Source organism: Flavobacterium cheniae, assembly GCF_004363695.1.
Taxonomy (GTDB): Bacteria; Bacteroidota; Bacteroidia; order Flavobacteriales; family Flavobacteriaceae; genus Flavobacterium; species Flavobacterium cheniae.
In genome coordinates this window covers 57,672-115,342 of the sequence record NZ_SNZC01000005.1, presented here as the reverse complement: position 1 = coordinate 115,342, position 57,671 = coordinate 57,672, and the positions used below count along the sequence as shown (strand labels likewise).

The window sequence follows — 57,671 nt, the reverse complement described above, 5'->3', positions numbered from 1 at the left end:
AAATAACATGCGAGCTCACGGAATTCCTGCAAGTATTACATTGGCGCAAGGTATTTTAGAATCGGGAGCAGGTAAAGGGAAATTAGCATTAAGTGCCAATAATCATTTCGGAATTAAATGTCATAAAGAATGGAACGGTGAAAGTGTAAAACACGATGACGATGCCGCGCAAGAATGTTTTAGAAAGTATGAACATCCATCTGAATCGTATCGCGATCATTCATTATTCTTAACCTCTAGACCGCGTTATTCTAATTTATTTAAGTTAGATAAAGGTGATTATGAATCTTGGGCAAAAGGATTAAAATCAGCAGGATATGCAACGGATGTAAAATATCCAGATAAATTAATTGGATTAATCGAACGTTTCGAATTATACAAATACGATAACGAAGTCCTAAGTCGCGATTTCAAACCTTCAAAAAAAGAAGTGATTCTAGCGCAAGGCGGCGATTATTATACCATTCAACAAGGTGATACTTTGTACTCTCTGTCAAAAAAATTCAATCTTAAGGTGGATGATTTAAAGAAATTAAACAATATGTCTGACAATGCCATTTCTATTGGGCAACAAATCAAAATAAAATAATGTTATATAAAAGAAGTAGCGAACTATTTGTAGAAGCTAACAAAGTAATTCCTGGTGGCGTAAATTCTCCAGTACGCGCATTTAAAGGAGTAGGAGGTACGCCTATTTTTGCGAAAGAAGCAAAAGGAGCTTATTTGTATGATGAAGATGGTAACCGATTAATTGATTATATCAATTCATGGGGACCGATGATATTAGGGCACGCTTATGAGCCGGTTGTTAATGCAGTTATAGAAAAAGCTAAAAAAGGAACTTCTTTTGGAATGCCAACAGAATTAGAAACTCAGATTGCTCAATTGGCAGTTTCTATGGTTCCAAATATCGATAAAATCCGTTTTGTAAATTCAGGTACAGAAGCTTGTATGAGTGCTATTCGATTAGCACGAGGATTTACAAAAAGAGATAAAATAATCAAGTTTTCGGGTTGCTATCACGGACATTCAGATTCGTTTTTAATTGCAGCAGGAAGTGGTTTGAGTACGTTTGGTGTGCCAAATTCTCCAGGTGTAACAGAAGGAACAGCAAAAGATACGTTGTTGGCAGCTTATAATGATATTGACAACGTAAAAGCATTATTTGAAGCTAATAAAAATGAGATAGCGGCTATTATTATAGAACCTGTTGCTGGTAACATGGGATGCATTCCGCCAGCACAAGGGTTTTTAGAAGCTTTGCGATTCGTTTGTTCTGAAAACGGAGCTTTGCTTATTTTTGATGAAGTAATGACTGGATTTCGCTTGGCAAAAGGTGGTGCGCAAGAATTATACGGAGTTCAAGCGGATATTGTTTGTTTTGGTAAAGTAATTGGTGGTGGATTACCTGTTGGTGCATTTGCAGCAAGAGAAGAAATTATGAATTACTTAGCGCCATTAGGACCAGTTTATCAAGCGGGAACATTATCTGGAAATCCGTTAGCTATGGCTGCTGGATTAGAAATGTTGAAAGCTTTGAATACTGATGCGGATATTTTTAAACGTTTAGATGAAAAAACAGCGTATTTAGAAAACGGAATCCGACAAGTATTAACAGAAGAAAATGTTATTTTCACTATTAACAGAGTAGGTTCGATGATTTCAGTTCATTTTGATGCTAATCCTGTTTATGATTTTGCAACGGCTAAAAACGGAGATAACGATACGTTTAAGAAGTTCTTCCACGGATTGTTAAACAGAGGAATTTATATTGCGCCTTCAGCTTATGAAACGTGGTTTATTACTGATGCGTTAACGTATGAAGATTTAGATTTTACTATTGCTAAAATTAAAGAAGTAGCAAAAGAGTTATAAACAAAAAGTCCCGATAAAATCGGGACTTTTTTTATTTGATTAAATTTTCGTAAAGTTTTTTATTACTCTTTAGCTTTTTTAACTGCTCTGGAGTAAGCGATCCATCTAATTTACTTTTCATAGTTTCATATACTGCATTTCGCTCATTGTCAGAAGTAGCTTTTGCTAACGCATCATGTTTGTAAACTAATAACATGTATAATCCGTTTTCTAATGAATTATCTAATGTAATTTCTGCTACAAGTTCATTTAATTCAGCTTTAGCTAAAGTTTTAGCGTCAGCTTCTTTTTTTTCTTGTGCAAATGTTACATTGCTAATAGCAAATAAGAATAGAGTTGAAAAGAATATCTTTTTCATAATTAATTTTAATGTTGTTTCGTCAAAACTATATTAAATTCAATAAAAATCAAAATTTTTCAATAAAATAATTATTTGGCACTACGTTTTTCAACTTTTTTTTCAATTCTCTCTTTTCTGTTTTCTTTTTTGTCTGCTTGCTTATCTTCCCATTTTGTGTATTGTTCTGGTTTCAGAATTTTTTTCATTTTGGCTTTCATTTCAATTTGATTGTCAAGCATCTCATTTTTCATCGCAAATTTTTCATCTGCTGTTGGTTTTTCACCTTTTTCTTTTTTGGCTTTCATTGCAGCAACTTTAGCCTCTCTTTTTTTGCTTTGTTCTGCTAAAATAGTTTTGATTTCTTTTTGCTGTTTTTCATCTAAATCTAATTCAAGAGTCATTCTTTTAACTTGAAGTTCAGTTTGTTGCTCTGGAGTTAGTTTTTCTCCTCTTGCTTTTCTGTCTTGTGCAAAGGTTAGTGTAGTAGCTACTAATGCAATTGCTAAAATTAATTTTTTCATCTTTCTATATTTTTTAATTGTTTGATGATAAGACAGAATCAATTTGAAAAGGTTTAATCATTGACAAAAAATTAGTAAAAACTGATTTTTATCAATTTCAATAGTAAAATCGTTTGTATATTTGTAAAGTGAAAAATTTAGTCATTTTAATCGCTTTTTTTATGCTGGCAAAGCCAGTTATTCCATTTTTGGAATACGTTATTAACTATGACTATATTGTAAAAGAGCTTTGTGAAAATAAGGATAAACCAGTACTTAAATGTAATGGAAAATGTCACTTAGCGAAACAATTAGCAAAATCTGCAGAGGAAGATAAACCCATTTCTTCCGACAAAAAGCAAAACGTAAAACAAGAAATTGAAACCATGTTTTGTCAAGAATTTAAAGCAGTTTCTTTTGCTGAAAATTTCGTTTTCACAAACAAAAAAATCAATTCTGATTATCAGAATTTGTATGCTTTGACTGCAATACAGTCCACTTTTCATCCACCCACCTTTTTAGTTTAATTTTTTATTGCAATCGTTTCTAATGCTAAGATTCGATTAGGATATCTATGTCCAAAATTATTTAAAGAAATCAATCTTTAAACACAAATAATATTAAATTTTAAACTAAAATAATTTTCAAAATGAAATTTCAATTAAAAAATATAGTAGCCATATTATTTATGGCTTTAACACTTATTTCATGTTCTGATAACGATGATTCTACTACTATTAATGAGTTAGATGGACTTACAAAATTTCAAGAAATGACAAATACTACACACACAATTGAGTTGTATTCTCACATCGGAGCTTTAGTTCAAGGTTATAACGAAGTTAAATTAAGAATTAAGGATAATGTAACAAATCAATACATTAAAAATGCAACAGTATCTTGGATGCCTGTTATGCACATGGCAATGATGAACCATTCGTGTCCAAATTCTGAGGTAGAAAAAATTACATCAGAAGGAACATTATATGAAGGTTATATTATGTTTCAAATGGCTCAAAATGATACAGAATATTGGGATTTAAAAATAGATTATTCTATTGATGGAATAGATTACACAACAACTTCTGTTATTGATGTGCCAGCTTCAGCAAAAAGAACTGTTAATACTTTTATGGGAACAGATGGCGTAAAATATTTAGTTGCTTATGCTGAGCCTCATCACCCTTCTGTTGCGTTAAATGATATGGTTGTAGGAGTATGGAAAATGCAAGATATGATGACATTTCCAGTTGTAGATGGTTATACTTTAAAAATTGATCCAAGAATGCCAAGTATGGGTAATCATAGTTCGCCAAACAATGTTCATGCAACACAAACTACTGCAGGTGAATTGTATAATGGTAAATTGTCTTTAACCATGACAGGATATTGGAAAATTAATCTGCAATTAGCAAAACCTGATGGAACAATTGTAAAAGGTGAAGAAATTACCGACACCGTTACTTCAAGTAGTATCTTTTTTGAAATAGAGTTTTAGTAAAAAAATAAAAAGGTCAAATTCTGTTGTTTTTGACCTTTTTTAGATAAGATATGAAAAAAACAGTCTCAATTTTAGTGCTGTTATTTTCTGTATTTGTGTTGGCACAAAATCAAGAAAATGACTCGCTAAAAATCAAAGAACTTAAAGAAGTTATTTTGATAGGAAAAAAGGCCAATTTGTATGAAAAACAATCAAAATCTTTGGGTTCTATTGATGAATTTTTACAGCAATCTCTAAAAGTTGATATGATTAAACGCGGTGCCTACGCTTGGGAACCAATTATTAATAATATGCCATCAGAACGAACACTTGTAACCATTGATGGAATGCGAATTTTTGGTGCTTGTACCGATAAGATGGATCCAATAACTTCTTATGTTGAAGTTTCGAATTTAGAAGAAGCTACAATAGTATCTGGACAAGAAGGCGGATGTTTTGGTAACACTATTGGCGGTTCAATTGATTTAAAAAGAAATAAAAACACGTTTGGAGAAAAAAAGTGGGAATTTCATTTAAATTCAGGTTTTGAAACTAATAATAAACAAAAAATACTCGGCGCTTCGGTTAATTATCGTGATAGTTTGTTTTATGTAGATTCAGATGTTATGCTTCGTAATGCAGAAAACTATAAAGCAGGAAATGGCAATGAAGTATTGTTTTCTCAATTTAGTAAGGCAAACTTTTCAAGCACATTTGGATTTAGATTTAGCAATAATAAAAGCATAGAAACAGCTATAATTTATGATAAAGCTACTAATGTTGGTTATCCAGCTTTACCCATGGATGTTTCATTGGCAGAGGCTGCTATTGCTTCAATTAAATATGAGTATGTTCCATTAAATTCAAAAGTAAAAAATTGGGAAACCAAACTTTATTTCAACACCATTAAGCACAAAATGGATGATACAACTCGTCCAAATGTTCCCATTCATATGGATATGCCAGGCTGGAGCGAAACTTTTGGTTATTATTCAAAAGTAAATTTTTCAAAAGCAAAACATCATTTTTTGATTAATTTAAATTCATTTTATAACAAGTCGATAGCAGAAATGACAATGTATCCATCAGATCCAAATGAAAATTTGATGTTTATGTATACTTGGCCCGATGTTAGAACACTTTATAATGGTGTTTTTTTAGAAGATGAATTTGTTTTTAATTGTCATTCTAGTTTAAAAATTTTAACTTCTTTTGGAAGTCATATCAATCATGTGGCAAGTCAATTTGGGTTAGAAAGTATTCAAATTTTTTATCCTGAATTAAAAGCTGAAAAAAGTAGAATTTTAAAAAGCGTTGCTTCCAGATATAATCATGTGAAATTAGGTTTTGAGTATGGCTTTGGATTAGCTTATGGCGAAAGAGCGCCTTCGGTTTCAGAAGGCTATGGTTTTTATCTTTTTAATAGTTTTGATGGATATGATAATATTGGAAATCCAAATTTAAAAAATGAAAAAGCATTAGAAGGAAGTTTATCTATTGGGTTTAAAAATGATAAATTTAAGATAAACGCTTCGGCTTCATATTTTAAAATTTATGATTATATTATTGCTAAAACAGATGTTAGTTTAGTTCCAATGACGATAGGAGCAAATGGGGTAAGGATTTATACCGCATTAGATTATGCTACGCTTTTTAATACGGATATTTCTGCTGAAATATATTTGTCAAATTCTTTTAAATGGTTTTCTCAAGCCACTTTTGCAAAAGGAAAAGATAGTGAAAACAAAAACTTGCCGTTTATTAGTCCGCTAAGTTATATGTCTTCATTGCGATTTATTAAAAATCAATTTAATGCTGAAATTTCAGTATCTGGAAATGCTTCACAAATAAATTATAATAGTGAATTTGGTGAAGATAAAACTCCAAGTTATGCCATATTGAATGTTAGTAGTGGATACAAATTCAAATTAGGGACAAATAATTTTACAACTAGAATAGGTGGGGAAAATCTATTAGATACATATTATTCTACTTATGCTGATTGGAATAATATTCCAAGAGTGGGTAGAAATATCTTTATAAATTTGAATTATAGTTTATAATAAAAAAGGAACTCATTTGAGTTCCTTTTTTATTTATTTCCCTAAATATTCAGCAATTTTATTATCACCGTCAACTGTAATCTTCATTAAGCCATGTTTGCTAATACCTTTGCTGGCAGCGTCCCATTTTTTACCGCTTAACTCTGATTTTATTTTTAAATCACCAATCGAAATTCCTTCGTTAGCTTTTAAAATTTCAATAATGTGTTTTTCGTCTTCTGTTAATTCTGGTCCTTTTTTCTCAGGACGCATTTGTGGGAAGAACAATACTTCTTGAATCGATTGATTGTTCGTTAAGAACATAATCAGTCTGTCCATTCCAATTCCTAAACCAGAAGTTGGTGGCATTCCATATTCTAAAGCTCTTAAAAAGTCTTCATCAATGATTCCGTTAGCTTCGTCATCACCTTTTTCGGCTAAAGCCATTTGTGCTTCAAAACGCTCTCTTTGGTCAATTGGGTCGTTTAATTCTGAATAGGCGTTTGCAATTTCTTTTCCACAAACCATCAACTCGAAACGCTCTGTTAATTCAGGATTATCACGGTGAGATTTACACAATGGCGACATTTCTTTTGGATAATCGGTGATGAAAGTTGGTTGAATGAAGTTACCTTCGCATTTCTCACCAAAAATTTCATCAATTAATTTTCCTTTCCCCATGGTGTCATTCACTTCGATTCCCATAGATTTTGCAGCTTCGCGCAATTCATCTTCCGATTTTCCAGTAATGTCAAAATCTGTGAATTGTTTGATGGCATCGGTCATCGTTACTCTAGCGTAAGGAGCTTTGAAGTTTACTTTATGTTCGCCAAAAGTAGCTTCTGTTGTTCCGTTAACTTGAGTAGCACAATATTCTAAAAGATTTTCAGTCATTTCCATCATCCAGTTGTAGTCTTTGTAAGCTACATAAATTTCCATTGCAGTAAATTCTGGATTATGCGTTCTGTCCATTCCTTCGTTACGGAAGTTTTTTGAAAATTCGTAAACACCGTCAAATCCACCAACGATTAATCTTTTTAGATATAATTCGTTAGCAATTCGCATATATAATGGAATATCTAAACTATTATGATGTGTAATAAAAGGACGTGCTGCCGCTCCACCTGGAATCGATTGTAAAACTGGAGTTTCCACTTCCATATAACCTGCTTCGTTGAAAAACGTTCGCATAGCCGTGAACAATTTTGTTCTCTTCATGAAAACTTCTTTCACTTGTGGATTTACCACTAAATCTACGTAACGCATACGGTAACGTAATTCTGGGTCAGTAAACGCATCAAAAACGTGACCTTCTTCGTCAGTTTTTGGTAACGGAAGCGGTTTTAAAGTTTTGCTCAACATTTTAAAATCATCCACACGAACGCACATAGCGCCAACTTTCGTCATGAATAATTCTCCTTCAATTCCAACAAAATCACCTAAATCGGTTAATTTTTTGAAAACTTGATTGTAAAGCGTTTTGTCTTCACCTTCGCAAAGCACATCGCGATTAAAATACAACTGAATTCTTCCTTCGCTATCTTGTAATTCAGCAAACGAAGCTTTTCCTTGATCACGAACACTCATCAAACGTCCAGCCAAAATAACCTTCTTACCTTCTTCAAAATTTTCCTTCACCTGCTTTGAAGTGTGATTCACCGGAAATAAATCCGCTGGATAAGGGTTAATTCCAAGTTCGCGTAAAGCGTTTAGTTTGTCTCTTCTAATGATTTCTTGTTCCGAAAGTTGCATAGTATTGTATTTAAGCGTGCAAAGATAGGTATAATTTAAAAATGTACCAATTTGAAAATTTGAAAATTCTACAGAGGTTTTGGAGCGAATGGCTTGGTTTTTTTTGGTTATCATTTTCCTGCCATCCGTTTTATCTTTTTTTATATGTTGCCTGAGGTTCTCGATGGCAACATATAAAAAAAGGATGTCACTCCTGTCAGGGCTAATTAGCAAACTATTTGTATCTTTGCATCACTTTTCAAAACACAATTTCGTTTACCATGAATAAAAAAGTCCAACTTCAAGATTTAGGAAATAAAGATTATAAAGACACTTGGGATTATCAAGAAGAATTATTCAAAGAAATTGTGGACATCAAAGTTCAAAATAGGAGAGAGGAAACTTCAATTGCTACACCAAATTATTTTTTATATGTAGAACATCCACATGTTTATACTTTAGGAAAAAGCGGCGATGTTTCAAATTTATTACTTTCTGAAAAACAGTTGGAAGCAAAAGGAGCCACTTTTTACAAAATAAATAGAGGAGGTGATATCACCTACCACGGACCTGGACAAATTGTAGGTTATCCTATTTTAGATTTAGAAAATTTTTTTACTGATATTCATAAATACTTACGCTTTTTAGAAGAGGCTATCATTCTAACTCTAGCAGAATATGGTTTACATGGAACTCGTAGCGAAGGCGAAACCGGAGTTTGGTTTGATGTAGGAACACCATTTGCTAGAAAAATTTGCGCTATGGGCGTTAGAGCTTCACGTTGGGTAACCATGCACGGTTTTGCATTAAATGTAAATGCCGATTTAGGATATTTCGATAATATCATTCCGTGTGGCATAAAAGGAAAAGCCGTTACATCAATGCATGCCGAATTAGGAAAAGAAATAAACGAACAAGAAGTAAAAGAAAAAATTTTAAAACATTTTCAAAATTTGTTTGAAGCAGAGATTGTTTAAAATTCCAAAGTCAATTGTTCAGGCAATAATTTAAAACTCATTCGGTGATATTTGCAAGGGCCGTATTTTTTAATGGCTTCTCTGTGGTCTTTTGTTGGGTAGCCTTTATTTTTATTCCAATTGTACATTGGAAATTCTTCATGGATTTTATCCATGTATTCGTCTCGGTAAGTTTTTGCTAAAACGGATGCTGCTGCAATACTTAAATATTTACTATCACCTTTAATAATACTTGTAGAAGGAATTAATTTTAAAATTTCAATTTCCTCTGTAGTAAAAATCTTTCCTTTTTTTTGTTTCATACCTAATTTTCCATTTAAAGGACGATTTCCATCTACAATTATATACTCAGGAGTTGGATTTAGCTGCAAAATACACTCTTGCATAGCTTTCATTGAAGCATTTAAGATGTTTATTTCGTCAATTTCATTTGGAAAAATATGGGTAACTGCAAAACTAATTGCTGTTTCTTCAATGACTGGCTTTAATTTTTCTCTGTTTTTTTCGGAAAGTTGTTTAGAGTCATTTAATAGATTGTTTTCAAATGCTGTAGGTAATAATACAGCTGCTGCGGTTACTGGGCCAGCCAAGCATCCTCTTCCAGCTTCGTCAGTTCCGCATTCTAATATTAAATTACTGTAACTTTTACTTAACATGCTTTTTTTTGACAAAAATATAATTTTATAAGCAACCTTTTTGCGATATTTTCATCTTTAGTATGAGAAATCTCCGTAAAATGTTTTTTTAAATTTAAAACTTTAACAAAAATAAATTAGTAATATTCCGAAGTATTATTTGTTTATTTAAGAAATAATTAAGAAGTTTGCGGAATAACTAACTCAAATAAATTTAATATGAGATCGAAGTTCAAATGGATTTTTACGCTTTTAGTAGCGTTTACAATGCAGTTTTCGTTCGCGCAAGAGAAAACTGTTACGGGTGTGGTTTCTGATGAACTAGGCCCAATTGCAGGTGCTAACGTGGTTGTTGAAGGAACAACTCGTGGTACTACTACTGACTTTGATGGTAACTATACTATCAAGGCTAAACAAGGTGAAGTTTTAGTAATTACTTACACAGGTAAGAAAGCTGCTAAAATTTCTGTAACTGCTGCAAGTACTTACAATGTGTCATTAAAAGATGATGTTGTTGAAGGTAAAGATGTAGTTATTCAAGGTTATAGAACAGTAACTAAGCAATCTGCTGTTACTTCTGTAGCTAAAGTTGATAGTAAAACTATTGAAAACAGACCAAATGCCAATGTTATGAATACATTACAAGGTCAGTTAGCAGGGGTTAATATTACAGCTTCAACTGGTCAGCCAGGTGCTAAATCTAGTGTTATTATTAGAGGTATTGGGTCTTTCTCTGCAAATGGGGATCCTTTATATGTTATTGATGGTTTTCCATCTAACAGTGATAACTTTAGATCTATTAACCCTAATGACATTGAATCAGTACAGGTGTTAAAAGATGCTGCTGCAGTTTCTGAGTATGGTTCAAGAGGTACGAATGGTGTTATTGTAATTAAAACTAAAACAGGAACTTTTGGAGAGTCTAAGACTACTTTTAGATATTCTTCTCAGTATGGTTTAACTGAATTACAAACTCCAAAATATAATTTCATAAGTGCTAGAGGTTTATTGGCACTTGAGAAAGAATATGGAACAGGTTTAGGTGTGTCTTTGTCTGATGCTGATATTGCAGCTTATGATGTTGATACAGACTGGGTTGATTATTTCTTCAGAACTGGTCAGTCTTCAAGTCATAACTTAAGTGTAGAGAATAATGGAAAAAACATTAACTCATTTACATCTGTTAGTTATTTTGATCAAGAAGGTACTTTAAAAACTACAGGTTTAAAAAGATTTACAGTACGTAATAACTTAAACGGTAAATCAAACAATGGTAAGTTTACTTACTATATGAATATTGGTGTAGGTTTTTCTAAAAACAATGAAGATCCAAGTATTGGTACAACTGGTGTAAACCGTAACTATATCTTGGGTGCTTATTTAGGAGCTCCTTACTTAGATCCAAATCGTTACCAAGGTTCAACTTGGACTTTCGATGAGTATAACAATACTCCAGGATTATTAGCTACTCCATATATGTTGATGGATAAGTTGTTTCAATATAGAAATTTAGTTGAAGAAACTAGATTAAATGTTGCTACTCAGGCTGCTTATAAAATTACGAATGATTTAACTGCAAGAATTAGAACTTCAGCTGAAAATTTAACAACTTTTAGAAATCAAGTTGAATATCCTAACTCATTTAATGCTCTTTTATTCTCTAACACTCCTGGTGTAGCGAGTTTTGATGGTGGTGCTTTTAATGGTTTTGAAGATATCAACAATAGAAGAGAGTTTATTTTTAATAATTTATATCAATTAGATTATACAAAACAATTTGGTAATCATAAAATTGGTTTAAACGGAAGTGCTGAATATAACTTTCAAACTTTTCAAGCTGATAACCAAAGACAAAGAGGTTTAAATCCTCAAACGTTTGTTCCTAATACTGGAGCTGGATATATTGCTGATTTAGGTACTAATGACTGGTATGTTGCTCAGGCTTCTGCAGGAAGATCAAGAGTTGATTATATTTCTTATTTTGGATCATTTGATTACGATTATAAAGAAAAATATGGTTTAGTTGCTTCTGTTAGATCTGATAGAACTAGTTATTTCGCTGCTGATAATCAATCTGAAAGATTTTGGTCTTTAGGTGGTAGATGGAATATCGACAAAGAGTCTTTCATGGATGGTGCATCTTTCGTAGATGTGTTGAAATTAAGAGGGTCAATTGGTACTGTAGGTAATGCTCGTATCGTTGATGGTACTGTGTATGCTCCAATTGTTCCTGTAAGATATTTAGATATTTATCAACCAACTAACAACACTTACAATGGTGGTTTAGGATACGGTATTAACTTTGGTTTCCCTTCATTAAAATGGGAGTATACTAAACAGTGGAATGCTGGTATCGATTTTGAATTATTCAAAGGTCGTTTAAGAGGTACTTACGATTACTACAACAGAGAAACATTAGATATGTATTTAGGTCAACCAGTAACAAATACTTCTGGTACAGGATCTTTAAATGTTAACTCTGATGCAAGTTTAAGAAACTTTGGTCATGAAATTCAATTAGCTTATGATTTAATTAAAAATGATGCTAATGAAATGAAGTTGACTATTAGAGCTAATGCTGCTCACAATACTAACGAAGTTAGTGGTATTGTAACAAATAATGGTAGAATCCAACATGGTACAGTTAACGTTTCTGACAATGGTGGTATGTACTATGAGTACTACACAATTCCTTATGTAGGTGTTAACGAGGCAAATGGTGAATTATTGTTCTTAGATATCAACGGTAACGTAACTGAAACTGTAACTGCTGCAGATCAAAGAAAAACAGGTAAAAGTTTCCAGCCTAAATGGCAAGGTGGTTTTGGACTTGATTTTGACTACAAAGGTTTCTTCGCTGCAACAACTTTCACTTTTGTGACTGATGTGTGGAGATTTGACACTGATTACGAGTCTTTAATGGATCCAACAAACTTAGGACAGTTTACTGTTGCTTCTGAGTTGGCTACTGCTTGGACACCAACAAATACTACTACTGACGTACCTTCGTTATCAGCAGCTAATTTAGGTTCAGATGATTTATCTGATAGATTCTTAAGAGATGCTTCTTACGTTCGTTTAAGAAACTTACAAATTGGTTACAAAGTACCTAAGAGATTCTTAGAGAAAACTTTTATTACTGATTTATCGTTTAACTTACAAGGTGAAAATTTAGTTAATTTTACTAAATGGAAAGGGTATGATCCAGAAAGTCCAAGACTTGAAGATTTATATCAATATCCAACACCAAGAATCTATACTTTTGGTTTAGATATTAAATTTTAAAAAATTTTTACTATGAAAAAATATTTAAGTTATTTATTAGTTGCAAGTACTATTTTTATAGTATCTTGTGATGAGGATTTGACCGAGACTTTTGCTCCTGGGCAATTAACTGAAGAGGTTGCTATTGTAACATCTACAGATATGCAAAGGTTGTTGAACTCGGGTTACAACTTGTTAACAGATAGAACAGCTCCAGTATTTACATCTGTATTTACTGATGAGGCAACTAAAGGTTTTAACAACGGTGGTCAAGGGGTTTCAGCTGAAATTGTTTTCAATATTTTCCCTTCTTCTGCTGCTCCTACAGCTATTTGGCAATCAAATTATTTTGCTTTAGCTAGAATCAACCGTGTAATTGATCGTTCTAATTCTATTGTAGCTGCAAGTCCAGCTGATCAAGAATTTATCAATCGTTTAAGAGCTGAGGCTTTAATTTTAAGAGCTTATGCTCATTTAAACATTCTTGCTTACTTCTCTCCAGACACGAAAGATAATGCTGCTTTGGCAGGTATTTTAGCTGATAGAGTTATTGGAGCTGATGAAGCGCCTTTAAGAACTACAAATCAAGCTTTTTATACTTTAATTCATTCTGACTTAGATACAGCGTTATCTATTTTAGCTACGAATACTGCTCCAGCTCCAGCTGTTTTCCAAGCAAACAGAAATTTTGCTAAAGGATTAAAAGCTCGTGCTTATGCTTATAAAGGAGATTATCCTAATGCAGAAATTTGGGCTGATGATGTAATTGCTACTTCAGGTGTTAGTTTAGCTACTCCAGCTCAGTACAGACAAGTTTTCTGGACTGATAATGAGCCAGCTAATGTTGAAGTTATTTTTGATTTAAAACGTACAGCTCAACAAAATGCGCAAGGTACTAACTTACACAATGGATGGTGTTCAATTCGTCCTTCAGTAGGTGGTTCACCATTCTATGAAGTTGGTAGATCATTATTCAATATCTTAGATGCTACTCCTTCAGACGTAAGAAGAGGTGTAATTGTTGCTCCGTCTTCAATTATTTCTGCTGATTACCAAAATGAAGCTGATTATTTAGGATCTGATCGTTTAGTTTTACACAAACATGGTGGTGTTGCTACAGGTAGTGCAACTGCTGCTACTTCTGCTACAAATGCTTTCAATAATGATCATAAAATTATGAGAATTTCTGAAATGTATTTAATCAAAGCTGAGTGTAGAGCTGCTGCAAATGATTTTGCTGGTGCTGCAACTGCTATTGATGCTATTAGAGATGCTCGTTTTGGTTCAGACCAAGCAGCTCCTGTTTATGGTAATGTTACTGCGGCATGGAAAGGTGTTTTAGACGAAAGACGTTTAGAGCTTGCTTTTGAAGGTCACAGATTTATTGACATCAAACGTTTAGGAGTTTTAGCTGGAATTACTGGTTTAGATAGAGATCCTATGGACTATAATGGTTTAAATATTCCTGGTGGAGATCCAGTTAATTTACCATTGAATAGTTACAAATGGGCTTTACCTATACCACAATCAGAAATCAATGCTAATGGTGCTATCCAACAAAATGCTGGTTACTAATATTTAGTATATCAAATATTTAAAAGGGCTACTTTTGTAGCCCTTTTTTTATTCCCTATTTTCTCATTACATTTGTCATTATTTTATGCAAATGAAAAATTTATTTCTTCTATTTCTATTCGTTACTTTTTCTGTTGTTGCTCAAAAAAACACAAAAAATGTTATTGATCAAGACACTTCAAAAGTTGTCAAAGCCCCTATAGATCTATATAAAATCTACACCCTACATAAAGACACCACTTATGTAGATACTTCGCTTACCATTCAAAGTGAATACAAATACAATTTATTACGTAAAGATATTTTCGGATTGATGCCTTTTGCAAATGAAGGACATACTTATAATTCCTTAGATTTTGGGTTGTACACCAAAAGTGCTGCTCCAAATTTTGGCTTCAAAGCCAAACATTTTAATTATTTAGAGGTCGATGATATAAATTATTATTCGGTGCCAACTCCTTTGACCGATTTGTATTTTAAGACGGTTATGGAACAAGGGCAAGCTTTAGATGCTTTTTTAACCGTTAATACGAAGCCAAATCTGAATTTTTCTATCGCTTATCGCGGACTTCGTTCTTTAGGAAAATATGTGAATAATTTAACAAGTTCAGGTAATTTTAGATTTACTACTAGTTATTTTACTAATGATAAACGTTATATTCTAAATGCTCACTTTACGGGTCAAGATATATCCAATCAGGAAAATGGTGGAATTGTAAATGCTGAAGAATTCGAAACTAGTGAAGATCCATTTAATGAAAGAGAAAGAATAGAAGTTTATTTTACCAATGCTACATCACTTTTAAAGGGAAATCGTTTTTTTATTGATCAATCTTTTAAGTTGAATAAAACAAATCCCAATAGTTTAGTTTTTACACATCAATTCAATCAAGAATATAAGTTTTTCCAATTCACACAGCCTACTATTAGCGAAAGATTTGGTGATACTTATACAAATAACATTAGTACTAAAACTCGATACAATCATTTATACAATAAATTTGGAGTAGCCTATAAAACTAAATCTTATGGTGATTTGGAATTTTTTATAGACGATAACAATTACAACTATTACTATAATAGTGTTGTTTATGACGCTCTTGGAAATATAACGGTTCCAAATGCTGTTTCAGATAGAATTAACATGGTGGGTGGTAACTATTCCTATCTAATTAATAATGTTAATGTAAGATTACATGCTTCACAATCAATTTCAGATCAATCAATTTCAAATATTGAAGCTACTGCAAACTATAAAGTGAATGAGGATTATAATTTTCAATTCAAATATCAAAAATTAAATAGTTTACCTAATTTGAATTTCACATTGTACCAAAGCGGTTATGTGGATTACAATTGGTTTAATAATTTTAAAAACGAAAAGCTGAACCAATTTGAATTTTCAGCTCAAACTAAATGGTTAAACGTTTCTGCAACATACAAAGTTATTAATGATCACTTGTTTTTTGATAATCAAACAAATGATATAACAGAGTTAATGGTAAAGCCAGTACAATACGATAAAACCATTAATTATCTTTCTGTAAAAGCAAACAAAGAAATCAAGTTTTGGAAATTAGCTTTAGATAACACCATTTTGTATCAATCCGTTGATCAATCAGATAATGTTGTTAACGTACCTCAAATTGTAACCCGAAATACTTTATATTTTACGGATTTTGTGTTCAAAAAAGCAATGCTTTTACAAACAGGAGTAACTTTTCAATACTTTTCTAAGTACTACGCCAACGATTATAATCCTCTACTTGGAGAGTTTTACGTCCAAAATGAAACTAAAATTGGGGGCTTTCCTATGTTTGATTTCTTCGTAAATGCAAGAGTAAAACAAACCCGAATCTTCTTAAAAGCGGAACATTTCAACTCTGCTTGGACGGGTTATGATTTTTATTCAGCGCCAAATTATCCGTATCGTGATTTTATGGTTCGTTTTGGTTTAGTTTGGAATTTCTTTAAATAGAAACGATTGGCTTGGGCATTTTTGCAAACCGTGTTCCTGCTGTTCGCTACAATCTGTCATTGCGAGCTTGCGAAGCAATCTCACAATAACAGGATTTTCACTTTCATCAGGGTTAGATAGCCAATCATTTTCATTTTTGTATTCGTAATATTCACACTATCTTTGCAAAAATTAATATCAGACATTCATAAGTAATGAAATACGCAAAAAATATATTAGAAACTATTGGTAATACACCTTTAGTACAATTAAACAAAGTAACTGCTGAAGTTGATGCATTAGTGTTAGCTAAAGTAGAAACGTTTAATCCAGGTAATTCTGTAAAAGACAGAATGGCTGTAAAAATGATTGAAGATGCAGAAGCAGACGGTCGTTTAAAACCAGGAGGAACTATCATTGAAGGTACTTCAGGAAACACAGGTATGGGTTTAGCATTAGCCGCAATCGTAAAAGGTTACAAATGTATTTTTGTAATTTCTGATAAGCAATCTAAAGAAAAATCAGATATTCTTCGTGCAGTTGGAGCAAAAGTTATCGTTTGTCCAACAGATGTTGAACCAACAGATCCACGTTCTTATTATTCCGTATCTAAAAAATTAGGAGATGAAATTCCAAATTCTTGGTACGTAAATCAATACGATAATCCAAGTAACGCTATTGCGCATTACGAACAAACTGGTCCAGAAATTTGGGAACAAACCGAAGGGAAAATTACGCATTTTGTAGTTGGAGTTGGAACAGGAGGAACGATTTCTGGAGTTGCTAAATATTTAAAAGAAAAAAATCCAAACATTAAAATTTGGGGAATTGATACCTATGGTTCGGTTTTCAAAAAATACCACGAAACTGGAATTTTCGATGAGAACGAAATCTATTCGTATATCACTGAAGGAATTGGTGAAGATATTTTACCTAAAAACGTTGATTTTTCATTAATCGATGGTTTTACAAAAGTTACGGATAAAGATGCAGCTGTTTATACAAGAAAAATTGCTTTAGAAGAAGGAATTTTTGTTGGAAACTCTGCTGGAGCCGCTGTAAAGGGTTTATTGCAGTTAAAAGAACACTTTAGCCCAGAAGATGTAGTTGTGGTCTTATTTCACGATTCTGGAAGCCGTTATGTTGGAAAAATGTTTAACGATGATTGGATGCGCGAAAGAGGTTTCTTAGAAGAAGAAATTACAAAAGCAGAAGATTTAATCAAAGAACATATCGACAAACCATTAGTAATTGTTCGTACAGAAGAATTAGTTTCACATGCTATCGAAAGAATGAGAAAATATAAAATCTCACAAATTCCAGTAGTTGATGTAAATGGATTTGTAGGTTCGGTTGATGAATCGGATTTATTCCAAAGTTTCATTTCAGATAAAAACACAGCAGAAAGACCAATTCGTGAAGTTATGGGAAAACCATTTCCAATCGTAAAAATTGGAACTCCAGTAGAAGATGTTTCTAAACTAATCACTAAAGATAACCAAGCGGTTTTAGTCGATTTAGGAAATGGAAAACATCACATTATTACTAAATATGATATTATTGGTTCAATAAAATAATTTTAAAAAGGACGTTCAATTTGAACGTCCTTTTTTTATTCTCCTTGTAAAACGCCTGATACATTCCAAGAGCTAAAACTTCCACCTTCATTTGGTCCTTGTGGGATTTTTACTTGTATTGTATGTGTTCCTGCTTTTAAATTTCCTAATTCAATATAAATCGGATTCGTTGCTGTTCCTGGGCACCAATTTGAACGACTCAAATCGGATGAAGATAATCCATCATTAAAATTTCCTGATGCTGGGTTAAACAATCGGTAACCACCACAATCTTGTCGCCATGGAATAAACGAAAATACTTCTTTTCCGTTTAAAACTATAGTGTTTCTTTTTGGTACAAATTCGTCTCCATTTTCCCAACCACCATGCCCAGTTGTAATATATCGCAATTGAGCATTTTTGATTTCTTTGTCTAAAGTAAAAGTAATTTCCAATCCTTTTTCATGATTGAACATCGTAGCATATTCTTGTCCCGCCATTTCCATTACGTTTGTCGTATTAAATAACGGAATAGAAACATTAGTTTTGTCTAAAGAACTTTCGCTTGGATTAATGGTGATATTCATCGAAATTTTGTGTCCGCCTTTGTCATAATTACCAATAAAAGTTCCTACATAAACGGTTTTTCCTGATAAATTATGTTTTAAATCGGTAATGTCCATTCTGTACGGAACAATTTCGTGCCAAGTTTTGCCTTTCAATTGAATGTAGTTGTATTGCTTAATTCCAAAAGGCGTAAAAAATCGCATCAATTCAATTATTGGAGAAAATTCTGGAGTTGCCACAACACCCTGATATTGCTTTCCATTTCCGTTTTCATAAATAGGTAGTGTTTTAGCGCCATTTTGCAAACCATCTAAAAACGATTGCTTTTTATCTTGCGGAATCATAAAAACCGAACCCGTTCTGTCATATGCATCACCATTGGATTGTTCGGCTAAATCTAAAAAGACTAAATCCCCTTTTTTAATTTCCGGAAAAGTAATTTTCTTTAAAATAATAGTTCCATTGGCAAATCGTAAAATACTATCGTTTGATTTTGAAGCGTCTGAAAAATTAATGATTTCATTTTCAAAAACTTTAATCGTAGTAAAACGACTTTTCCAAACCAAATCTTTATAAGTCAATCCATCTAAAATAGGGCTTTTTGTGGTGCTCTTTTGTAATTCTAAACTTGGACTAACCGATTTCATTTTCTCAATTTTAGTAGCCGAAATCACAAAATTACCATTGCGAACCATTTCCAAAACCAAGCCAATGTTTTGACCTAAAGTTGTTGGTGCTCCTTTAACTTGTAATTCATTCGTGTACCAAAGTTCAATAGTGTTCGAATTGATAATCGTTTTTGCTTTTTGACATTTATAACCTAAAATAGTTTTGGTTTCTACTAGAAATTCGAAGTTTTGTTTCGCTAAAGAAAGACTATCCACAGTTGTGACCGATTTCTCTTTTTTAAGTTGGGTAACTTGAACAATTTTATTGTCAGAACGATTGATTAACGTTTGTTCGAAAGGAAATTCCGCTTTTCCAGAATTCATTTTTTCAGTAGTTACTAAAGTTTCTGTTGGATTCGTGAAAACAAATATTGCATCTTGATTTTCGATTAGCTTCCCATTTGAACTTCTGCTGTAAGTAATTTTGAATCCTTTTGGTGGTTTTACGCCAGTTTGAGATTGCGCAAACGTAAAAAGGCTTAGTAATGTGATGGTTATAAATTTTTTCATAAAAATGGAGTTGTTCAGCAAATATAATTTTTTATCTTTGTTTTTCAATTATATACGCCATACAGAATGAAAGAAGATTTTTTGCACCACGTGTGGCAATTCAAGAAATTTGATATTGCCAATTTAAAAACTACAAAAGGTGAATCGATTCAGATTCTCAATTCAGGTCAATATTTACAACTTGCTGGACCTGATTTTTTCAATGCGCAAATTATTATCGAAAATCAAAAATGGGCTGGAAATGTAGAAATACATCTCAAGTCATCAGATTGGTATGTGCATAATCACGAAAAAGATTCGAATTATGATTCGGTGATTTTACATGTTGTTTGGGAACATGATGTGCCGATTTTCAGAAAAGATAATTCAGAAATTCCAACATTAGAGCTTAAGGAATATGTTGCTTTATCTGATTTACATAAATATCAATCGTTAGTCAGTCAAAAATCTTGGATTTATTGCGAAAATGAACTGCAGAATGTAGATCAATTTGTTTTCAAGAATTGGCAAGAACGTTTGTTTTTTGAACGTTTGGAAAGAAAAGCTAATTTGATTTTTGGATTACTAGAAACATCCAATCACGATTGGGAAGCGGTTTTATTTTGTCTTTTGGTTAAGAATTTTGGATTGAATACGAATGGCGAAATGTTTTATAAAATCGCTAAATCTATTCCTTTTTCGGTTGTTCGAAAAGAATCTTTTTCTCTAGAATCATTAGAATCCTTGTTGCTAGGTCAAGCGAATTTACTTTCTCATGATTTTCAAGATAGTTATGCTAGAGAATTACAAAAATCTTATCATTACTTAGTTCAGAAACATCAACTGCGTGAAAAAGTTGTTGGCTCTTTAGAATTTTTCAAACATCGTCCCGATAATTTTCCTACTGTTCGATTGGTGCAATTGGCTAGTTTGTATTTTCATCAAAAGAATCTATTTTCTTTGGTGATGAATTGTAGTTCTATAAATGAATTGTATCAAGTTTTTAATGTTGGTGTTAGCCAATATTGGGAAACTCATTACAATTTTGATAGAGAAAGTTCGAAAAAGATGAAAAAACTTTCAAAATCTTTTGTTGATTTATTGGTAGTAAATACAATTATTCCATTACAATTTGCTTATGCGAGAAGTCGACAAAAAGAAATTACCCAAGATTTGATTGATTTAGCCAATTCAATTCCATCAGAGAAAAATGTTATTATTGATAAATTTAAGACTTTTGGTATTGCATCTGAAAATGTATATGAATCACAAGCTTTATTGCAATTAAAAAAGGAGTATTGCGATTTAAAAAAATGTTTAGATTGTGCTGTAGGGCATTTCATACTTAAAAAATAATCGTATTTTTGAAAAAATAAATAAAAAATGGTTCAGAACTTGTTACATTTTTTTGAAAAGCACGGATTTTTCGTAGCAACTCGTTTAGCCGACCGATTGGGGATGCGAGCAACTAATGTGCGTTTGTTTTTTATTTACATATCTTTCATAACTGTAGGCTTAGGGTTTGGGTTGTATCTCACTTTAGCATTCCTTTTAAAGCTAAAAGATATGATAAAAACAAAAAGAAGTTCAGTTTTTGACTTATAAAATTTCATTAAGTGTAAGTTTTATTTGAATTTTAGATAGTTTTCTTATCTTTGAAAAATTAACAACCAATAAAATTATATGACTGCAAAAGTAGAATCGTGGGGATCACGAGTTGGACTTATTTTAGCCATGGCAGGAAACGCCGTAGGACTAGGTAACTTTTTAAGGTTTCCTGTTCAGGCAGTTCAAAATGGTGGTGGAGCTTTTATTGTTCCTTATTTAGTGTGTTTTTTATTAATGGGAATTCCGTTGCTATTCGTAGAATGGAGTATGGGAAGATTCGGTGGAAAATACGGTCATCACAGTACACCATTTATTTTAGATAGTATGGATAAAAGAAAATTTTGGAAATACATTGGTGTTTTCGGAATTTTTACAAACTTAGCCGTTGCTGCTTACTATTGTTATTTAGAATCATGGACTTTAAGCTGGGTTTGGCATAGTATTTCAAGAACTTTTGCTGGACAATCTCAGGATGAAGTAGCTGGATTTTTCAATAGCTATGTAGGTTTAGAAATGCCATTTGAAACAATTTTCTTTTGGTTAGTGTGTTTGCTTTTAAATACTTGGATTTTATCTAAAGGGTTAAGTGGTGGTGTTGAGAAAGTCGCTAAAATAGGAATGCCATTATTAATTGTTTTTGGTGTTTTCTTAGCAATTATGGCTTTTAATGTTGAGGCTGGAGTTGCTGGGGCAATCAATGATGCTTCTGTTGGACTGAATTTCTTGTGGACACCTGATTTTTCTACGATATGGTCTCCAAAAGTATGGTTAGCTGCAGCAGGACAAATTTTCTTTACGCTTTCGGTAGGTATGGGTTCAATTCAGTGTTATGCTTCTTATGTTAAAAAGAATGACGATATTGCCTTGAATGCTATGAGTGCTGGATGGATGAATGAGTTTGTTGAAGTTGTTTTAGGAGCTGCAATTATTATCCCAATTTCTGTTGGATATTTAGGAGTAGATAAAGTTTTAGAAATGACCCAAACAGGAGGTTTAGGGTTAGGATTTAAAACATTACCATTCTTATTTGAACAATGGGGAACAGTTTTAGCAATATTATGTGGTGTTTGTTGGTTTGGTTTGTTGTTTTTCGCTGGAGTTACTTCTTCTTTAGCAATGGGAACTCCAGTTATGGGATTCCTAAAAGATGAATTTGGTTGGAAACATAAAAATGCAGCTTGGGCATTTGGAGGATTAGTATTTATTCTAGGACTTCCAACAGTATTATTTTTCAATTACGGAGTTTTTGACGAATACGATTACTGGGCAGGAACTTTCTCGTTAGTAGTTTTTGCTTTCTTTGAAATTATACTTTTCGCATGGATTTTTGGTATGGATAAAGGTTGGAAAGAAATTACAACAGGTGCAGATATTAAAGTTCCTAGTGTATATAAATTTATTATTAAATATGTTACACCATTATTTTTAGGTGTTGTCTTTTTCTCAAGCTTACCTGGAGTATGGGATAAAATAACGAATAAAGATATTTATCAAAAAATTGCAATTACAACAGATCCTAAAGAATTAGAATTATTAAATGAAACAATTTTATTTGTAAACGCTTCAAGATTGCTATTACTTTTAGTATTCTTAGGAATTTCATACTTAGTATTTGTGGCTTATAAAAAACGTAAAAAAGAAGGGAGAATATAATCATGAAAACAGAAGCTTTAATTACAATGCTTACAGCAGTTGGAACAGTAACGGCTGTTACGGGATATTTTTTCTACTTGGTTTTAAGTACACCTCCAAAACAAGAACCAGATTCTTATGAGGAAAACGATGAAGAATTAGTTAGAAAAAACGATTAATATTTACATAAATGAATAAGATTAAATCCTACTTCCTGTTTTCTAGAGAACACAGAAGTGGGATTTTTTTGTTGTTTGCAATTATTATTTTAGTTCAATTATCTTATATCTTTTTTGGCGATTACTTTATAACAAAGAATAATACTACTGAGGATAAAGCTTGGTTGTTGGTTCAAAATGAAATTGATAGTTTAAAAAGTATTCAATCAACAAAAAAAGATACGATTTATCCATTTAATCCAAATTATATAACCGATTTCAAAGGCTATAAGCTAGGAATGACAATTCAAGAAATTGATCGTTTACATGCGTTTCGAAAACAAGGGAAGTTTGTAAATTCTGTAGAAGAGTTTCAACAAGTTACTAAAGTTTCAAATGCTTTTCTATCGAAGATTAGTCCATACTTCAAATTTCCAGATTGGGTCAAAAATAAGGGAACTGCTACTTCGGAAAAATTCCATAAGTTTTTACCAAAGGAAAAGGAAAAAATTATTCAAAAAGACATAAACGTTGCAACGAGAGAAGATTTAATTGCAGTATACGGAATTGGCGAAAAGTTGGCGGACAAAATTTTGCAAGAAAAAGAAAAGCTAGGCGGTTTTGTTAGCATGGAACAATTTCAGTTTATGTGGGGAATTAGCCCAGAAGCAATTTCAGATTTAGAAAAAAGATTTACCATAAAAAGTCAAATCGGAATCAAGAAAATTGCAATAAATGATTTGTCTCAAAAAGAATTAGCAAAATTTCCTTATTTCAATTATGCTTTGGCAAAGGAAATTGTGATTTACAGAACGATGAATAGTGGAATTAAAAATATTGACGATTTAACAAAAATTAAGGGAATGCCTAACGAAAAAATAAAAATAATCGCCTTATATTTGGAATTCTAAAAAAATACCCTAAAAAACACACCAAAAAACAATAATACCTTAATATGAATTCATTATATTTTACAGAAGAACACGAATTATTCAGACAAAGTTTTAGAGATTTTTTACATAAAGAAGTGGTTCCCCACATTGAAAAATGGGAAAAAACAGGAACAATTGAACGCTTCATTTGGAAAAAGTTTGGAGATATGGGCTTTTTCGGATTAAACTACCCGGAAGCGTATGGTGGAATGAATTTAGATTTGTTTTATACAGTTGTGTTTCTAGAAGAGCTTCAAAAAGTTAAATCTTCTGGTTTTGCTGCAGCTATGTGGGCACATGCTTATTTAGCAATGACGCACTTAAATGCAGAAGGTGATGAAAGAATCAAACAAGAGTATTTAGCACCAAGTATTGCTGGAGAAAAAATAGGCGCTTTGTGTGTTACGGAACCTTTTGGAGGAAGTGATGTTGCAGGAATGAGAACAACTGCTGTAAGAAAAGGAGATAAATTTGTTATCAATGGTTCTAAAACTTTTATTACGAACGGTGTATATGCAGATTACTATGTGGTGGCTGCAAAAACAAATCCAGAACTTGGAAATAAAGGAATTAGTATATTTTTAGTTGATACGGCTACAAAAGGTATATCGGCTACAAAATTAGATAAATTAGGTTGGAGAGCTTCAGATACTGCTGAAATTGCATTTGATAATGTTGAAATTCCATTAGAAAATTTAATGGGTGAAGAAGGCAAAGGTTTTCCATACATCATGCAACATTTTGCTTTTGAACGTTTAATTATGGCAATAAATGCACATGCTAGAGCGGAATATGCACTTGAGTATACTATAGAATATATGTCGCAAAGAGAAGCTTTTGGAAGTACAATCAACAAGTTTCAAGCCTTGAGACATACCATGGTAGAACATGCAACAGAAGTAGAACATTGTAAATTGTTTAATTATGCTGCTGTAGCTCGTTTAGATAAAGGAGAATATGTAGTTAAAGAAGCTACCATGGCAAAATTAAAATCAACTAAAGTAGCAGATTTAGCAATCTATGATTGTTTGCAAATGTTGGGTGGTTATGGTTATATGGAAGAATATCCTTTGGCGCGTTTATTAAGAGATAGTCGTTTAGGGCCAATTGGTGGAGGAACTTCTGAAATTTTAAAGGAGATTTTATCAAAAATGATAATTGATAATCAGAATTATAAACCTGCAGTTAAATAATTTTAATTTATAATTTTTAATTCGGAATTATTTTCTACATTTGCACCCTTAACGAGAGGAGGTGTCTATATTATGTTAATTATACCAATTAAAGACGGAGAAAATATCGATAGAGCATTAAAGCGCTATAAAAGAAAATTTGATAAAACAGGAACTGTTCGTCAGTTACGCGCACGTCAAGCTTTCATTAAACCATCTGTTGTAAACAGAGCTAAGATCCAAAAAGCATCTTACATTCAAGGATTAAGAGACTCATTAGAGAGTTAATTTTTTTGAATAAACTATACTAACCGCTAACTAATAAAGTGTAACTTTGTTGTTAGCGGTTTTTTTATGTCTACAAATCTACAAGCATATCAGGATTATTTGGTTAAAGAGAAAAACTATTCTCCTTTAACGGTTCGTGCTTATTTAGATGATATCAAATCTTTTCAAGAATATCTTCTAGGTCAATCTGTAAATCTTGAGGAAGTTATTTACCCACATGTTAGAAATTGGATTGTAACTTTGGTAGAACAGAACATTTCAACTACTTCGGTCAATCGTAAAATATCAGCTTTAAAATCGTATTACAAATTTTTGTTGAAGGTGAAGCAAATTTCGATTAATCCATTATTGAAACATAAATCCCTAAAAACAGCGAAGAAAGTTCAAATTCCTTTTTCCGAAAAAGAGTTACAAGATGTTTTTTCTGAAAATGAATATGCAAATGACTTTGAAGGTATCCGAAATCAATTTGTAATAGAGCTTTTTTATACAACTGGGATTCGTAGAGCAGAGTTGATTAACTTAAAAATGAATAGTGTAAACGAAATTCAAAAAACAATAAAAGTTATAGGTAAACGAAATAAAGAGCGAATTATTCCAATGTTAGATTGTACAGTAAATTTGTATAAAATATACAAGGAGCAACGAAATCATTTAGAGGTAATTAAAGAGAAAGAGATGTTAATTTTATCTAAAACCGGAAATAAAGTAAGTGAATCGTTTGTTTATCGTTTAATAAATGATTACTTTAGTACAGTCTCGAAAAAAGAAAAGAAGAGTCCCCACGTTCTTAGGCATTCCTTTGCAACACATTTGTTGAATAATGGAGCCGATTTAAATTCCGTAAAAGAGTTATTAGGTCATGCTAGTTTGTCATCTACTCAGATATATACGCACAGCAGTTTGGCTGAATTAAAAAAAGTGTATCAAGAAGCGCATCCTAGAAATAAGAAATAACTCGATTGTATAACCATTTTAATTAACAGAATTATGAAAGTTAATGTGCAAGCAGTAAATTTTAATGTAGACAGAAAATTGGTAGATTTCATTCAAGAGCGAATGGATAAATTGGAAAAATATTATGATAAAATAGTTTCGGCTGAAGTTTTTTTGAGACTTGAAAACACGAGTGATAAAGAAAATAAAACAGTAGAGATAAAAATTAACGTTCCTGGAGACGATTTTGTAGTTAAAAAAACGGCAAAAAGTTTTGAAGAGGGAGTAGATTTGTCGGTTGATTCTTTAGAGCGAGTGATCTTAAAAAGAAAAGAAAAATTAAGAGCCCATTCATAAAAAGAAAAAAAACATAAAAAATGTTTTGATTCAAAAATAAATTATATACATTTGCAGTCCGTTAGAAATAGCGGACTTTTTATATTCAATACGCCGATGTAGCTCAGCTGGCTAGAGCAGCTGATTTGTAATCAGCAGGTCGTGGGTTCGAGTCCCTCTATCGGCTCAAAGTTTTAAGTAACTGAATGTAAAAGGTTTGGGGAGATACTCAAGCGGCCAACGAGGGCGGACTGTAAATCCGCTGACTACGTCTTCGCAGGTTCGAATCCTGCTCTCCCCACGAGATTTTGAATTTAGAGAGAAGGATTTGGTTTTCTGAATTCTGATGGCTAACTTCTGAATACACAAAAGCCGGTGTAGCTCAGGGGTAGAGTGCTTCCTTGGTAAGGAAGAGGTCACGGGTTCAATTCCCGTCATTGGCTCTTAAAAAAGTTTATTTTTTGAACACTAATATATAACTAAGATTAAATTATTAAATCATGGCAAAAGAAACCTTTGATCGTTCGAAGCCCCATTTAAATATTGGAACTATCGGACACGTTGACCACGGTAAAACTACGTTAACAGCTGCAATTACTAAAGTATTAGCTGATGCTGGTTTATCAGAAGCAAAATCATTTGATCAAATTGATAATGCTCCAGAAGAAAAAGAAAGAGGTATTACAATTAATACATCTCACGTAGAATATTCTACAGCTAACCGTCACTACGCTCACGTTGACTGTCCAGGTCACGCGGATTACGTAAAGAACATGGTTACAGGTGCTGCTCAAATGGACGGTGCTATCTTAGTAGTTGCTGCTACAGATGGTCCTATGCCACAAACAAGAGAGCACATCCTTTTAGGTCGTCAAGTAGGTGTGCCTAGAATGGTTGTATTCATGAACAAAGTGGATATGGTTGATGATGCTGAATTATTAGAATTAGTAGAAATGGAAATTAGAGATTTATTATCTTTCTATCAATATGATGGTGATAATGGTCCAGTTATCCAAGGTTCTGCTTTAGGTGGATTGAATGGTGATCCAAAATGGGTTGCTACTATCATGGAATTAATGGAAGCTGTTGACAACTGGATTGAATTACCAGTTCGTGACGTTGAAAAACCTTTCTTAATGCCAGTTGAAGACGTATTTACAATTACTGGTCGTGGAACTGTAGCTACAGGTCGTATCGAAACAGGAGTTGCTAATACAGGTGATGCTGTTGAAATCATTGGTATGGGAGCTGATAAATTAACTTCTACTATTACAGGAGTTGAGATGTTCCGTAAAATCCTTGATAGAGGTGAAGCTGGAGATAACGTAGGTTTATTATTAAGAGGTATCGCTAAAGAAGATATCAAAAGAGGAATGGTAATTGTTAAGCCAGGATCTGTTAAACCACACGCTCACTTCAAAGCTGAGGTGTATATTTTGAAAAAAGAAGAAGGTGGACGTCACACTCCATTCCACAATAACTACCGTCCACAGTTCTACGTACGTACAACTGACGTAACGGGTACTATTTCTTTACCAGCTGGTGTAGAGATGGTTATGCCTGGTGATAACTTAACAATTGATGTTACTTTGTTAAGCCCTATCGCTTTATCAGTAGGTTTACGTTTTGCTATCCGTGAGGGTGGTAGAACAGTAGGTGCTGGTCAGGTTACTGAAATTTTAGACTAATTATAAGTCGATAATAATTAAAACCAGCAGTTCGCTGCTGGTTTTTTTAACAAACGGGCGTAGTACAAGGGCTAGTATAGTGGTCTCCAAAACCATTGATGGGGGTTCGAATCCCTCCGCCCGTGCAAATAAAGATTAAAATGACAAAAGTAGTTAATTACATATCTGAAGCATTTCATGAATTGAAAACGAATGTTACTTGGCCAGTTTGGGCAGATGTACAACGTTTAACAATTATTGTAGCTGTATTTTCAATTGTTTTCGCTCTATTAACTTGGGGTGTTGATGAATTATTTGTAAAAGCACTTGAAGGTTTTTTTAACATTTTAAAATAGTACTTACAGTATGGCTGATAATAATGTTAATAAGTGGTATGTAGTAAGAGCTGTAAGTGGTCAGGAAAACAAAGTTAAAGCTTACATTGAAACAGAAACAGCTAGATTAGGTATGGCTGATTATATTTCTCAGGTTCTTGTTCCTACTGAAAAAGTAGTTCAAGTTAAAGATGGGAAAAAAATAGCTAAGGATAAAGTATACTTTCCTGGTTATATTATGATCGAAGCTAACTTAACTGGTGAAATTCCTCATATCATCAAATCGATTCCAGGAGTTATCGGTTTTTTAGGTGAAACTAAAGGTGGTGATGCTGTGCCATTAAGACAATCTGAAGTAAACAGAATGTTAGGTAAAGTAGATGAATTATCTGTCACAGTGGATAATGTCTCAATACCTTATACTATTGGAGAAACGGTTAAGGTGGTAGATGGTCCTTTCAATGGTTTCAATGGAACAATTGAAAAAGTGAATGAAGAAAAGCGTAAACTTGAAGTTATGGTTAAGATTTTCGGAAGAAAAACACCATTAGAATTGAGTTTTATGCAAGTTGAAAAAGTATAATTTTCGTTACATATATAAATCACATCAATCGCTTCCAATTGATAGATGTGCTAAATTTTTTTAAAAATGGCAAAAGAAGTTAGTAAAGTAGTTAAACTACAAGTTAAGGGAGGTGCAGCGAATCCATCGCCACCGGTTGGACCTGCTTTGGGGGCTGCTGGGGTTAACATCATGGAGTTCTGTAAGCAGTTCAATGCTAGAACACAAGATAAACCTGGCAAAGTTTTACCAGTACAAATTACTGTGTATAAAGACAAGTCTTTTGACTTTGTTGTTAAAACGCCACCTGCTGCAATTCAGTTATTAGAAGCAGCAAAATTAAAGTCTGGTTCAGGGCAACCTAACCGTAAAAAAGTAGCTAACGTTACTTGGGATCAAATTAGAACTATTGCTGAAGACAAAATGGCAGACTTAAACGCTTTCGAAATCGAAAAAGCGATGAGTATGATTGCTGGAACAGCTAGATCTATGGGTATAACAGTAACAGGGAATGCTCCTTTTTAATCTCTAAAAAGAATTAGACAATGGCAAAATTGACAAAAAAGCAAAAAGAGGCTGCAGCAAAAATTGAAAAGAACAAACTTTATAGTTTAAAAGATGCTTCTGCATTAATTAAACAAGTTGCTTCTGCAAAATTTGATGAGTCTGTTGATATCGCAGTGAAATTAGGGGTAGATCCTAGAAAAGCGAATCAAATGGTAAGAGGGGTTGTAACATTACCTCACGGAACTGGTAAAGATGTAAGAGTTTTAGCTCTTGTTACTCCAGATAAAGAAGCGGAAGCTAAAGCTGCTGGTGCAGACCACGTAGGTTTAGATGACTACCTTCAAAAAATCAAAGATGGTTGGACTGATATTGATGTAATCATCACTATGCCAGCTGTTATGGGTAAATTAGGTCCATTAGGACGTGTTTTAGGACCAAGAGGTTTAATGCCTAACCCTAAAACAGGAACTGTAACTATGGATGTTGCTAAAGCTGTTGCAGAAGTAAAAGCTGGTAAAATCGATTTCAAAGTTGATAAAACTGGTATCGTTCATGCAGGAATAGGTAGAGTATCTTTTGATGCTGATAAAATCTATGACAACGCACACGAAATCGTTCAAACATTAATCAAATTAAAACCAACTGCAGCTAAAGGTACATATATTAAGTCTATTCACTTATCTTGTACAATGAGTCCTGCTATTGCTTTAGATCCTAAAGCAGTATAATTGGTAGTTAAAAATTTTTAGTATGACTAGAGAAGAAAAATCAATCGCGATTAAAGATTTAACTGCACAGTTAGCGGATGTTAATGTTATCTATTTAGCAGACATTTCAGGACTTGATGCAGATACTACTTCAAATTTAAGAAGAGCTTGTTTCAAAGCAGGTATTAAATTAGAAGTTGTGAAGAATACATTACTTGAAAAAGCAATGGAAGCTTCTGATAGTGACTTTGGTGATTTATCTACAGTTCTTAAAGGAAATACTTCTATGTTTATTGCTGATACAGCTAATGGTCCAGCAAAAATCATTAAAGAATTCCGTAAGAAAGGTGAAAAACCACTTTTTAAAGGAGCTTACATTAACCAAGAAATTTACATCGGTGACAACTTGTTAGACAGCTTAGTAGCTATTAAATCTAAAGAAGAAGTTATTGGAGAAATCATTGGATTATTACAATCTCCTGCTCAAAGAGTTATTGCAGCTCTTAAAAATCAACCTAACAAGGAAGAAGGAGCAGAATAATAAGTACGCACAAATAAATTATATTTTTTACAAAACATTTTAAACGATAGAAAAAATGGCAGATTTGAAACAATTCGCAGAACAATTAGTTAACTTAACAGTTAAAGAAGTTAACGAATTAGCAACAATATTAAAAGATGAGTATGGTATCGAGCCTGCTGCTGCAGCTGTTGTAGTTGCTGCTGGTGGTGGAGATGCTGGAGCTGCTGCTGAGCAAACAGAATTTACAGTAGTATTAAAAGAGGCTGGAGCTTCTAAATTAGGAGTTGTTAAAGCGGTTAAAGAATTAACTGGTTTAGGTCTTAAAGAAGCAAAAGATTTAGTTGATGCTGCACCAACAAATGTAAAAGAAGGTGTTTCTAAAGATGAGGCTGAAGGTCTTAAGAAAGCTTTAGAAGAAGCAGGAGCTGTAGTTGAGTTAAAATAATTTTTACTCATAATAAAGCTAGGTTTAGGTCTTGAGAGTGTTCTCAAAGACCTAAACCATTTTGCGTATATTAAATTATTGTATTTTTTATGCGTTAAAAAGTAGACAATAACGAAGAAAAAAATTAAACTATCTTTCCTGGTTTATTTTAAAGATGTATTGTTTATTAAAAAGGAAGTATTATTAAAACAGTGTATTTACACAAAAATTACTTTTTTTAAATCAAAATTTTATCCATTGATGATTGCTAATCAGACTGAAAGATTAAATTTTGCTTCAACAAAAAACATTCCACAATATCCGGATTTTCTAGATATTCAAGTGAAATCGTTTAAAGATTTTTTTCAATTAGAAACTAAATCTGACGAAAGAGGCAACGAAGGGCTGTATAATACCTTCATGGAAAATTTCCCAATTACGGACACGAGAAATCAGTTCGTATTAGAATTCCTAGATTATTTTATTGATCCACCTAGATATACCATCGAAGAGTGTATTGATAGAGGCTTAACTTATAGTGTGCCTCTTAAAGCTAGATTAAAATTATATTGTACTGACCCTGAACACGAAGATTTTGAAACAATCGTTCAAGATGTGTATTTAGGAACAATACCATATATGACTCCTAGTGGTACATTCGTAATTAATGGTGCTGAGCGTGTAGTTGTATCGCAATTACATAGATCTCCAGGTGTATTCTTTGGACAGTCTTTCCATGCAAATGGAACTAAATTATATTCTGCCAGAATCATTCCTTTTAAAGGTTCTTGGATTGAATTCGCTACCGATATCAATAACGTAATGTATGCGTATATCGATAGAAAGAAAAAATTACCTGTAACTACTTTATTTAGAGCTATCGGATTTGAAAGAGATAAAGATATCTTGGAGATTTTCGACTTAGCAGAAGAAATTAAAGTTTCTAAAACCGGTATCAAGAAATATGCGGGAAGAAGACTTGCTGCACGTGTATTAAATACATGGCATGAAGACTTCGTTGATGAGGATACTGGTGAAGTAGTTTCTATTGAGCGTAACGAAATTATCTTAGATCGTGATACAATTCTTGATAAAGATAATATCGAAGAAATAATTGAAGCAGACGTAAAAACTATTCTTTTACATAAAGAGGATAACAACGCGGCTGATTACACAATTATTCACAATACGTTACAAAAAGACCCAACAAACTCTGAAAAAGAGGCTGTTGAACATATTTACAGACAATTACGTAACGCGGAACCGCCTGATGAGGAAACGGCTCGTGGTATTATAGATAAATTATTCTTCTCTGACCAACGTTATAACTTAGGTGAAGTAGGTCGTTACAGAATGAACAAAAAGTTAAACCTTGATATTCCTATGGAAAAACAAGTTTTAACGAAAGAAGATATTATTACAATCGTTAAATACTTGATTGAACTTATCAACTCTAAAGCAGAGATTGATGATATTGATCACTTATCAAACCGTCGTGTAAGAACAGTTGGTGAGCAATTATCTGCTCAATTCGGTGTAGGTTTAGCTCGTATGGCTAGAACTATCCGTGAGAGAATGAACGTTCGTGATAACGAGGTGTTTACACCTATCGATTTGATTAATGCTAAAACATTATCATCGGTAATTAACTCATTCTTTGGAACTAACCAGTTATCTCAGTTCATGGACCAAACGAATCCATTAGCAGAGATTACACACAAACGTCGTTTATCTGCCCTTGGACCTGGAGGTTTATCTAGAGAAAGAGCTGGTTTCGAGGTTCGTGACGTTCACTATACGCACTACGGAAGACTTTGTCCAATTGAAACACCAGAGGGACCAAACATTGGACTTATTTCATCTTTAGGAGTATATGCTAAAGTTAACGGAATGGGATTCATCGAAACACCTTACCGTAAAGTAACAAATGGTGTTGTAGATTTAGAGTCTACTCCAGTGTACCTAAGTGCAGAGGAAGAAGAAGGTAAAATGATTGCTCAAGCAAACATTGAAATGGATGCAAATGGTAAAATTACCGCTACGAATGTTATTGCGCGTGAAGAAGGAGATTTCCCAGTGGTTGCTCCAACTGCCGTTCATTATACAGACGTTGCTCCAAATCAAATTGCTTCGATTTCAGCTTCATTGATTCCTTTCTTAGAGCATGATGATGCGAACCGTGCGTTGATGGGATCTAACATGATGCGTCAGGCCGTTCCATTATTACGTCCTGAAGCTCCAATCGTAGGTACTGGTTTAGAAAGACAAGTTGCTTCTGATTCAAGAGTATTAATCAATGCGGAAGGAAACGGAACTGTTGAGTATGTAGATGCTGATATGATCACAATCAAATACGACAGAACTGAAGAAGAACGTATGGTTAGCTTTGATACAGATGAGAAGACATATCAATTAATCAAATATAGAAAAACCAACCAAAGTACTTGTATTAACCTTAAACCTATCGTGAGAAAAGGTGACAGAGTTTCTAAAGGACAAGTATTATGTGAAGGTTATGCTACTCAAAACGGAGAATTAGCAATCGGTAGAAACTTAAAAGTGGCGTTCATGCCATGGAAAGGTTACAACTTCGAGGATGCAATCGTAATTTCTGAAAAAGTAGTACGTGATGATATTTTTACATCATTACATATTGATGATTATACATTAGAAGTTCGTGATACTAAATTAGGTAACGAAGAATTAACTAATGATATTCCAAACGTTTCTGAAGAAGCTACTAAAGATTTAGATGAAAACGGTATGATTAGAATTGGTGCAGAGGTTAAACCTGGCGACATTCTAATCGGAAAAATTACACCAAAAGGAGAATCAGATCCTACTCCAGAAGAAAAACTTTTAAGAGCTATCTTCGGAGATAAAGCAGGTGATGTAAAAGATGCTTCATTAAAAGCGTCTCCATCTTTACATGGTGTGGTTTTAGATAAAAAATTATTTGCGAAAGCAGTAAAAGATAAGAGAAAACGTTCTAAAGATAAAGAAGACGTTGATAAATTAGAAGTTGAATTTGAAGTTAAGTATACTGACTTGAAAGACAAATTAATTGAAAAATTATTTGTTATTATCGATGGTAAAACTTCTCAAGGTGTAATGAACGATTTAGGTGAAGAAGTATTACCAAAAGGTAAAAAATTCACTAAAAAGATGTTACAAGGAGTAGAAGATTTTGCTCACTTAACTAAAGGTCAATGGACAACAGATGAGCATACCAATGCAATGGTGAACGACTTAATTCACAACTACAAAATCAAATTAAATGATTTACAAGGTTGGTTAAGAAGAGAGAAATTTACAATTACTGTTGGAGATGAATTACCTTCTGGAATTTTAAAACTTGCTAAAGTTTACATCGCTAAGAAACGTAAATTAAAAGTAGGAGATAAAATGGCAGGACGTCACGGTAACAAAGGTATTGTTGCTAAAATCGTTCGTCATGAAGATATGCCATTCTTAGAAGACGGAACACCAGTTGATATCGTATTGAATCCACTTGGGGTACCATCTCGTATGAACATCGGTCAGATTTATGAAACTGTTCTTGGTTGGGCTGGACAAAAATTGAACAAGAAATTTGCTACTCCAATTTTTGACGGTGCTACTTTAGATCAAATTAATGAATTTACAGACGAAGCTGGAATTCCAAGATTCGGTCATACGTATTTGTATGATGGAGGAACTGGAGAGCGTTTCCACCAACGTGCAACTGTGGGTGTAATTTACATGTTGAAATTAGGACACATGGTAGATGATAAAATGCACGCACGTTCTATTGGTCCATACTCGTTAATTACGCAACAACCATTAGGAGGTAAGGCTCAATTTGGAGGTCAGCGTTTTGGAGAGATGGAGGTTTGGGCACTTGAAGCATATGGTGCATCAAGTACTTTAAGAGAAATCTTGACTGTTAAATCGGATGACGTAATTGGTAGAGCTAAAACTTACGAAGCTATCGTAAAAGGTGAAACTATGCCAGAACCAGGATTACCAGAATCATTCAATGTATTAATGCATGAATTGAAAGGTCTTGGATTAGACATCAGATTAGAAGAATAAAAAAGAATGCAGTATTCAGTTTCGATTTTTTCGGAGCTGAATACTTTTTATAATTAAGTTTTTAAGGATTTATAACCGTAAACCGTTCCGATTTTTTATTTAAGCCTTTTGGTTTTTATAATTAGCACTTCAAAATTTTAGGTTTGAAGTTTAGAGAAGTAATCCGAGTCAACAGAAAAGTAGCATTGCTACAGCTGTTCAAAATCAATTTTTAATTGCAAAATAAATCAATAGTAAAAACTATGATGAATAATAGAAATAGTAAAGACAAGCAACAAATCAAAAGATTTAACAAAATCACGATAGGATTAGCTTCTCCAGAATCAATTTTAGGAGAATCTAGAGGTGAGGTTTTAAAACCAGAAACTATCAACTATCGTACTCACAAACCAGAAAGAGATGGTCTTTTCTGTGAACGTATTTTCGGTCCAGTAAAAGATTACGAGTGTGCTTGTGGAAAATATAAAAGAATTCGCTACAAAGGAATCGTTTGTGACCGATGTGGTGTTGAAGTAACAGAGAAAAAAGTACGTAGAGATAGAGTTGGACACATCAATCTTGTTGTGCCTATTGCTCATATCTGGTATTTCCGTTCGTTACCAAACAAAATTGGTTATATTTTAGGTTTACCATCTAAGAAATTAGATATGATTATTTACTACGAAAGATACGTAGTAATTCAAGCAGGTATCGCTAAAAACACTGATGGCGAATCATTACAAAGATTAGATTTCCTTACGGAAGAAGAGTATTTAAATATTTTAGATACACTTCCAATGGAAAATCAATATTTAGATGATAACGATCCTAATAAATTCATCGCTAAAATGGGTGCTGAATGTATTATGGATTTATTAGCTCGTACTGACTTAGATGAACTTTCTTATAGTTTACGTCATGCTGCTAATAACGAAACATCTAAACAACGTAAAACAGAAGCGTTAAAACGTTTAAATGTTGTAGAATCATTCCGTGAGTCTAACTTAAACAGAGAAAACCGTCCAGAATGGATGATTTTAAAAGTAATTCCAGTTATTCCACCAGAATTACGTCCGTTAGTGCCACTTGATGGAGGTCGTTTCGCAACTTCAGATTTAAATGATTTATACAGAAGAGTTATCATCCGTAACAACCGTTTAAAAAGATTAATGGAGATTAAAGCTCCAGAAGTTATCTTAAGAAACGAAAAACGTATGTTACAAGAATCTGTAGATTCATTATTTGATAACACACGTAAAGCTTCTGCAGTTAAAACAGAATCAAACAGACCATTAAAATCTTTATCAGATTCATTAAAAGGTAAACAAGGTCGTTTCCGTCAAAACTTATTAGGAAAACGTGTAGATTATTCTGCTCGTTCTGTAATTGTCGTTGGACCAGAAATGAAATTGTTCGAATGTGGTCTTCCAAAAGATATGGCTGCTGAACTATACAAACCATTCGTTATTCGTAAGTTAATCGAAAGAGGAATTGTTAAAACAGTTAAGTCGGCTAAGAAAATTATTGACAAAAAAGAGCCAGTTGTATGGGATATCCTTGAAAACGTAATTAAAGGTCACCCAGTATTACTAAACCGTGCTCCTACGTTACACAGATTGGGTATTCAAGCATTCCAACCTAAGTTAATTGAAGGAAAAGCAATCCAGTTACACCCATTAGTTTGTACGGCATTCAACGCCGATTTCGATGGTGACCAGATGGCGGTTCACTTACCATTAGGACCAGAAGCTATTTTAGAGGCACAATTATTAATGTTGGCTTCTCACAATATCTTGAATCCTGCAAATGGTGCCCCAATTACTGTACCTTCTCAAGACATGGTACTTGGTCTTTATTATATGACCAAAGAGCGTTTGTCTACTCCAGAAATGAAAATTTTAGGAGAAGGTTTAACTTTCTATTCTGCTGAAGAAGTAAATATTGCTTTGAATGAAGGAAAATTAGAATTAAATGCTAGAGTGAAAATTAGAGCAAGAGATTTTAATGAAGAAGGTGAATTAGTATATAAAATTATTCAAACTACAGCAGGTAGAGTATTATTTAACGAAGTAGTACCTGAAGCTGCAGGATATATTAATGAGGTATTAACTAAGAAATCACTTCGTGATATTATTGGTAAAATCTTAGCGGTTACTGACGTTCCTACAACAGCAGCTTTCTTGGATAACATGAAAGATATGGGGTATAAGTTCGCATTCCGTGGAGGATTATCTTTCTCATTAGGTGATATTAGAATTCCAGAACAAAAAACGCAGTTAATCGCTGATGCTCGTGAGCAAGTTGATGGAATTTCGATGAACTATAGTATGGGTCTTATTACTAATAACGAACGTTACAACCAAGTTATTGATATCTGGACTTCTGCTAATGCTCAATTAACAGAGTTGGCAATGAAAAATATCCGTGAAGACCAACAAGGTTTCAACTCGGTATATATGATGCTTGATTCTGGAGCAAGGGGTTCTAAAGAACAGATTCGTCAGTTAACTGGTATGCGTGGTTTGATGGCTAAGCCTAAAAAATCAACTGCTGGTGGTGGTGAAATTATTGAAAACCCGATTTTATCTAACTTTAAGGAAGGTCTTTCGATTCTTGAGTACTTTATTTCTACTCACGGTGCTCGTAAAGGTCTTGCGGATACGGCTCTTAAAACTGCCGATGCAGGTTACTTAACGCGTAGATTACATGATGTATCTCAAGATGTTATTGTAAACTCTGTTGATTGTGGTACGTTAAGAGGAATTGTAGTTTCTCCTTTAAAGAAAAATGAGGAAATCGTTGAATCATTAGGAGAAAGAATTTTAGGACGTGTAGCGTTACAAAATGTAATTAATCCTCTAGATAATGAAATTTTAGTTTATGCTGGAGAACAAATTACAGAAGCTGATGTTAAGAGAATTGAAGCATCTCCAATTGAAAAAGTAGAAGTACGTTCGCCATTAACATGTGAAGCTACAAAAGGTATTTGTGCGAAATGTTACGGTAGAAACTTAGCTACTGGTAAGATGACTCAGAAAGGTGAAGCAGTTGGAGTTATTGCAGCGCAATCAATTGGTGAGCCAGGTACACAGTTAACACTTCGTACGTTCCACGTTGGAGGGGTTGCTGGAGGTATTTCTGAAGAATCTAGTATTGTTGCTCGTTTTGCAGGTAAATTAGAAATTGAAGATTTAAAAACAGTTAAGGGTGAAGATTCTGAAGGAAATACTGTTGATATCGTAATTTCTCGTTCAACTGAGTTAAAATTAGTAGATGCTAAAACAGGTATTTTATTAAATACACACTATATTCCTTACGGTTCAAGTATTTTTGTTAAAGACGGAGACGTTGTTGAAAAAGGTACTACAATTTGTAAATGGGATCCATATAATGGAGTTATTGTTTCTGAATTTACAGGAAAAATTGCTTACGAAGATTTAGAACAAGGACAATCGTTCTTAGTTGAAATCGATGAGCAAACTGGTTTCCAAGAAAAAGTAATCTCTGAAGGTAGAAATAAAAAATTAGTTCCTACTTTATTAATTTATGGTAAAGATGGTGAATTGATTCGTTCTTATAACTTACCAGTAGGGGCTCACCTTATGGTAGATGACGGAGAAAAAATTAAAGCTGGTAAGATTTTAGTTAAGATTCCACGTCGTTCTTCAAAAGCAGGAGATATTACAGGAGGTTTACCAAGAATTACAGAGTTGTTAGAAGCTCGTAATCCTTCAAATCCTGCAGTAGTTTCTGAAATTGATGGAGTTGTAACATTCGGAAAAATTAAGAGAGGTAACCGAGAAATCGCTATCGAGTCTAAATTTGGTGAAGTGAAGAAATACTTAGTAAAACTTTCGAACCAAATCTTAGTTCAAGAAAATGATTACGTAAAAGCGGGAACTCCACTTTCAGACGGAGCAATTACACCAGAAGATATTTTAAGAATTCAAGGGCCATCTGCTGTTCAACAGTATTTAGTAAATGAAATTCAAGAAGTATACCGTTTACAAGGGGTAAAAATCAACGATAAACACTTTGAAGTGGTAATTCGTCAAATGATGCGTAAAGTAAGAATTGTAGATCCAGGAGATACATTATTCTTAGAAGATCAATTAGCACATACGAGAGATTTCCTTGTAGAAAACGATAAATTATACGGAATGAAAGTAGTGGAAGAAGCAGGTGATTCTGAGAATTTAAAACCAGGTCAAATTATTTCTCCACGTCAGTTAAGAGACGAAAATTCGTTATTAAAACGTAATGATAAAAACTTAGTAGTAGCTCGTGATGTTATTACGGCTACAGCTACTCCAGTACTTCAAGGTATTACGAGAGCATCGTTACAAACGAAATCATTCATTTCTGCTGCATCGTTCCAGGAAACAACTAAAGTGTTAAACGAAGCTGCAGTAGCAGGTAAAATTGATACATTAGAAGGATTAAAAGAAAATGTTATTGTAGGTCACAGAATACCAGCCGGTACAGGTATGAGAGACTACGACAATACAATAGTAGGTTCTAAAGAAGAATACAACGAACTAATGGCTGCTAAAGAAGAGTTCAACTATTAATAGCAACGATTATTCAAATACTAAAAACCTAACAGATTTTTCTGTTAGGTTTTTTTTTAATCGAAATTATACTTATTCTTGTATAAGATTATCAGAGATTACCTAAATGAACTAATAATAGAATATCTGTCTAATTAAAGTTTAAAACTTATATGACTTATATGTTTAAAAATTAAAAATAATTATGGAAAATAATAACCAACAAGGGCAAATCAACATCGAATTAGACGAGCAAACAGCAGAAGGAACCTATTCAAATTTAGCAATAATCAATCATTCTAATTCTGAGTTTGTAGTTGATTTTGTAACCATTATGCCGGGAGTACCAAAAGCAAAAGTAAAATCGAGAATTATCTTAACGCCACAACACGCCAAACGTTTGCTAAAAGCGTTAGGAGAAAATATTCATCGATTTGAAGCTGCGCACGGAAAAATTGAAGAGAGTGAACAGCCTCCAATTCCTTTAAATTTTGGACCGACAGGGCAAGCATAAAAAAAATTCCTCAATATAATGTTGAGGAATTTTTTTACGCCTTTCATCGATTAATATTACCTTTCATCGGTGATTTGTCTTAGTTGTTGTTTTTTTATAGAAATTGTATAGCTTTTTGTAAATGAAGTTAAATTTGTTTACAGCAACTAATAAAAAATAACTATATGATAAACAATTACGATTCGGTTGAGACCTGTCTTTTAAAAGGCTCAGCAAATTCAAAAAAACAAGAATCGACATCCTTAACAGGAAAAAAAGGAACTTTAGTTTCCTTTATGACTGTGTTTTTGATGTTGTTTTCTTTTGTTTTTGTACAAGGTCAAACGACTTTGATATCACCAACTGGTGATGGAGGTTTTGAAAATGGCGCAACTTTTGCAGCTAATGGGTGGACAACTGTAAACCCTGCTACAGATACATGGCAGGTTGGGAATGTTCCGGTTTCGTCAAATGGTGTTAATTGTGCATACGTTTCTGCTAATGGCGGTGCGGCATGGACTTATTCTCAGCTTAGTGTATTTAATCATGTTTACAGAGATGTGACAATTCCTGCGGGTGAGAATAAAGTAACTTTATCTTTCAAATGGAAAGTTGGTGGCGAAGGTACAGTAGCCTCAGATTGGGATAACATGAAGGTTTTTTGGTCGCCAACTTCTTTTACACCTTCTTCAACAGCTGCTGTTACAGGTGCTACACAGTTAAGTGGTCCTGGCGCTGTAAGTGGAATGTACAAGTTAAGTAGTGCAAGTTGGAATACGGAAACAATTGTTTTTTCAGCTGCACCAGGTACTTATAGATTAATTTTTCAATGGAAAAGTGATATTTCGGATATAGTTAATCCACCAGCTGCTTTAGATGAGATTTCTTTGGTTTCTCAAGCACCAGGAGTATTTATTTCTATTGCTAATGGTAACTGGAGTAATCCTGCTACTTGGGATGCAAATGCTGTGCCTACGGGTGCGGACAACGCAACTGTGGCAGCTCATACAGTAACAATTGATGTAGCTGGTTCAGCAATTAATAATTTAACAGTTCAAGGATCTTTAGAGTTTGGCACAACGCCAACAACATTTAATGTGAATGGTAATTTAACTCTTGAACCTGGTGCTGAATTTCTTGTATTTAATGGAACAACTGGTAAAGCAATCGTAGTTTCAGGTAATATTGTAAACGATGGAAATATTGATCTTTCTGTTGGAGCAACAACTGCAGGAAGCTTAACATTAAACGGTAGTACGGTTCAGTCAATTACTGGATCTGGAACTTTTGCTAATAATTTAATAAGAAATTTAATTTTTACTAATACATCAACAGCAGTTCCAAATATCAACTGGGGTTTTGATGGTATAAGTGTAGCTTATAATCTAAATATTGCTAACGCTAAAATTAATTTAAATAGTAATAAAATTACTTTTGGTATTGGATCGGCAGTTGCTGCAGATACTGGTAATACATTTACAATTACTAATGGTGGTTTCTTAAACGGAACTTTTTCTAGATGGTGGACAGCTACTCAGACAGGGTATACTACTACAGGTCCAACAGCAATTCCAACAGGTGCTGGAGGAAGATATCCTTTTTATTCGCCAACAGGGGAACAAAGAATATTCTACATTGGTAGAACAACTCCAACTGCGGGTGGTAAATATGCGGTGACTTATAATAACGCTACAACTACTACAACTGGTTTAAGTATTGTTGATGGAGCATATACAATTACTAATCAATGGGATGGTAATTTCGTTGTTACCTTAGATGGTACAACTCCTGCAGCAGCTTCAAACTGGGTAACAATGTTTACTCCAAATGCTTTCTTTACAACTGCACTTGGTGCTAGAATTACAGGTGAAAATGTGGCATTGTCTGGTACTCACGTTAATACTTCTAGTGCACCTTACGGACAAAGAAGTGGTGTTTCAACTGCTGATTTAACTTCTGCTACAGGTTTATACCTTGGTGTTAATGCAGCTGATGTTCCTGTAGTTTCTATTGCATCAGGAGATTGGAATGCAACTTCAACTTGGAATGGTGGAGTAGTGCCAACATGTGCAGACTCAGCTGTAATTGCAAATGGTCATACAGTTACGTCTACTACATCTGGTAATGTCGCAAGAAATGTAACTATTGCAACTGGAGGAACTTTAGTAGTTTCTGCAGGAGATTTAACAGTGGGTTGTACATTAAATAACAATACTTTAGCTAATAGTGGTACTTTAACTGTTTCAGGAGGTCTATTAGCAGTTAATGGTAATATGGTACATAATGCTGCTTCAACTTTTAATCAAAGTGGTGGTGATATTTTGGTAGATGGTAATGAAGGTGGTGTTGCTGCAAATTCAGTAGCTTCAGGAGTTGCAATCGTACAATTAAATTCACAATTTATTAACTGGACAGGTGGTGTTTTAACTATTTTAGATCCACATGCGAATGCTACTGCATCAAATACATTAGCTTACACTAATAGTACAGCACACGTAAATGTTCCAAATACACATACACTTAAATTAGGTGATGGTGTTTCAACAGATGCTGGTGGTAATGCTACTAATGGTTTTAGATTAAATACTTTTGTAGGGTCTAATAGAATTTTATTTGGTAACTTAGAAGTAAACACTTTAGGTGGTACAAATAGACAAGTTACAACGGCTTGGTCGTTAGGTTTCAGTGGAAATGTAACAATTGCACCAAGTTCTGAAGTAATATTTGGAACGTCTTATGTAGCAGGAAATATAGTTAACAACGGTACTTTTACCACTACAACTTCATTGTTTTTAGCTAACTATTTAAATGGTGCTGAAACTGCAACTACAAATGCTCAAACAATTGGAGGTACAGGGGTTTACAGAAACTTAGCTGCTGCTCCAACAGCAAACTTAACGTCATTGACGGTTAATAATACTAATGCGACAGGTGTAACGTTAAACATACCTTTATCAGTTAGTGGTACATTAACAATGACATCTGGTATCATTAATACTACAAATACAAATTTATTAACATTAGGTACTGCAACTGCAGGAGGAACTTTAGCAGGTACTCCAAGTGCTACTAACATGGTTAGAGGTCCTTTCGCAAGAACTATTTCTAATGCTAATGCAAATACAAATTATTTACTATTCCCTGTTGGTAAAGTAGCTTATGCTCCTGTGTGGGCTGCACCAACTACTACCACTGCAACCGTAATGAAGGCAGAAACTTTTGATTCTAATACTGGAACACAAAATGCTGCGATTGCAAATATGGCAACCAACAGAAGATGGGAATTACCATTAGTGTCAGGAACAATTACTGATATTAATGTTAGAGTAGGTGATGCTGGAATTTTAGCAACAAGTATTCCTGTTCAAGCGCCATCTGCTGCTGGTGAATATACAAGTACATTTGGATCGGTTGCTACTGCTGTTGCAGGAGTTTCAACTCAATCAACTACACCTGTACTAACTGCAAACTACACAGGTTTCTTAAGTTATGCAAATTCTAACGCTTGTGTTGGAGTTCCTACTCCAGGTAATACAATTGCGTCAAGTAATACAATTTGTTTAGGAACTTCTGTTACTTTAAGTTTACAAAATTTAACAACGGGTTCGGGTGTTTCTTATCAATGGTTTTCATCTCCAGATGGAGTGACATATTCACCAATTGCTGCGGCAACAAACCCAACATATTCAACTACTCCTACTGCGTCTACATATTTTATGTGTGAAGTTACTTGTGCTACAGGTCCTTCAACTGCAGCTTCAACTCCTGTGCAAATAACTTTTGCAAATGAAGTAACAGCAACTGTACCAGCTACAAGATGTGGAACAGGAACAGTTGATTTAAGTGCTACGCCAAGCGCTGGTGCAACTATTAATTGGTTCGCAGCTGCAACAGGGGGAGCTTCATTAGCTTCTGGTAATTTATTTACAACTCCTTCAATTAGTGCTACCACTACTTACTATGCCGCTGCAACCACTGCTGCTCCTGGTTTTGTTACCATTGGTACAGCTAGTACTTTAACAGGTGCTACAGTTCAGCCAACAGCATTTTGTAACAGATGGCCAAATTATTGGAGTCAAACAATTTATACAGCTGCAGAATTAACAGCTGCTGGATTAAGTGCTGGTAATATTACTTCTATGGCATATAATATTGCTTCATTAGGTGATGCTGCAACAAATGCTAACTTTACTGTTAGAATTGGTACAACAGCAGGTAATAACTTTGCTAATACTACATTCTTAGCAACAACTGGTTATACTACGGTATATGGACCTTCTACTTATACTCACACTGCTAGTGGATGGCAAACTATTACATTTGCTACTCCGTATGTGTGGGATGGAGTGTCTAATATAGTTGTAAACGTAACTCATGATGGTGCTGATGCGATAAATAATTCACAAACTTATTATACTGCTACTGCAGATAATAAAGTATTATGGGTAAATAGTTACACAGGTGCAACCACTACAGGTACAACTTCTGTAAATAGACTTAATGTAATTTTTGGTGGTCAAGCGGCTTGTACTTCAACAAGAGTACCAGTTGTAGCAACTGTATCTTCACCTCCAGCATTAACATTGAGTGCAGCGACTGCTACAATATGTTCTGGAGATTCTTCTAGTGCAGTTACTTTAACTGCAGGTTCTGGGGATTACAATACATTTGTTTGGAGTCCAGCAACTGGTGTAAGTGGTGATGAAATTTTAGGTTGGACTTTCAATCCTACAATTACTACAACTTATACTTTAACAGCTACTCAGACTTCTGGAGCTTTATGTTCAACAACTGCAACTTTCACTGTAAATGTTAATCCATTACCAACTAATGTAACAATTACTCCAGCGGCACCTTCAATTTGTGTTAACACAATTCAAAGTTTAGCTGTTACAGGTGGAACTTTAGGAGTAGTAGGAAAAGTGGGTTCAGGAGTTGCAACTAATACTACATCAACTCCTTTCAAAGGATTTTGGGGTGGTTCAAAAATGCAAGCACTTTATACGCCTGCTGAGTTAACTGCTTTAGGTATGGCAGCTGGACAAAGTATCAATTCAATTGGGTATGTTGCTTTATCAGGAACTCCTCTAGTATTGAATAACTTTACAATTAATGCAGGTTTTGTTTCTAATACAACTTTAGGTGCAGCATTTATTCCAGGTGCAACAAACGTTGTTTTAGCACCAACTAATTACACTCCTAGTACTGGAACTGGTAATATTAATTTTACTCTTTCAACTCCTTTAACATGGGATGGTGTATCTAGTTTATTAATTGAAACTTGTTTTAATAATAACAATGGAGGTGGAGTTGCTGCGAATTCTATTTCTGTTGAATCTACAGTTGTGGCTACAGGGTTAAACTTGTATTTATCTCAAGATAATAATGCTACTGTTTGTACAAATGTAACAGCTCCTACAGCTACTACAACAAGACCAAACCTTAGAATTTCTACGTTAGAAACTGCTAATATTACTTGGTCTCCAGTAACTAATTTATTTACTGATGCAGGAGCAACAATTCCATATACAGGAACAAACGCTACAACAGTTTATGTACAATCTGCAACTCCTGGCACAACAGTTTATACTGCTACAGCTACAATTGGAGCAACAGGATGTTTTAGAAATAATACTGTAAGTGTTACTGTAAATGCATTACCAGATGCTACAGTTTCTCGTGTTGATGACGTATTAACTGCTGCTGAAACTGGGGCAACTTACCAATGGTATACATGTGCTGCTGGTCCTGTATACACACCTATTGGAGGAGCAACTTCTCAATCATATACAGCAACTGCAATTGGTAGTTATGCTGTGGATGTTACATTGAACGGATGTACTTCTAGAAGTACTTGTTTTGATGTTACTACTTTAGGATCTTCTTCTTTTGATATGAATGCTTTAACTGTTTATCCTAATCCAGTTGTTGACATTTTATCAATTAGATATAATGAAGAAATTACTGCAATTAACGTATATGACTTAAGTGGAAGATTGGTGAAACAAATTACACCAAATCAAACTGAGGTTGAGGTAAACATGTCTGAATTAGCTGCTGCAATGTATATTGTAAAAGTGAACGCAGGTGGAAACCAAACTGAAATTAAAGTAATTAAAAAATAAAGTTAAGTTTTTTAAATAAAAAAGGGTCAATCTTTAGAGGTTGGCCCTTTTTGTTTTTATTTTAGCAACATGAAATTGACAGCATTAAAAATAGAACAACTCCCAATAGTAATCGACTTAACCAAGAAAATTTGGCCCGTAGCGTATGGCGAAATCTTGTCTAAAGCGCAATTAGATTACATGATTGACAAGTTTTATAACGAAACCGCTTTGCGCGAATTAATGCAAAAAAGTCACGTTTTTTATTTAGCGCAAGACAATAATGGAAAAGATGTAGGTTTTGTTTCCTATGAAATTAATAGCGAACCCAACAAAACTAAAATCCATAAAATTTACGTGTTACCCGAAACTCAAGGAACAGGTTTAGGCCGACAGTTTTTTGAATTGGTAAAAGAAAAAGCCATTGAAAACCAACAAAACGCCATTTTCTTAAACGTTAACAAATACAACAACGCCATACATTTTTACTCCAAACTAGGCTTTACAAAAGTAAAAGATGAGGTGATTGATATTGGAAATGGTTATGTAATGGATGATTATGTGATGGAGGTTGTAATTTAATTGATTTCTAATTTATTAATTTGAATTATATGAAATTTAAAATTATATTTTTATTTTTTCCACTTTTTATTGTTGGGCAAAGTACTTCGAATGAAATTGAAATAATAAGGGATATTGATTCTTATGTTAAATATGTTGATAGTATTTCATTTAGTTTAAATGAAGAAATGTCATATGATGTAATACTTCCTGCTCATGGGAGTATTAATGGTAAGCCTATTGAAAAAATTGAAACAGAAAAAAAAGTTTTAAAAATTGAAAAACAGATTCTTAAAATGATTTATTCTGAAAAAAAAAGTAAGTTAAAAGAGGAGTTTGTTTTTTATTACAAGGATTTAAAGTTAGTTTACGTAGAGTTTTTAATTTACAAGAAAAAGAAATCTACAAAAAAAGTTTTTTACTACAATTATGAGATGCCATTATATCCATCATTTTCAGATTCTAGCTATGGTATTAATGTTGATTTACGCCTTATTGAGAAATCTAGATTAGCTATGTGAATAGATGCTAGCACACGCTAACGCAAGTGTTTTGCTCATGTACACAAAACAAAAAAGCACGAGAAATTTCTCGTGCTTTTTCAAATTATATATTTTCTATCTATTCCTCTCCCCATAATTCCTTTTCCCAGTAAACTTACTTTTATTACTTGGCAAACTCGCTTCTTCGGTTTTACTTGAAGGAGCAATTAATTGGTTTAATTCAGCAACTTCGGCATCAGTTAAGTTTCGGTATTTGCCTTCTTGTACGTCTAAGGAAATGTTGATAATACGAGTACGTTTTAAAGCCGTTACTTCGTAATCTAAATATTCGCACATTCTACGAATTTGGCGGTTTAAACCTTGCGTTAAAATAATTCGGAAAACGTATTTACTAATTTGTTCTACTTTACATTTTTTGGTAATCGTTTCCAAAATCGGAATTCCGTTTGCCATTCGGTCAATAAATCGGTCGGTAATAGGTTTGTTTACGGTTACGATGTATTCTTTTTCGTGGTTGTTTCTCGCACGAAGAATTTTGTTTACAATATCACCATCATTCGTCATAAAAATCAATCCCTCACTGGCTTTGTCTAAACGACCAATAGGAAAAATACGCTCAGGATAATTGATGTAATCTACAATATTGTCACGCACACCTAAGTTGGTTGTACATTCAATACCAACAGGTTTGTAAAACGCTAAATAAATAGGTTTCTCGTTTTTCTGTTGTACCAATTCACCATTCACACGAACTTCATCACCAGGGCTCACTTTCGTACCCATTTCCGGAATCTTTCCGTTAATAGTAACTCTTCCTTGCTCAATCAAACGATCGGCTTCTCTGCGAGAACAATAGCCAGTTTCTGATAAAAATTTATTAATTCGTGTTGTATTTTCTTCCATGATGCAAAGATAGAATTTTTTAGTGATTTTTTTGTTACATAAAGTTTCTCAAAGTTTTCAAAGAGTAACACAAAGTTTCTTTATGAGTTTTTAAAAAGTTAAAGGCTCTGTGTAATTCTTTTCAACACAATCAAAATAAAAAAAATCTCTGTGAAACTCTGTGTAATAAAACAAAAAAAGCCCTTTTAAAAAAAGGACTTTCATTTATTTGGAAAAGGATTCAATTAGATGCTAGCAAATAATTTTTCCATTTTTTCTTTTTCTTCGTCAGCTAAAACACCGTCTACTAAGATTCTTCCACTGTGCTCATCTGTAATGATTTTTTTACGAGCTGCAATTTCCATTTGCGTTTGTGGTGGAATTGTAAAGAATGAACCAGCAGAAGCGCCACGCTCAATAGAAACAACCGCTAAACCGTTTCTTACGCTATTTCTAATTCTGTCGTATGCAGCAATTAAACGCTCTTCAATTTGACCTCTTAATTCTTCTGATTTTGCTGATAAGAAGTTTTCTTCTTTTTCAGTTTCAGCCATAATATCGCTTAATTCCGCTTTTTTATGTTTTAAGTGAGTTTGTTTTCCGTCTAATTTTTCTTTAGTTTGAGCTACTACTTCTTTTTTGTGCTCAATAGAAGCTTTCATTTCTTTAATGTGTTTTTCAGCCAATTGAATTTCCAATTCCTGAAACTCCACTTCTTTAGTTAAAGAGTTGAATTCTCTATTATTACGAACATTTTTTTGTTGCTCTAAATATTTTTTAATCGCAGCTTTGTGCTCGTCGATAGCATTTTTCTTTTCTTTGATTAAATCATCAATAGATTCTAAATCGCTTTTTAGTTTTTCTAAACGAGTAGAAAGTCCTGCAACTTCATCTTCTAAATCTTCTACTTCAAGAGGCAATTCTCCTCTTACATTTCTTATTTCGTCTATTTTAGAATCAACTAGTTGTAAAGCATAAAGGGCTCTTAACTTATCTTCTACATTTAGCTCTTTGATTGTTGCCATATTTAAAAGTACTTAACTGGATTTGTATTTTCTTCTGATAAAATAATTCCGCATTGCAGCGAATTTGGTGCAAAATTAGTGATTTTTTCTTTAAGAAAATCAACTATATAATTTTTTGTAAATCTTTCGCTCTCAAAATGTCCAATATCGGCCAAAAGTAATTGATTTTCAGCTTGATAGAATTGGTGATATTTTAAGTCGGCCGTAAGATAAGCATCTGCACCTGAGGAAATTGCATTCTTAATTGCAAAACTGCCGCTTCCACCTAAAACTGCTACTTTTTTTATTGATTTCCCTGTGAAAGCCGAATGTCTGATGCCTTCGCATTGTAATTTGTCTTTTACCAATTGTAAAAAATCAGTTTCAGAAAGCGGGTTTTCGAATTCTCCAACGCGTCCTAAACCAATATTTTGATGTTTGTTTTCCAATTGATAAATTTCGTAAGCTACTTCTTCGTACACATGATTTTTGAATAAAGCCTTCAAAATTTTACCTTGCAAATGCTTTTCAAACGTTAGCTCGATTTTAATTTCTTCGTTTTCTACAAATTCAAAACGTTCTCCAATTTCGGGATTCGAATTTTCATTTCCCATATAGGTTCCAATTCCTTTCGAATTAAAACTACAATCTTCATAATTACCAATAGTTCCAGCGCCAGCATCAAATAACGCATTTCGCAATTTTTCAACGTTTTCAGGAATGGTGTAAGTAACTAATTTTTGAATGTAATTTTCTTTCGGAATCAATACTTTCGAATGTTTCAAACCTAAAGCATCACAGAAAATTTTATTCACTCCTTTTTGATGATTGTCCAAAGCAGTATGAACGGCATAAATTGCAATGTCATTTTTTATCGCTTTTAAAATCGCGCGTTCGACATAATTTTTACCCGTAATTTTCTTAATTCCTGAAAATAAAATAGGATGGAAGCAAACGACCAAATTACATTTTTTCGAAATCGCTTCATCAATCACCGATTCCAACGCATCATGACAAACTAAAACGCCATCAATTTCTTGATTCGGGTTTCCAACTAAGAGCCCAACATTGTCAAAATCTTCGGCGTAACCTAGTGGCGCCATTTCTTCAAGAACAGAAAGTATATCGGAAAGTTTCATGATGTTTGATTTTACTAAATGATTACACAAATTAACGAAATACCAGTTAGAAATGAAATGATAAATAGCATAAACTTTAATATGATGATAATTTATTATACTTTCGTAATATGATTTTGTTACGAAAAATACTTTTCCCTTTGGCCTTTTTGTATTGGCTCATTACGTTTATCCGAAATTGGCTTTACGACAAAGGCATTTTCAAGAGTTCTTCTTTTGATATTCCAATTATTGCAGTTGGAAATCTTAGCGTTGGCGGAACCGGAAAAACACCTCAAATCGAATATTTAATCCGTTTACTTTCCTGCAATTATAAAGTGGCAGTTTTAAGTCGCGGTTACAAGCGTACAACTGAAGGTTTTATTTTGGCTGATGAAAAAGCTACTGCGAGTTCTATCGGTGATGAACCTTTTCAATTTTATTCCAAATTCCCGAATATTCAAGTAGCGGTTGATGCAAATAGAAAAAACGGAATTGAAAATTTATTACAACTTTCAAACAAGCCTGATGTTATTTTATTGGACGATGCTTTTCAGCACAGAAAAGTAAAAGCTGGATTTTATATTTTGCTCACGGCGTATGACGATTTGTTTTGCGATGATTATATTTTGCCTTTCGGGAATTTACGCGAACCCTCTTCAGGTAAAAAAAGAGCGGATATGATAATTGTCACAAAATGTCCGAATGATTTGTCCGAAATTGCACAGCAGAAAATCAGAGAAAAGTTAAAGGTAAAGCAGCAAGTTTTCTTCACCACAATTCAGTACGACGATTTTGTTTTTGGAAATGATAGTCAATTGTTGGTTTCTGAAATTCAATCAGAAGGTAAAGTGTTGGTTGCCGGAATTGCAAAACCTAAATTATTCTTCGATTTTCTAAAAAATGAATCTGATGAAACTTTGGTTTTCCCAGATCATCATCATTTTTCGAAACAAGATTGTGAGCAAATTTTGGCAAAAGCCAATGGAAGAAAAATAATTACAACAGAAAAAGATTTTGTTCGTTTAAACGGATTATTGCCTAAAGCGCAATTGTTCTATTTGCCAATAAAATCAGCTTTTTTAAATACAAATATTGATAAAACGATAGAAGATTATGTGGGACAAAGTACAAGAAACAGTTAGTTATATTAAAAATAAAACCAATTTTACTCCAGAATACGGTGTGATTTTAGGTTCAGGATTAGGCGGATTTACTGCGGATATTACCATTGAACATACATTACCTTATACGGAAATTCCAAACTTCCCCGTTTCAACCGTTCAAGGCCACAAAGGTGCTTTGGTTTTTGGAACCATTCAAGGAAAAAAAGTGATGGCAATGCAAGGGCGTTTTCATTTTTATGAAGGTTACGATATGAAACAAGTAACGTTTCCAGTGCGTGTAATGAAATATTTAGGTGTTGAAAAATTAATTGTTTCCAATGCTTCGGGTGGCGTAAATCCATCTTATAAAATAGGTGATGTTGCAGTGATTACAGATCACATCAACATGATGCCTGAACACCCATTGCGTGGTCATAATGATGAACGTTTTGGGCCAAGATTCGTTAACATGAGTGAACCTTATTCAAAAGCGATGAATGCTAAAGCATTTGAATTAGCTAAAGAACTAAATATCGATTTAAAAAAAGGTATTTATTTAGGGTTACAAGGGCCAACATTTGAAACGCTTGCCGAATATAAAATGGTAAAAGCTTTAGGAGCAGATTGCGTAGGAATGTCAACCGTTCCTGAAGTGATTATAGCGCGACATATGAATATGGAATGCTTTGGTGTTTCTGTGATTACTGATATGGGTGATGAAGAAAATATCGAAGAGGTAAATCATGAAGAAGTGTTACAAGCGGCTCAAAAAGCAGAACCTCATGTAAGAAACTTAATTAAGAATTTGATTGCTCAGTACTAGTTAAGTATTTGGTAACAACTGTATAGAAATGCTCTGGTTCAAAAGGTTTGGTGATTACTTCATTCATACCATAGGACAAGAGCATTTCTCTGTTTTCATTCAGAGAGATTGCTGTTAATGCTACGATTGGAATATGACTATTGAATTTTCTGATTTCGCTAGTGGCTTCCGTTCCATTGATTCCAGGTAAGTGAACGTCCATCAAAATTAAGTCGTAATCATTTGCTTTTGCATCTTCAATGGCATCTTCACCATTGTCAATAATATTACAAGAAATGCCTCTTTTTTCAAGCATTTTCTGTGTAATCATTTGGTTGATTTTGTTGTCTTCAACTAAAAGAACTTTTTTCTTATTCAGTAAAGTTAAGTCTGGCTTAGCTTCTATTTCCTTAGTTTTATTAGCTACTCCTTTTTCAAATTCTAATTCAAAACTAAAAGCACTTCCTTTGCCAGATTCACTCGTTAAGTGAATTTCACTTCCCATTAATTCTAAGATTTTCTTCACAATGGAAAGCCCTAAACCTGTTCCGCCATAAGTACGATTAATTTCAACCGAACCTTGGCTAAAACTATCGAAAATAGCATCTTGTTTGTCTTTTGGGATACCAATTCCGTTATCTTTTATTTCGAAATATAAAGTTACATTATTTTTAGTTTCTCGTTTGTTTTTGATGGTACACCACACATCTCCATTCTTACTAAATTTAATTGCATTATTTAATAAATTGATAAGAATTTGAGATAATTTAGTTGGGTCGCCTTTTAAATTGTAATCAATAGATTTATCAACATTCAGGTGACATTTGATATTGTTTTCGTGAATGAATTCTTTGAATGAAATAACGATGTTTTCAGTTAACTCGGAAAGATTAAAATTAATTTTTTCAATCACCACTTTATCCGATTCTAAACGATTGATTTCTAATATATCATTGATGAAATTTAATAGATAGTTTCCAGAAAATTCTAATGATTTCAAATAATTTAACTGACTAGCTTTTGGCTTTTCTTGTAATAAAAGATAAGTGATACCATTTATGGCATTTAAAGGTGTACGAAGTTCGTGACTTACGGTTGACAAGAAATCGGCTCTGGCTTTAGAAGCTCTTTCTGCTTTATCTTTTTCAAGAGTTAACTCTCTGTTTTTTTCTTTTAAAAGTTTATTAGTACTAATTCTAATTTTATTGTTTTTGTATAGCGATAAACTCAATAATGATAAAATCGAAATAAGTGCAATACTCAAAATACTAATTAATTTTGAGAATCGTAGGGTTTTTTGTTGGCTTTTTTTCTCTTTATCTAATTGTTCAATAGTTTTTAGTTGTTTGTCAAACTGAATTTTATCAACCGTATTTTCAGCAACATAGCTATTGTAATATTTTCCAATAGAATCTGTTATGTTGGCGTATTTTTTTAGATAGAGATTAGCATTTGAAATGTTTTTATTTTTTTCGTAAGTAGTGCTTAGAAGTTTATAAATACGTTTAGTAAGCTGAAAATCATTATTATTTATTTCGTTAGTTTGATTAGCAAGGTTTAAGTAGTTAATGGCTTGGGGATAATTTTTCTTATTAATTTCAATTTCTCCTAACTGAATATAAGCTTCGGTTTTTGTACTAAGTAAAGCGTCGTCACTAATATTTTCTACAACTCCTTTTAATATGTTACTAGCTTCGTTATAATTTCCCTTTTCTTTTTTTATGATAGCTTTTTGAAGATTGATTAATTCAATCGCTTCAAGGAAATTTAATTTTTTATAAATAACAGTAGCTTTTTCAAAATAGGTTTCAGCATAAGCAATGTTGTTTTTTTTAAGGTAACATTTTCCTAAACCATAATAAGATAGCGCAATATTAGATTTAGGTTCACTTTTACTGTAAATGCTAATGGCTCTAATGTAATAATCAATAGCTAAATCATTTTTTTCAAGTTCGTAAAAAATGGTCGCTAATTGTAAATAAGAATCGGCAAGTTTGTTGTTTAAGTTATTTGCTTTGGCATATTCAATTGCTTTTTCAGTATAAAGAATAGCTTTTGTATAGGATTTTTTAGCTTCTTTATTGAAAAGACCAATCTCTAAATAGTAGTCGGTACTATCGCTTATTTTTCCTGCATCTTTGTAGACAGACTGCGTGTAACCATTTATAGTTACGAGTAGAAATAATATGAAAAGTCGTTTAATCAAGAATTGCCTGAGTTAAATTTAACCCTGCAATTTAAGTTTTTTAGCGATAATAAAAAACTTTATTTTTTAGAAACGAATGTAATTAAGTCAATTAATCGCGAAGAATAGCCAATTTCATTGTCATACCATCCCACAATTTTAACCATTTTATCGATAACAGAAGTTAATTGAGCATCAAATAAACATGAATTTTGATTTCCAATAATATCCACAGAAACAATAGGATCTTCCGTATAATCTAAAATTCCTTTGAAGTTCGTTTCAGCTGCTTTTTTGAATGCTAGATTGATTTCTTCAATAGAAACTTGTCGTTTGACATTAAAAGTAATATCGGTCAACGAGCCATCTGGAACAGGAACTCGAATACCGCAACCACCAATTTTTCCTTCTAATTCTGGAAAAATTTTAGTCAATGCTTTTGCTGCGCCAGTCGTTGTAGGAACAATAGATTGCGAAGCGCCACGAGCTCTGCGTAAATCTTTATGCGGTTGATCGTGTAAGCTTTGGTCGGTAGTGTAGGAGTGAATTGTTGTGATGTACGCTTGTTCTACTTCACACAATTCCTGAATGATTTTAATCATTGGAGCCGCGTTGTTGGTCGTGCAACTTGCGTTAGAAATAATAGTTTCGCTTCCGTCTAAAATGTGTTCGTTTACACCTAAAACTACCGTTTTTATTTCATCCACTTCAGACGGTGCCGAAAGAATTACTTTTTTCGCTCCAACTAAAATATGTTGGTTAATCTCTTCAAACGTTTTGAATTTCCCCGTCGATTCTATAACAATATCAACGTTTGCCGATTTCCAATCTAAATTTTTGATTTCTCTTTCGTGAAAAAATAAAAATGATTTATCATCAATTATAATCGAATCATCAGAAAACGAAACCTTATGATTCAAAACACCGTGAATGCTATCGTATTTTACCAAATGCGCCATTGTTTTGTTATCTGCAATGTCGTTGATGGCAACTACTTCGATAGTAGGATGATTCAAAAGCAATCGGAACAAATTACGTCCAATTCTTCCAAAACCATTAATAGCAATTCTTGTTTTCAATTTTATTTATTTTGAAGTTGAAATTGTTCTTGAATTTGAACTTTTAGTGAATATGTTTCTCCGCATGATAAGAAGAACGCACTAAAGCGCCACTTTCCACATGTCTAAAACCTAATTCTTTTCCTATTTGTTCGTATTTCGCGAATTGTTCTGGCGTGATGTATTCTTTAACCGGTAAATGTTTTTTACTTGGTTGTAAGTACTGACCAATCGTTACAATATCGACTTTTGCATCGGCTAAATCGTGTAAAACTTGAATCACTTCTTCTTCTGTTTCTCCTAAACCTAACATAATGCCCGATTTAGTTCTTTTGATACCTTGCTCTTTCAAATAACGTAACACTTCCAAACTTTTTTCATATTTCGCTTGAATACGAACCTCACGTGTCAAACGTTTTACGGTTTCCATATTGTGCGAAACTACTTCTGGAGCTACTTCTATAATTCGGTCTAAATTTCTTGTGTTACCTTGAAAATCCGGAATTAACGTTTCTAAAGTCGTATTTGGATTCATTCTTCGAATTGCTTTCACGGTTTCTGCCCAAATAATCGACCCCATGTCTTTTAAATCATCACGGTCAACACTCGTAATTACGGCATGTTTGATGTTCATAATTTTGATAGAACGCGCTACTTTTTCAGGTTCGTCCCAATCCACGGTTTCAGGGCGACCAGTTTTTACACCACAAAATCCGCACGAACGCGTACAAATATTTCCTAAAATCATGAAAGTTGCCGTTCCTTCGCCCCAACATTCGCCCATATTAGGACAACTTCCCGAAGTACAAATCGTATTCAGTTTGTATTTGTCTACTAAACCTCTAAGTTCGGTGTAGTTTTTACCTGTTGGTAATTTTACGCGTAACCATTTTGGTTTGGGTTCTCTTGGTGGAAAAACATTATCAATAGCCGTGTCCATAATCAAAATTTTGATGGACAAAGATAATTAGAAATGGTGGATTTCTATAACAGATTGTAAAGTTTTAAGATTTGTTTAGAAGTTTACTTCCCAGAAATAATCTCCGCCAATAATTTCTTAGCTCTTAGTAGTTTAATTTTGATGTTGTTGAGCGGTTCATCAATTTGTTCTGCCATTTCTTGATAGGTCATTTCTTGAAAATAACGCATTTGAATGACTTCCTGATAAGCAGGTTTCAATTGTTTGATGTATTGTAGTAATTGGGCTAAATTTTGCTCGATAATTAACTCATCTTCGGCAGAATTGGAATCATCGGCAACGCTGTAGGCTTGATGATCTTCTTCGTCATTCATTTCAATAAATAAAGACGATTTCTTTTTGCGAAGCATGTCGATATGAACATTTTTTGCAATCGCAATCAACCAAGTATTAAAACCATATTCGGGATTATAGGTTGCGATTTTATCAAACGCTTTCGCGAATGTTTCAATCGCAATATCTTCTGTGTCGGTTTCGTTTTCGGTGCGTTTTAGCATGAAACCATAGACTTCATTCCAGAAAAAATCCAATAAAAATGTGAAAGCAACTTGGTCTCCCTTTTTTGCCTTTTCAATATTTTCTTGAATAATGACCGAATTTACTTCCAATGTACAGGTTTTGAGATGAGGTTTCTAAAAAATACGCTTAGTTGAGTAAAGATAAGCACAATTTCGATAATTGGATACCAATACATTACATCTTTTTCTTTTAGTTTTCCAGCGGCATAGCCTAAAGAAATCCAAGTGAATAAATATCTAAAAACAATAATTCCAGTCACTATCATCCATTGGAATTGAAACGCTAATAAAACAATCGCTAAAACTAAAAAC

General features: G+C 33.4%; 47 protein-coding genes and 4 tRNA genes (2 of these 51 cut by a window edge). 38 read left to right on the top strand and 13 right to left on the bottom strand.

Going from position 1 to position 57,671, the window contains the following annotated elements; translation table 11 throughout:
- Positions 1–589: the 3' portion of a glucosaminidase domain-containing protein gene (locus tag C8D80_RS11880; RefSeq protein WP_133610675.1), read on the top strand. Its footprint begins 302 nt before the window's first position; 589 of the gene's 891 nt are visible here — the last part of the coding sequence; the start codon falls outside the window, past its left edge; the stop codon is at positions 587–589.
- Positions 589–1,875 (top strand): glutamate-1-semialdehyde 2,1-aminomutase, encoded by a 1,287-nt coding sequence (gene hemL / locus C8D80_RS11875; RefSeq protein ID WP_133610673.1) that lies wholly within the window; start codon positions 589–591, stop codon positions 1,873–1,875. Before C8D80_RS11880 ends, hemL begins: the two co-directional genes overlap by 1 nt.
- A 31-nt stretch (positions 1,876–1,906) precedes the next feature.
- Here the strand turns inward: hemL and C8D80_RS11870 are convergent, their stop codons facing one another.
- Positions 1,907–2,233 carry a hypothetical protein gene (locus C8D80_RS11870; protein WP_133610671.1) on the bottom strand — a complete coding sequence of 109 codons (327 nt, stop codon included), beginning with the start codon at positions 2,231–2,233 and terminating at the stop codon, positions 1,907–1,909.
- A gap of 71 nt (positions 2,234–2,304) precedes the next feature.
- Positions 2,305–2,736, bottom strand: a complete 432-nt coding sequence (locus tag C8D80_RS11865; protein WP_133610669.1) for a hypothetical protein — start codon at positions 2,734–2,736, stop codon at positions 2,305–2,307.
- Between the two features lie 128 nt (positions 2,737–2,864).
- Between C8D80_RS11865 and C8D80_RS11860 the strand changes: the two genes are divergently transcribed.
- The 3 genes from C8D80_RS11860 to C8D80_RS11850 all read left to right on the top strand — a co-directional run bounded on the left by C8D80_RS11860 (position 2,865) and on the right by C8D80_RS11850 (position 6,258).
- Entirely contained in the window at positions 2,865–3,242 is a 378-nt protein-coding gene (locus tag C8D80_RS11860; RefSeq protein WP_242004834.1) for a hypothetical protein, read from the top strand.
- A gap of 122 nt (positions 3,243–3,364) precedes the next feature.
- Complete coding sequence (locus C8D80_RS11855; protein WP_133610667.1) at positions 3,365–4,213, top strand: hypothetical protein; 849 nt, start codon at positions 3,365–3,367, stop codon at positions 4,211–4,213.
- Between the two features lie 53 nt (positions 4,214–4,266).
- Positions 4,267–6,258, top strand: coding sequence for a TonB-dependent receptor plug domain-containing protein (locus tag C8D80_RS11850; RefSeq protein ID WP_133610665.1), 1,992 nt, complete (start codon positions 4,267–4,269; stop codon positions 6,256–6,258).
- A 33-nt stretch (positions 6,259–6,291) separates the two neighbouring features.
- On the opposite strand, the gene lysS is transcribed toward C8D80_RS11850, so the two are convergent.
- Positions 6,292–7,989: a lysine--tRNA ligase gene (lysS, locus tag C8D80_RS11845; protein ID WP_133610701.1), complete on the bottom strand. Its 1,698-nt coding sequence runs from the start codon at positions 7,987–7,989 to the stop codon at positions 6,292–6,294.
- A gap of 260 nt (positions 7,990–8,249) precedes the next feature.
- Between lysS and lipB the strand changes: the two genes are divergently transcribed.
- Positions 8,250–8,945: a lipoyl(octanoyl) transferase LipB gene (gene lipB / locus C8D80_RS11840; protein WP_133610663.1), complete on the top strand. Its 696-nt coding sequence runs from the start codon at positions 8,250–8,252 to the stop codon at positions 8,943–8,945.
- Here the strand turns inward: lipB and C8D80_RS11835 are convergent.
- Positions 8,942–9,601 carry a ribonuclease HII gene (locus C8D80_RS11835; protein WP_133610661.1) on the bottom strand — a complete coding sequence of 220 codons (660 nt, stop codon included), beginning with the start codon at positions 9,599–9,601 and terminating at the stop codon, positions 8,942–8,944. The two genes, lipB and C8D80_RS11835, sit on opposite strands and share 4 nt — an antisense overlap.
- Before the next feature lie 198 nt (positions 9,602–9,799).
- On the opposite strand from C8D80_RS11835, the gene C8D80_RS11830 reads away from it, so the two are divergent.
- The 4 genes from C8D80_RS11830 to C8D80_RS11815 all read left to right on the top strand — a co-directional run bounded on the left by C8D80_RS11830 (position 9,800) and on the right by C8D80_RS11815 (position 17,953).
- Positions 9,800–12,865: a SusC/RagA family TonB-linked outer membrane protein gene (locus tag C8D80_RS11830; RefSeq protein WP_133610659.1), complete on the top strand. Its 3,066-nt coding sequence runs from the start codon at positions 9,800–9,802 to the stop codon at positions 12,863–12,865.
- A 12-nt stretch (positions 12,866–12,877) separates the two neighbouring features.
- Positions 12,878–14,419, top strand: coding sequence for a RagB/SusD family nutrient uptake outer membrane protein (locus tag C8D80_RS11825; RefSeq protein ID WP_133610657.1), 1,542 nt, complete (start codon positions 12,878–12,880; stop codon positions 14,417–14,419).
- A 91-nt stretch (positions 14,420–14,510) separates the two neighbouring features.
- Positions 14,511–16,397: a putative porin gene (locus tag C8D80_RS11820; RefSeq protein WP_133610655.1), complete on the top strand. Its 1,887-nt coding sequence runs from the start codon at positions 14,511–14,513 to the stop codon at positions 16,395–16,397.
- Between the two features lie 194 nt (positions 16,398–16,591).
- Positions 16,592–17,953 (top strand): pyridoxal-phosphate dependent enzyme, encoded by a 1,362-nt coding sequence (locus C8D80_RS11815; RefSeq protein WP_133610653.1) that lies wholly within the window; start codon positions 16,592–16,594, stop codon positions 17,951–17,953.
- 35 nt (positions 17,954–17,988) lie between these two features.
- On the opposite strand, the gene C8D80_RS11810 is transcribed toward C8D80_RS11815, so the two are convergent.
- Complete coding sequence (locus tag C8D80_RS11810; protein WP_133610651.1) at positions 17,989–19,677, bottom strand: GLPGLI family protein; 1,689 nt, start codon at positions 19,675–19,677, stop codon at positions 17,989–17,991.
- A 66-nt stretch (positions 19,678–19,743) separates the two neighbouring features.
- Between C8D80_RS11810 and C8D80_RS11805 the strand changes: the two genes are divergently transcribed.
- The 26 genes from C8D80_RS11805 (at position 19,744) to C8D80_RS11685 (ending at position 47,725) form a co-directional block, all read left to right on the top strand.
- Positions 19,744–21,012 carry a DUF2851 family protein gene (locus tag C8D80_RS11805; RefSeq protein ID WP_133610649.1) on the top strand — a complete coding sequence of 423 codons (1,269 nt, stop codon included), beginning with the start codon at positions 19,744–19,746 and terminating at the stop codon, positions 21,010–21,012.
- A 27-nt stretch (positions 21,013–21,039) separates the two neighbouring features.
- Positions 21,040–21,261, top strand: a complete 222-nt coding sequence (locus C8D80_RS12855) for a PspC domain-containing protein (RefSeq protein WP_111567651.1) — start codon at positions 21,040–21,042, stop codon at positions 21,259–21,261.
- A 78-nt stretch (positions 21,262–21,339) separates the two neighbouring features.
- Complete coding sequence (locus C8D80_RS11795) at positions 21,340–22,917, top strand: sodium-dependent transporter (RefSeq protein ID WP_133610647.1); 1,578 nt, start codon at positions 21,340–21,342, stop codon at positions 22,915–22,917.
- 2 nt (positions 22,918–22,919) lie between these two features.
- Positions 22,920–23,075 carry a hypothetical protein gene (locus tag C8D80_RS12790; protein WP_162845075.1) on the top strand — a complete coding sequence of 52 codons (156 nt, stop codon included), beginning with the start codon at positions 22,920–22,922 and terminating at the stop codon, positions 23,073–23,075.
- 11 nt (positions 23,076–23,086) lie between these two features.
- Positions 23,087–23,965 (top strand): ComEA family DNA-binding protein, encoded by an 879-nt coding sequence (locus tag C8D80_RS11790; RefSeq protein WP_133610645.1) that lies wholly within the window; start codon positions 23,087–23,089, stop codon positions 23,963–23,965.
- Positions 23,966–24,009: 44 nt separating this feature from the next.
- Positions 24,010–25,179 (top strand): acyl-CoA dehydrogenase family protein, encoded by a 1,170-nt coding sequence (locus tag C8D80_RS11785; protein WP_133610643.1) that lies wholly within the window; start codon positions 24,010–24,012, stop codon positions 25,177–25,179.
- A 72-nt stretch (positions 25,180–25,251) separates the two neighbouring features.
- Positions 25,252–25,446, top strand: a complete 195-nt coding sequence (gene rpsU / locus C8D80_RS11780) for a 30S ribosomal protein S21 (protein ID WP_111567655.1) — start codon at positions 25,252–25,254, stop codon at positions 25,444–25,446.
- A gap of 66 nt (positions 25,447–25,512) precedes the next feature.
- Positions 25,513–26,403: a tyrosine-type recombinase/integrase gene (locus C8D80_RS11775; RefSeq protein ID WP_133610641.1), complete on the top strand. Its 891-nt coding sequence runs from the start codon at positions 25,513–25,515 to the stop codon at positions 26,401–26,403.
- A gap of 33 nt (positions 26,404–26,436) precedes the next feature.
- A complete protein-coding gene (gene hpf / locus C8D80_RS11770) occupies positions 26,437–26,739 on the top strand; it encodes a ribosome hibernation-promoting factor, HPF/YfiA family (protein WP_111567657.1) in 303 nt (100 codons plus the stop codon).
- A 92-nt stretch (positions 26,740–26,831) separates the two neighbouring features.
- Positions 26,832–26,905, top strand: a tRNA-Thr gene (locus C8D80_RS11765).
- A gap of 32 nt (positions 26,906–26,937) precedes the next feature.
- Positions 26,938–27,019 (top strand) — tRNA-Tyr (locus C8D80_RS11760).
- A gap of 70 nt (positions 27,020–27,089) precedes the next feature.
- Positions 27,090–27,161, top strand: a tRNA-Thr gene (locus C8D80_RS11755).
- A 57-nt stretch (positions 27,162–27,218) separates the two neighbouring features.
- Positions 27,219–28,406, top strand: coding sequence for an elongation factor Tu (gene tuf / locus C8D80_RS11750; RefSeq protein ID WP_133610639.1), 1,188 nt, complete (start codon positions 27,219–27,221; stop codon positions 28,404–28,406).
- A gap of 53 nt (positions 28,407–28,459) precedes the next feature.
- A tRNA-Trp gene (locus tag C8D80_RS11745) sits at positions 28,460–28,531 on the top strand.
- Between the two features lie 15 nt (positions 28,532–28,546).
- Positions 28,547–28,741: a preprotein translocase subunit SecE gene (gene secE, locus C8D80_RS11740; RefSeq protein WP_133610637.1), complete on the top strand. Its 195-nt coding sequence runs from the start codon at positions 28,547–28,549 to the stop codon at positions 28,739–28,741.
- Positions 28,742–28,751: 10 nt separating this feature from the next.
- Positions 28,752–29,303 carry a transcription termination/antitermination protein NusG gene (gene nusG, locus C8D80_RS11735; protein WP_133610635.1) on the top strand — a complete coding sequence of 184 codons (552 nt, stop codon included), beginning with the start codon at positions 28,752–28,754 and terminating at the stop codon, positions 29,301–29,303.
- 66 nt (positions 29,304–29,369) lie between these two features.
- On the top strand, positions 29,370–29,807 hold the full coding sequence (rplK, locus tag C8D80_RS11730; protein ID WP_026724872.1) for a 50S ribosomal protein L11: 438 nt from the start codon (positions 29,370–29,372) through the stop codon (positions 29,805–29,807).
- A 20-nt stretch (positions 29,808–29,827) separates the two neighbouring features.
- Complete coding sequence (gene rplA, locus C8D80_RS11725; protein WP_133610633.1) at positions 29,828–30,517, top strand: 50S ribosomal protein L1; 690 nt, start codon at positions 29,828–29,830, stop codon at positions 30,515–30,517.
- Between the two features lie 22 nt (positions 30,518–30,539).
- Positions 30,540–31,037: a 50S ribosomal protein L10 gene (gene rplJ / locus C8D80_RS11720; protein WP_008256591.1), complete on the top strand. Its 498-nt coding sequence runs from the start codon at positions 30,540–30,542 to the stop codon at positions 31,035–31,037.
- A 55-nt stretch (positions 31,038–31,092) separates the two neighbouring features.
- Positions 31,093–31,464 (top strand): 50S ribosomal protein L7/L12, encoded by a 372-nt coding sequence (gene rplL, locus C8D80_RS11715; protein ID WP_008256592.1) that lies wholly within the window; start codon positions 31,093–31,095, stop codon positions 31,462–31,464.
- 240 nt (positions 31,465–31,704) lie between these two features.
- Complete coding sequence (gene rpoB / locus C8D80_RS11710) at positions 31,705–35,517, top strand: DNA-directed RNA polymerase subunit beta (RefSeq protein ID WP_133610631.1); 3,813 nt, start codon at positions 31,705–31,707, stop codon at positions 35,515–35,517.
- A 242-nt stretch (positions 35,518–35,759) separates the two neighbouring features.
- Positions 35,760–40,067, top strand: coding sequence for a DNA-directed RNA polymerase subunit beta' (rpoC, locus tag C8D80_RS11705; RefSeq protein ID WP_133610629.1), 4,308 nt, complete (start codon positions 35,760–35,762; stop codon positions 40,065–40,067).
- 184 nt (positions 40,068–40,251) lie between these two features.
- Positions 40,252–40,560 (top strand): DUF3467 domain-containing protein, encoded by a 309-nt coding sequence (locus C8D80_RS11700; RefSeq protein ID WP_133610627.1) that lies wholly within the window; start codon positions 40,252–40,254, stop codon positions 40,558–40,560.
- Positions 40,561–40,724: 164 nt separating this feature from the next.
- On the top strand, positions 40,725–46,664 hold the full coding sequence (locus tag C8D80_RS11695) for an Ig-like domain-containing protein (RefSeq protein WP_133610625.1): 5,940 nt from the start codon (positions 40,725–40,727) through the stop codon (positions 46,662–46,664).
- 69 nt (positions 46,665–46,733) lie between these two features.
- Positions 46,734–47,225 (top strand): GNAT family N-acetyltransferase, encoded by a 492-nt coding sequence (locus C8D80_RS11690; protein ID WP_133610623.1) that lies wholly within the window; start codon positions 46,734–46,736, stop codon positions 47,223–47,225.
- A gap of 29 nt (positions 47,226–47,254) precedes the next feature.
- Complete coding sequence (locus C8D80_RS11685) at positions 47,255–47,725, top strand: hypothetical protein (protein ID WP_133610621.1); 471 nt, start codon at positions 47,255–47,257, stop codon at positions 47,723–47,725.
- Positions 47,726–47,821: 96 nt separating this feature from the next.
- Here C8D80_RS11685 and rluF read toward each other — a convergent pair whose 3' ends face one another.
- The 3 genes from rluF to C8D80_RS11670 form a co-directional block, all read right to left on the bottom strand.
- Entirely contained in the window at positions 47,822–48,610 is a 789-nt protein-coding gene (rluF, locus tag C8D80_RS11680; protein WP_133610619.1) for a 23S rRNA pseudouridine(2604) synthase RluF, read from the bottom strand.
- A gap of 224 nt (positions 48,611–48,834) precedes the next feature.
- Positions 48,835–49,614: a zinc ribbon domain-containing protein gene (locus C8D80_RS11675; protein ID WP_133610617.1), complete on the bottom strand. Its 780-nt coding sequence runs from the start codon at positions 49,612–49,614 to the stop codon at positions 48,835–48,837.
- A 2-nt stretch (positions 49,615–49,616) separates the two neighbouring features.
- Complete coding sequence (locus tag C8D80_RS11670; protein WP_133610615.1) at positions 49,617–50,732, bottom strand: Nif3-like dinuclear metal center hexameric protein; 1,116 nt, start codon at positions 50,730–50,732, stop codon at positions 49,617–49,619.
- A 110-nt stretch (positions 50,733–50,842) separates the two neighbouring features.
- On the opposite strand from C8D80_RS11670, the gene lpxK reads away from it, so the two are divergent.
- Positions 50,843–51,856 carry a tetraacyldisaccharide 4'-kinase gene (lpxK, locus tag C8D80_RS11665; RefSeq protein WP_133610612.1) on the top strand — a complete coding sequence of 338 codons (1,014 nt, stop codon included), beginning with the start codon at positions 50,843–50,845 and terminating at the stop codon, positions 51,854–51,856.
- Positions 51,828–52,640 (top strand): purine-nucleoside phosphorylase, encoded by an 813-nt coding sequence (locus C8D80_RS11660; protein WP_133610610.1) that lies wholly within the window; start codon positions 51,828–51,830, stop codon positions 52,638–52,640. Before lpxK ends, C8D80_RS11660 begins: the two co-directional genes overlap by 29 nt.
- Here C8D80_RS11660 and C8D80_RS11655 read toward each other — a convergent pair.
- The 5 genes from C8D80_RS11655 to C8D80_RS11635 all read right to left on the bottom strand — a co-directional run.
- Positions 52,615–54,825, bottom strand: coding sequence for a tetratricopeptide repeat-containing hybrid sensor histidine kinase/response regulator (locus C8D80_RS11655; RefSeq protein WP_242004835.1), 2,211 nt, complete (start codon positions 54,823–54,825; stop codon positions 52,615–52,617). The genes C8D80_RS11660 and C8D80_RS11655 overlap by 26 nt on opposite strands.
- 59 nt (positions 54,826–54,884) lie before the next feature.
- Complete coding sequence (gap, locus tag C8D80_RS11650; protein ID WP_133610608.1) at positions 54,885–55,883, bottom strand: type I glyceraldehyde-3-phosphate dehydrogenase; 999 nt, start codon at positions 55,881–55,883, stop codon at positions 54,885–54,887.
- 43 nt (positions 55,884–55,926) lie between these two features.
- A complete protein-coding gene (gene lipA, locus C8D80_RS11645) occupies positions 55,927–56,802 on the bottom strand; it encodes a lipoyl synthase (protein ID WP_133610606.1) in 876 nt (291 codons plus the stop codon).
- A gap of 83 nt (positions 56,803–56,885) precedes the next feature.
- Complete coding sequence (locus tag C8D80_RS11640) at positions 56,886–57,449, bottom strand: RNA polymerase sigma factor (protein ID WP_133610604.1); 564 nt, start codon at positions 57,447–57,449, stop codon at positions 56,886–56,888.
- Positions 57,440–57,671 carry the 3' end of a glycosyltransferase gene (locus tag C8D80_RS11635; protein WP_133610602.1) on the bottom strand. 878 nt of this gene lie beyond the right edge of the window, so the window shows 232 of its 1,110 coding nt (coding positions 879–1,110); the start codon falls outside the window, past its right edge; it ends in the stop codon at positions 57,440–57,442. Before C8D80_RS11635 ends, C8D80_RS11640 begins: the two co-directional genes overlap by 10 nt.

Bases quoted from the DNA above. Each gene is read 5' to 3' on its own strand.
- C8D80_RS12790 (WP_162845075.1), top strand. From the start codon at position 22,920: ATGAAAACAGAAGCTTTAATTACAATGCTTACAGCAGTTGGAACAGTA.
- rpsU (WP_111567655.1), top strand. From the start codon at position 25,252: ATGTTAATTATACCAATTAAAGACGGAGAAAATATCGATAGAGCATTA.
- lipA (WP_133610606.1), bottom strand. From the start codon at position 56,802: ATGGACACGGCTATTGATAATGTTTTTCCACCAAGAGAACCCAAACCA.
- tuf (WP_133610639.1), top strand. From the start codon at position 27,219: ATGGCAAAAGAAACCTTTGATCGTTCGAAGCCCCATTTAAATATTGGA.
- C8D80_RS11675 (WP_133610617.1), bottom strand. From the start codon at position 49,614: ATGGCAACAATCAAAGAGCTAAATGTAGAAGATAAGTTAAGAGCCCTT.
- lipB (WP_133610663.1), top strand. From the start codon at position 8,250: ATGAATAAAAAAGTCCAACTTCAAGATTTAGGAAATAAAGATTATAAA.
- C8D80_RS11820 (WP_133610655.1), top strand. From the start codon at position 14,511: ATGAAAAATTTATTTCTTCTATTTCTATTCGTTACTTTTTCTGTTGTT.
- lysS (WP_133610701.1), bottom strand. From the start codon at position 7,989: ATGCAACTTTCGGAACAAGAAATCATTAGAAGAGACAAACTAAACGCT.
- C8D80_RS11815 (WP_133610653.1), top strand. From the start codon at position 16,592: ATGAAATACGCAAAAAATATATTAGAAACTATTGGTAATACACCTTTA.
- C8D80_RS11785 (WP_133610643.1), top strand. From the start codon at position 24,010: ATGAATTCATTATATTTTACAGAAGAACACGAATTATTCAGACAAAGT.
- C8D80_RS11695 (WP_133610625.1), top strand. From the start codon at position 40,725: ATGATAAACAATTACGATTCGGTTGAGACCTGTCTTTTAAAAGGCTCA.
- C8D80_RS11775 (WP_133610641.1), top strand. From the start codon at position 25,513: ATGTCTACAAATCTACAAGCATATCAGGATTATTTGGTTAAAGAGAAA.
- nusG (WP_133610635.1), top strand. From the start codon at position 28,752: ATGGCTGATAATAATGTTAATAAGTGGTATGTAGTAAGAGCTGTAAGT.
- C8D80_RS12855 (WP_111567651.1), top strand. From the start codon at position 21,040: ATGGTTCAGAACTTGTTACATTTTTTTGAAAAGCACGGATTTTTCGTA.
- C8D80_RS11855 (WP_133610667.1), top strand. From the start codon at position 3,365: ATGAAATTTCAATTAAAAAATATAGTAGCCATATTATTTATGGCTTTA.
- C8D80_RS11795 (WP_133610647.1), top strand. From the start codon at position 21,340: ATGACTGCAAAAGTAGAATCGTGGGGATCACGAGTTGGACTTATTTTA.
- C8D80_RS11810 (WP_133610651.1), bottom strand. From the start codon at position 19,677: ATGAAAAAATTTATAACCATCACATTACTAAGCCTTTTTACGTTTGCG.
- C8D80_RS11690 (WP_133610623.1), top strand. From the start codon at position 46,734: ATGAAATTGACAGCATTAAAAATAGAACAACTCCCAATAGTAATCGAC.
- C8D80_RS11805 (WP_133610649.1), top strand. From the start codon at position 19,744: ATGAAAGAAGATTTTTTGCACCACGTGTGGCAATTCAAGAAATTTGAT.
- C8D80_RS11865 (WP_133610669.1), bottom strand. From the start codon at position 2,736: ATGAAAAAATTAATTTTAGCAATTGCATTAGTAGCTACTACACTAACC.
- rplK (WP_026724872.1), top strand. From the start codon at position 29,370: ATGGCAAAAGAAGTTAGTAAAGTAGTTAAACTACAAGTTAAGGGAGGT.
- C8D80_RS11830 (WP_133610659.1), top strand. From the start codon at position 9,800: ATGAGATCGAAGTTCAAATGGATTTTTACGCTTTTAGTAGCGTTTACA.
- rplA (WP_133610633.1), top strand. From the start codon at position 29,828: ATGGCAAAATTGACAAAAAAGCAAAAAGAGGCTGCAGCAAAAATTGAA.
- C8D80_RS11835 (WP_133610661.1), bottom strand. From the start codon at position 9,601: ATGTTAAGTAAAAGTTACAGTAATTTAATATTAGAATGCGGAACTGAC.
- C8D80_RS11825 (WP_133610657.1), top strand. From the start codon at position 12,878: ATGAAAAAATATTTAAGTTATTTATTAGTTGCAAGTACTATTTTTATA.
- rpoC (WP_133610629.1), top strand. From the start codon at position 35,760: ATGATGAATAATAGAAATAGTAAAGACAAGCAACAAATCAAAAGATTT.
- hemL (WP_133610673.1), top strand. From the start codon at position 589: ATGTTATATAAAAGAAGTAGCGAACTATTTGTAGAAGCTAACAAAGTA.
- rpoB (WP_133610631.1), top strand. From the start codon at position 31,705: ATGATTGCTAATCAGACTGAAAGATTAAATTTTGCTTCAACAAAAAAC.
- secE (WP_133610637.1), top strand. From the start codon at position 28,547: ATGACAAAAGTAGTTAATTACATATCTGAAGCATTTCATGAATTGAAA.
- rplJ (WP_008256591.1), top strand. From the start codon at position 30,540: ATGACTAGAGAAGAAAAATCAATCGCGATTAAAGATTTAACTGCACAG.
- lpxK (WP_133610612.1), top strand. From the start codon at position 50,843: ATGATTTTGTTACGAAAAATACTTTTCCCTTTGGCCTTTTTGTATTGG.
- rluF (WP_133610619.1), bottom strand. From the start codon at position 48,610: ATGGAAGAAAATACAACACGAATTAATAAATTTTTATCAGAAACTGGC.
- C8D80_RS11870 (WP_133610671.1), bottom strand. From the start codon at position 2,233: ATGAAAAAGATATTCTTTTCAACTCTATTCTTATTTGCTATTAGCAAT.
- C8D80_RS11850 (WP_133610665.1), top strand. From the start codon at position 4,267: ATGAAAAAAACAGTCTCAATTTTAGTGCTGTTATTTTCTGTATTTGTG.
- C8D80_RS11700 (WP_133610627.1), top strand. From the start codon at position 40,252: ATGGAAAATAATAACCAACAAGGGCAAATCAACATCGAATTAGACGAG.
- C8D80_RS11670 (WP_133610615.1), bottom strand. From the start codon at position 50,732: ATGAAACTTTCCGATATACTTTCTGTTCTTGAAGAAATGGCGCCACTA.
- hpf (WP_111567657.1), top strand. From the start codon at position 26,437: ATGAAAGTTAATGTGCAAGCAGTAAATTTTAATGTAGACAGAAAATTG.
- C8D80_RS11660 (WP_133610610.1), top strand. From the start codon at position 51,828: ATGTGGGACAAAGTACAAGAAACAGTTAGTTATATTAAAAATAAAACC.
- C8D80_RS11685 (WP_133610621.1), top strand. From the start codon at position 47,255: ATGAAATTTAAAATTATATTTTTATTTTTTCCACTTTTTATTGTTGGG.
- rplL (WP_008256592.1), top strand. From the start codon at position 31,093: ATGGCAGATTTGAAACAATTCGCAGAACAATTAGTTAACTTAACAGTT.
- C8D80_RS11790 (WP_133610645.1), top strand. From the start codon at position 23,087: ATGAATAAGATTAAATCCTACTTCCTGTTTTCTAGAGAACACAGAAGT.